This is a genomic window from uncultured Aquitalea sp., assembly GCF_945957525.1.
Taxonomy (GTDB): Bacteria; Pseudomonadota; Gammaproteobacteria; order Burkholderiales; family Chromobacteriaceae; genus Aquitalea.
In genome coordinates this window covers 112966-168959 of the sequence record NZ_CAMFLA010000003.1, presented here as the reverse complement: position 1 = coordinate 168959, position 55994 = coordinate 112966, and the positions used below count along the sequence as shown (strand labels likewise).

The following is a 55994-nucleotide window of genomic DNA, read 5'->3' as shown; positions in this document are numbered from 1 at the left end:
CCTCAACGAAGACGCCGCGCGACATGGAGTGAACCACCATCTGCTTGCCGGTCTGGAAATAATGCTCGTCGCAACGCACGGCCTGCTGCTCGTCCGGGCTTGCGGCGCGCCAGCCGCCCTGCCCGTCCGCCACCTTCAAGCCGCTGGCCGCTTGCGCCCGGTCAGCCTCGTTCAGCTCACCCACATACAAGGCCGCGTGGGAGAAAAAATCCGCGCCGCTGCCATCGCTGCCGGCCAGATTGATGAATTTGCCGTCAACAAAATGATCGTAACCGCGCAGCAGGATATCGCCGGCTTGCAGCGGCAAGTCCGCCGCCTCCGCTCCGCCCTCGGTCAGGAGGCGGATGACCTTGGCGTTGAGCCGGTAGCCGCCCGGATCTTCCACCACCGAGTACGGCAGGGACAAGCGCCCGCCGGCCACATCAAAACTGAAATACTTGAGCACGCCTATCCAATTGATGAAGCGGTCGATGAGAAAGTTGAAAAAGCCGCTCATGCCGGGGTAAGCCGGATTGCCCCGATAACCGGGGCTGCCAGGCTGCGCCGCCACGCCAAAGGCGTTCAGCGCAAACAGCGCGCCCAGCGTCCACTGCCAAGCCTGGTGACTGCGCAAGTTCTCGAAATGCAGGCAAGCCCAGCACCAGGGCAATAGCAAGGGCGACCACTGGGCCAGCAGCACCAGATAACGCACCAGCAAGTAAAAAGGCTTGGCCAGCAAGGCCGTCAACACCAGCAAGGTTTTATCCAGCCACACCATGATCCCGCTCCGGATTCAAAGACGAACGCGCCCGACGACGACCGTCAGGGTGCGCGTATCGACGACGCGATAGCGCAGGCAGCCGCTTTCATCGTCGACATCGGTGGAAGAGCCGCCGTCCAGCGCCAGCGGAATGCCGTAGCGGCGGCTATCGCCGCTGCAATCCAGCCCGTAATGCATGTGGCCGTACAAAAGGATGTCGGCGCGATCCTGCAGCACGCGACACAGCGACCAAGCATCCTTCAGGCGACGGAACGGTCGTGTCGCTCTCGCCAGCAAGTGGAACAGCAGCCGGCGGTCATCCACATCAGGCGCTACCCGGTAACCGTAATAGAAAGGGTGATGGTGCAGGGCCACGATGACTGTCTTGCCTTGATCCGGCAGCCGCGCGTCCGGCAGCCAGCCATCCAGAACGGCCAGTTGTTCCTCGCCCAGATGGCCTTCGGCAAACCAGCGTTCGCGCCAGGACAGTTCGGCGGCGTTGGAATCCAGCACGAGCAGCTGCGTCTCGGCATCCAGCTGGTGGCGGACGGGGAATTCCGCCGCTTGTCCATGAAACAGCCAAGGGGCGAAATCGCGTTGAAAGTCGGCAGCGGCGTCGGGCGCGATGGACATGGCATCGCCATAGTCGTGATTGCCGGGGCAGAGAAAAACCCGGTAACCGGCATCGCTCAGCCGCGCCAGTTGCGCCGCGCCGGCGGCGCGGTAAGCCGGCTCCGCACTGTCTATCACATCGCCGGTGTGCAGGACGACGAAGTCTTCCGGCGCGCCCAGCACCGAAGACAAGAGATGATCCACCAGACGAGCCAGCCGCGACTGGCACTCTCCCTTGCCCACATGGGTATCGCTGATATGCACGAGCTTCATGCCGGCCCCCGCCAGATTGGCATAAACCACTACAACTACATTGTTATTTGAGACTCCCAGCCCTGAACTCTACTGTCTGCTCATGACATCAGCAAGGTGAATCCCATGCACACCGCCATGTTGCGGAGCCGCTGCAATGACTAGCCAAGGGCTTGCCGACTAGTTCATCAGTCGGATGTCGTTAGCGTTATATATTGCGGTATATTGCGAATTCCAGTTCCATTGCCACGGATGCCCTGCCATGCGCCCCACCCAGCCTTTGCTCACGATGACTGCCCTTGCCGCCCTGCTGGCGAGCCATCTCGCCGCCGCCGGCGAATTGACGGTTTCCGCTGCTGCCAGCCTGACCAACGCCTTCAAGGACATTGCCCAAGGCTTCGAGGCGCAGTACCCCGGCAGCAAGGTACTACTCAATTTCGGTGCCTCTGGTGCCCTGCTGCAACAGATGAGCAAGGGCGCGCCGGTGGATGTGTTCGCCTCCGCCGATCAGGAAACCATGGACAGCGCGGTGAAAGATGGCCTGGTGAAAGCCGCAGACCGCAAGAATTTCGTCCGCAACAACCTGGTGCTGATCGTGCCCGCCGACAGCAAACTGGCGCTGGCGCGCCTCGCGGACCTGAACCGCCCGGCGATTCAGAAAGTGGCCATCGGCAACCCGGCCAGCGTCCCGGTGGGCCGCTACACCCAGCACGCGCTGGAAACCGCCAAACTGTGGGCCAACATCTCGCCCAAGGCCATCAACACGCAAAACGTGCGCCAGTCGCTGGATTATGTTGCTCGCGGCGAAGTGGATGCCGGTTTTGTGTACGGCACCGACGCCGCCATCATGAAAGACAAGGTACGCGTGGCCTTTGAAGTGCCGCTGGACACCGTCATCAGCTATCCCATCGCCCGTACCGCCAACAGCGCCAATGGCGAAGAAGCCCGTCGTTTCATTGCCTACGTGCTCTCGCCGGCCGGCCAGACGGTACTGGCGCGCTACGGCTTCCAGAAACCCTGACATGGATGCGCTGTGGCCCGCCCTCTTCCTGTCGCTTAAAGTGGCGTGCTGGGCGACGATCATCAATCTCGTACTGGGCGTGGGCACCGGCTATCTGCTGGCCCGCGCGCGCTTTCCCGGCCGCGACGTGCTGGACACCCTGCTGACCCTGCCCATGGTGATGCCCCCTACCGTGCTGGGCTATTACCTGCTGGTGCTGGTTGGCCGAAGAAGCTGGCTGGGCGGCTGGCTGCACGACACGCTGGGCGTCAATCTGATATTCAGCTGGCAGGGCGCGGTGCTGGCCGCCGCTATCGTGGCCTTTCCGCTGGTGTTCAAACCGGCCCGCGCCGCTTTTGAATCGGTGGACAGCCAGCTGGAACAAGCCGCCCGCGTGCTGGGCGTCAGCGAACTGGCGCTGTTCTTCCGCGTGACCCTGCCGTTGGCCTGGCGCGGTATTCTGGCCGGCCTGCTGCTGGCCTTCGCTCGCGCCATGGGCGAATTCGGCGCCACGCTGATGGTGGCGGGCAGCATTCCGGGCAAAACCCAAACCCTGTCCATCGCCATTTATGAGGCGGTGCAGGCCGGGCAGGACGACGCCGCCAACCAGCTGGTGCTGATCACCTCCGCCGTTTGCGTGGCGGCGCTGTTGCTGGCCGGTCGACTGGCGCCGGGCAGACTGGCTCGCGAGGAGAATGCCCGATGAAGCTGGACCTCCACATTCGGCGGGCGCTGGGCAAGGACGGGCAAGGCTTCCAGCTGGACGTCGCCTTGCGCACCGATTGCCAACGGGTCGTCATTCTCGGCCCTTCCGGCGCCGGCAAAAGCCTGACCCTCAAAGCCATGGCCGGATTGATGACGCCGGACGCCGGCCACATCCGCCTGGATGGCCGCACGCTGTTCGACTCAGCCAGCGGCGTCAATCTGCCTCCGCAACAACGCGGGCTCGCCTATCTGTTTCAGGATTACGCGCTGTTTCCCCATCTTACCGTGCGGCAGAACATCGCCTTCCCCTTGCGGCGCGGCCTGTTCAACGCCGCCAAAGGCAGTCGGGATCCGGCAGTGGAGCACTGGCTGACGGCGCTGGACATCGCCCGCACGGGCGACCTCTACCCTGAGCAACTGTCTGGCGGGCAACGCCAGCGAGCGGCGCTGGCGCGCGCGCTGGTGGCGCGCCCTCAAGCAATCCTGCTGGACGAGCCCTTCGCTGCGCTGGATCAGGCGCTGCGCGACACCATGCGCGCAGAACTGGACCGGCTGCAGCGCGAACTGCGGGTGCCGATGGTGTTGATCACGCATGACCCGGAAGACGCCGCCGTCTTCGGCCAACAGGTGGTATTGCTGCGCGACGGCCGTGTGGACACCCCCGCCGCGCAGGCACTGGCCGCCAGCCCACAAGGAGCGTCATCCCATGCCTGACAACAAACAGAACAAACCGGCGTTCGGGCTCAGCGGCTCGCTGTCCATGACGCTGGGCGGCGCCGCCTTTGGCGGCCACGGCCGCATGGCGCTGCTGGCCAGCATCGGCGAGCGAGGCTCCATCACTCAGGCTGCCAAGGCGGTGGGCATCAGCTACAAGGCCGCCTGGGACGGCATCGACGCCATGAACAATCTGGCCGGCGAGCCGCTGGTAGAGCGCCTGACCGGCGGCAAGGGCGGCGGCGGCACCCGCCTGACCGCGCGCGGCGCGCAACTGGTGGACAACTATCGCCGCCTGCACGCGGCGCACCAGCGCTTCATCGAACAACTAGCCCTGCAAGCGGAAAGCATGGCCGACGACTATGTCCTGATCAGGAGAATGGGGATGAAAACCAGCGCGAGAAACCAGTTTCTGGGCAAGGTGGCGGCAGTAACGGCCGGCGCGGTGAACGATGAAATCACGCTGGAAACCGCCAGCGGTTTGCGACTGACGGCCATCGTCACCCACGACAGCGCGGAAAGCCTGGGATTGACACCGGGGGCGGAGGTGTTTGCGCTGATCAAGTCCTCCTCCATCATTCTGGCCCTGCCGGAAGGCGGCACGCGCTTTTCCGCGCGCAATCAGCTGGCCGGCGCGGTCAGCCGCATCGTGCCCGGCGCAGTGAATACCGAGGTGGTGCTGGATCTGGACGACGGCGGCGCCGTGGCGGCCATCGTCACCAATGAAAGCTGCGCCGCGCTGGGTCTTGGCCTTGGCGCTCGGGTCATCGCCTTGTTCAAGGCGTCCAGCGTGATTCTGGGCGTGCCGGCCTGATCGTCCGCACACACCCGCATCGCCCCATGAGCAAGGCCAGCTGTCGCGGGCCTGCGGATTATCGCCCCCGCTCGCTTTGGGGTCAGAAAACGAGGTTCCCTGGCAGGGTAAGGGTGGGGGATTGGCAGCCTATGGGAAGGCTGCGGAATCAATCAGTGAAGCCGGGAGACCCGCCTTTGCGGGGCCCTGCTGAATCTCACCCAATGACTTTGCCTTCGGCCTGAAGGCCCGCTGTCGCAGGCCTAATCGCCTCTCGCGTACGGTCTGAACCCCACCAGCCTGGCCAAAGGGCGCTTACTGCGCCAGATACGGCTCCAGCACCGCCAGCAGTGCCTGATGCCGCTCCTCCACCCGCGCGAGAATGGCGCGACTGTCGTCCAGCCGGCGGTCGCGGATGGCCAGTTCCAGCTCCTTGCATTCTGCCGCCAGCGGCAGAGAGGCGGCGGACAGAGCTGCGCCCTTCAATGAGTGCGCGGCGCGGGCGGCAATCTCCACATCCTCGTCCTGCAAGTGATTGCGCAATTCCGTCAGCCGCTTGCCGCTGTCGCCGACAAAAGCCTGCAACAGGATGGGCAGGAAACTCTCGTCCCCGTCACAGTTGCGCACCGCCTGATCACGATCAAACAGCAGCTCTTCCTGCCGGGGCATGGCCGTGATCGGCTGGGGCACCAGTAGGCTGTCCATGCCCAGTACCCGGCCGATCTCATCAAAGGTGCGCGCGGCATCGATAGGCTTGCTGACGTAACCGTCCATGCCGGCTTCCAGGCAGCGTTCACGGTCGCCGTTCATGGCGTTGGCGGTCAACGCGATCACCGGCATGTGAGGCAGGCCGCCTGCCGCCTCGCGCTCGCGCAGGGCGCGGGTGGCCTCCAGCCCGTCCATCACCGGCATCTGCATATCCATCAGCACCAGATCGAAATTGCCTGCCGCCAGTGCGTCCAGCGCCTTCTGACCGTTTTCCGCCACGGTGACCTGAAAACCTCGACGGGTCAGAATCGCCATCGCCAGCTTCTGGTTCACCAGATTGTCTTCGGCCAACAGGATATGGAGCTTGCCGTCCAGTTCGCGCACAGTATGACGCGTGACCAGCGGCTGCTCCGCCGCGTTCTGTTCGCCCGACAGCAGTAAACGCAGGGTGGTGAGCAGTTCATCCTGCGACACCGGCTTGGTGAGATAACCGCGAATGCCCAGCGCCTGGCAACGCGCGGCGTCGCCGCGCTCGCCGGAGGAAGTCAGCATGATCACGGCGGCGCGCCGATGGGCCTCCTGAATCTGCTGCGCCACATCGAAGCCGGACATGCCCGGCATGTGGCCATCCAGCAGGATCAAGGGAAACTCCCGCTCGCGCAGCAAGGCCAGCGCCTCGAAACCGTCGGCCGCCAGCGTTGGCCGCATCCGCCAGTTGCCCAGCAAGGAGGCCAGCCAACTGCGATTGGTGGGATTGTCGTCGGCCACCAGCACTTCGACGCCGACCAGATCAGCCGCGTCCGGCAGCGCAGGCTGCGGGTCGGCCAGCGCTACGGGCAAAGTGAACCGGAAATCCGCCCCCTTGCCCGGCTCGCTGTCCACGCCAATGTCGCCGCCCATCAGGCGCACCAGTTTTTGCGTAATGGTCAGGCCAAGGCCCGTGCCGCCGTAACGACGCGTCGTGCTGGAATCCGCTTGGGAAAAGGCATCAAAGATCAGCTTCTGTTTTTCTGGATCGATGCCGATGCCGGTGTCGCGCACAGAGAAGCTCAGCTTCAGCCCCTGCGGGGTTTCTTCGCCGTCCACGCTCAGCACCACTTCGCCTTGCTTGGTGAATTTCAGCGCGTTGCCCAGCAGATTGTTCAGCACCTGCCGCAGGCGCGAGGGGTCGGCCATCAGCCGGTCCGGCAATTGGGGACACACTCGGCAGATCACTTCGAGCTGGTCGCCCGCCTTGAGCGTGAAGGGATAAAGCGTCTGACTGATCAGGCTGCGCAAGGAAAAGGCGACGTTTTCCACCTCCATCTTGCCGGCCTCGATCTTGGAGAAGTCCAGGATGTCGTTGATGATGATGAGCAAGGCGTCGGCCGAAGACTTCACCAGTTCGACGTATTCACGCTGCTCGTCATTGAGATCCGTATCCAGCACCAGCTCTGTCATGCCGATGATGCCGTTCATCGGCGTGCGGATTTCATGGCTCATATTGGCCAGAAAGGCGCCCTTGGCCTCGCTGGCCGCTTCAGCCTGCGCCAGCGCCTTGTCCAGCTGCCGGCTGAGGGCCTCGGCTTCTTCGCGCCGCCGTTCGCTGATGGACAGGTTGCGATACGCCAGCGCGGCAATCAGCACGGCGATCACCATCAGGCCGGCCGCGGTGGCCGCCACGGTGGCGTTGATGTTGCGGATGCTGCGATTGCTGAGGTTGGCCTGTTCGGTCAGGCGGGTGTTGGCGCCCACAGTCAGCTCGCGCACACTCTCCACCACGCCGTCCAGATTTCGTTGCAGCGCTTCGGCGGCAGGCCTGTCAAAGTAACCGTCCTTGCCTGCCAGCGCGTCGTCAGTGCGGCGGATCAGCGCCGCCAGCGGCAGGATCTGCTTGTTGTACCAGTCGAGATCCTTGAACAGCAGGCTGTAGCGGTATTGCTGCAGCAGGTTCACCCGCGACACCAGAATGTCGTAGCGCAGTTTGAGCTCGTCCAGATCGGCCGTCCGACCGGTGGCCACCGCCACCCGGGCCGCGCCCTGGGTGCGGTAGTAGTCGATGCCCAGCTGGGAATACACCCAGACGACATTGTCCTCGCCTTGCTGGGCAAGCCGCTGCATTTCGGATTGTTGCCGCTGGTACAGCATGGCCACCACCAGCAGGGCGGCCGCCATGAGAATGGCGAGCAGCCACAGCTGGTTGCCGGCGCGACGGCTCAGATGGCGTAACACGAGATGAAGAACTCCACTGCGGCTTACTCGACGCGGATACGGTTAACCTGCCATACGCAACGGGACAGGATTTCCTTGGTGCGCAGTTCCGGCTTCTTGTCGAAGGGATACATCACGAACAAGGGTCCCTTGTCGCGCACGTTCAGCACCTGGCCGTTCACCTTGCGCGCCAGAATCACATCGTACTTGTCCAGATCCGCCAGCGGGATCTCCGCCGCATAATCATTGAGCGCCACCACATAGAGCTTGGTGCCCTTGGCCCCGGCAGCCTTGATCACATCGCGGAACAGCGGGCCCTCAAACGTTTGCGGCCCTTTGTACCACGGTGTTTCCACGGTCATTTTCACCTGGGGCAGCTTGTCCAACATGGCCGCGTCGAACTGCGCGTCGCTGCCGGCGTTCTTCTCACTGATCAGGCCGGTGATGGTGACAATCGGGTGGCCGGCGGCCTTGTCCAGCGCATGCGACGGAATGGCGGCAGCGGCCAGCATGGATGCAAGCAGCACATGGCGAGCTGTTTTCAGCATGAATACCCTCCCTCAGGTTTGTAATGGCTTTTCCATTATGAACCATCTTTCCGCCACCACGACACTGACATGCCTCAAACCTGCAGGAAAACCGCCCGAGAAGCCCGCCCCGCCAAGGGATGCCGCGGCATCGCCTACCTCCTGCCTGTCAGACAGACTGACAAGCATTGCTGCCGACCACGCTCAACCGGGCTCCGCCAATCGTTCCGAAGCAGCGAATTCGCGCTGCAGCCAGCACAGAAAACGCTGTACGCGCGGCTCGTCGCCTTCGTCGCGCCGCCGCAGTAGTACATAGGACGAACCATCGCGGCTGAAACCACAAGGCGCGAGCAAGCGGCCGGAGGCCAGGTCATCCTCCACCATATAACGCGACGCCATGGCCACCCCCAACCCTGCTGCGGCGGCCTGCAAACTGAGATAGAAATGCTGGTAACTGACCGAAGCCAGCGGCGTATCTTCCCGACCGGCCTGCCGCGCCCAGCGCTCCCAGGCCTGCGGACGGGTGTCGCTGTGCAGGCGGCAGGCCCGGCTCCAGGCCTCCGCCAGGGCCAGCTCCGGTCGACATACCGGGCCCATGTGTTCGGCAGCCAACGGTTCGGCCTGACAATCGTCGCCCCAATGAAAATCGTTGCGACGGATGGCCACATCAGCCTCGCCTCGCAGCAGATCAACCGGGCCGCCGGCAGCGGAAATCAGCAGGGGGCAATCCGGGTGCCGCGCCTGAAAATCCGCCAATCGAGGAATCAGCCAGCGCATGGCCAGCGTAGGCTCGCAAGATACCACCAGCGGCAAGGCCGCCTCTTCCCTTTGCAAACGGCGCACGCAGTCGTCGAGCTTTTCCAGCGCCTCGCGGCTGGCTTCGAAAAGACGGCGACCTTGCGGCGTCAGGAATACCGCCCGATTGCGCCGCTCGAACAGCGAAAACCCCAGCGCCTCCTCCAGTTGGCGGATCTGACGGCTGATCGCGCCATGCGTCACGCACAGCGCGTCGGCGGCCTGAACGAAGCTGCCCAATCGGGCGGCGGCTTCAAACACGCGAATGGCGTTCAGTGAAGGCAGACGAAAGCTCATCAGTGACTTTCTCTCACATATCCAAGCCAAAACATATCGTTTTTCCTCTCGGTGATTGGCGTCGAAAATGACTGTAATACCGGCAAAAAGCAAAACGATGCCGTCATTCATCGCGCTTGCCGTCATTTAACCACAGAGAGGAAATCTGACATGAATGAATTACTGGCCGTGGCCGCCATTACCTGGCTGGCCGTCATCAGCCCCGGCGCTGATTTCGCCATGGTGACGCGCAACAGTCTGTTGCATGGGCGTGGAGCCGGCCTGCTTGGCGCTACCGGCATTGCGCTGGGCGTTCAGGTTCACGTGCTCTATGTGATGCTAGGCGTGGGCCTGCTGATTGCCCATACGCCCTGGTTGTTCTCCGCCATCCGCTTGCTGGGCGCAGCCTATCTGGTATGGGTGGGTTTTCAGACTTTCACCGCCAAACCGGTAACCGGGCAGACCATCGGCGGGACGGCGAGCCTGCCGCCGCTGTCGGCGCTGAAGGCCGGCCTGTTTACCAATCTGCTCAATCCCAAAACCACGCTGTTCGTGCTCAGCACTTACACGCAGGTGGTCAGCGCAAAGACGTCGCCAGCGGCGCGCATCGGCTACGGCTTGTTCATGTCCGGCTCTCACTGGCTGTGGTTTTCGCTGGTAGCGTTGCTACTGTCCAGCCCCTCGTTGCGCCAGCGCTTGCTCAATAGCCAGCGCGCGCTGAACCGGCTGATCGGCACCATCCTTGGCCTGCTGGGCGCGGGCTTGCTGGCCGCGACCCTGGCGCCGGTGTAGAAGGCATAGAGTCGGCATTTACAAATATTTGCCTGCCGCCGACAGGAGTTAACACGCGACGGCCGCATATTCAGCAGATGCTTAATCTTCGTTTATTCCTCGCATCCCTGCGCGTCCGGGCCGTCCTCCTCACCATTTTGCTGCTGGGCGCGGCCTCGGTTTACCACTTCATGCCCACCCGTCAGGAGAACCACTACCTGGCAGCCACTGCCGGGCTGGGGGATCTGGAAGACAGCGTGCTGGCTACCGGCACGGTGAAAGCCTTCCGCCAGGTGAGCGTGGGCGCGCAGGTGTCCGGCCAGATCAAGTCGTTGAAAGTGAGCTTGGGCCAAAGCGTGCGCAAGGGCGACGTGCTGGCCGAGATCGACCCGCGTACCCAGCAAAATACGCTGGAAGACGCGCAAGCCTCGGTCAACAGCTATCAGGCCCAACTGGATGCGAAAAACGCCGCGCTGACCAAAGCGCGGCAGGACTTAGTCCGCCAGCACGCCTTGCTTGGCATTCAGGCCACCTCGAAAGAAAGCTTCGACAGCGCACGTGCGGCGCAGGATCAAGCCGTGGCCGAAGTGCGGCAATTGCAGGCTCAATTGCGGCAGGCCCGCGTCAGCCTGCAAACCGCCAGCCTCAACCTGGGCTACACCCGCATCGAAGCGCCAATTGACGGCGTGGTGGTGGCGCTGCCAGTGGAGGAAGGCCAGACCGTCAACGCAACCCAATCCGCGCCCACCATCGTCAAACTGGCGCAGCTGGACACCATGACGATCAAAGCGGAAATCTCAGAAGGCGATGTGGTGCGCGTGAAACCGGGCTTGCCGGTGTCCTTCACCATTCTGGGCGAACCGGACAAGCGCTACGACGCGGTATTGCGGGCCGTGGACCCCGGCCCGCAATCCTATAGCGATGCGGATGACAGCACCTCCAGCACCAGTACCGGCAGCAGCTCTTCTTCCACCAGCACCGCCATCTATTACTACGGGCTGTTTGACGTACCCAACCCCGCGCACAAGTTGCGCATCAACATGACGGCGCAAGTCAGCATCGCCCTGCAACGGGTGCGGCAGGCGCTGACGGTGCCCGCCAGCGCGCTGGGACGCAAGTTGGCCGAAGGCCGCTACAGCGTACAAGTGCTGGACAAGAACGGCCGCGCGCTGCCGCGCGAAGTGCGCGTGGGCCTCAACAACGGCGTCAGTGCGCAAATCCTCTCCGGGCTTAGCGCCGGCGAGACGGTGGTGATCGGCCAGGCCAGCGCCGCCAAAACCAGCAGCGACAGCGGTCACAACGGCCCACCGCCGATAGGGATGTAAGCATGGCCGAACCTTTGCTGTCCCTGAACGGGGTGGGGCGTGACTTCGCTGCGGGCGAAGAGACTGTCGCCGTATTGAGCGACATCCGGCTGGACATCATGGCCGGCGAGATGGTGGCCATCATGGGCGCGTCCGGTTCGGGCAAATCCACGCTGATGAACCTGCTGGGTTGTCTAGACACCGCCAGCCGGGGCAGCTACCGCGTGGCCGGGGCCGATGTATCGGCCATGACGCCGGACCAGTTGGCCCGGCTGCGCCGCGAACACTTCGGCTTCATCTTTCAGCGCTACCACCTGCTGGGCGAACTGAGCGCACGCGAAAACGCAGAGCTGCCGGCCGTATACGCCGGCGTAGCCTCGCCTCAACGAAGGGAGCGTGCCCTGCGCCTGCTGGCACGGCTGGGCCTGGCCGGCAAGGCAGAGCACAAGCCCTCGCAACTGTCCGGCGGCCAGCAGCAGCGGGTCAGCATCGCCCGGGCGCTGATGAACGGCGGCAAGGTGATCCTGGCCGACGAGCCTACCGGCGCGCTGGACAGCGTCAGCGGCCAGCAAGTGATGGCCATCCTGCGCGAGCTGCACGCCGAAGGCCACACCATCATTCTGGTGACGCACGACAGCAAAGTGGCCGAGCACGCCGAGCGCATCATCGAAATTGGCGACGGCAAGATCATTGCCGACCGTCGTCGCGAGACAGCCCTGGCCGCCGCCGCGCCTTCGGCCAACCTTGCCCGCGCCGAGAGCCGCTCCTGGCGCGAAGGCTGTGTCGAAGCCTTCCGCATGGCCTGGCAAGCGCTGATGGCGCACCGCCTGCGTTCGGCGCTGACCATGCTGGGCATCATCATCGGCATCGCTTCGGTGGTGTCGGTGGTGGCACTGGGCAACGGCTCCAGCCAGCGCATCCTGCAAGACATCAGCGCGCTGGGCACCAACACCATCAACATCTATCCCGGCAAGCATTTCGGCGACCGCAAGGCGGACGCCATCCACACGCTCACCCCGCGCGACGCCGCGGTGCTGGCGGAGCAAGGCTTTGTAGACAGCGTGACGCCGGAGGTGAGCGACAGCGTGACGCTGCGTTACCACAGCACGGCGGTAACAGCGCAGGTAAAAGGCGTGGGCGAGCAGTACTTCCGCGTGCGCGGCGTGTCCATGGCCAGCGGCGCGGCGTTCGACGCCGACGCGGTGAGCCGGCAGGCGCAACGGGTGGTGATAGACGAGAACACGCGCAAGTCGCTGTTTCCCGATCAGGACCCCATCGGCAAGATCATCCTGCTGGGCCGCCTGCCCTGCCGCGTTATCGGCGTGGCGCAAACGCAGAAAACCGCTTTCGGCAACGACGAAAACCTCAATTTGTGGCTGCCCTATACCACGGTGATGTACCGCCTGCTGGGCCAGGACTACCTGAAAGCAGTCACCGTGCGCATTGCCGACAATACGGCCACCGACGCGGCGGAGGCCAGTCTGGTGGCGCTGATGACGCGCCGCCACGGTACGCAGGATTTCTTTGTGATGAACACCGACAGCATCCGCCAGACCATCCAGAGCGCCACCGCCACCATGACGCTGCTGGTGTCGATGATTGCGGTGATCTCGCTGGTGGTGGGCGGCATCGGCGTGATGAACATCATGCTGGTGTCGGTGAGCGAGCGCACACGGGAAATCGGCGTGTGCATGGCCGTGGGCGCGCGCCAGCGCGACATCCTGCAGCAGTTTCTGATCGAAGCGGTGATGGTGTGCCTGATCGGCGGCGTAATGGGCGTGGGCCTGTCCCTGCTGTTCGGCCTCCTGGCGGTGCAAGCAGGCAGCTTCAGCATGGTGTTTTCCTGGTGGTCCATCGCCGCGGCCTTCGGCTGCGCGACGCTCATCGGCGTTCTGTTCGGCTACCTGCCGGCCCGCAATGCCGCCCGGCTGGACCCGGTGGCCGCGCTGTCGCGTGAATAAGCGTGGCTGACAAAATTCCTGAGGCTGCGTTGCGCCTCCTTGCCGTACTCAAGTAGAGCCTGCGTCGGCGCGCCTTGCCTCTGCCTCGATACGGATTTTTGTTAGCCGCTTTAAGCGCGCTGCCCCCTTCTGCGACAGCGTCAGCTGACGCGGACGCAACACCTCCGCGCCAGCGGCAAAGCCTTGCCGGACCAGCCATGCGCCCTTCGGCCAACCCGCTCCGTCAACACCCCGGCGGCCCTCTGCGTACAAGAGAGACGAACAAGAACGCGCCGCGCTTGACCCTGAGCAAGGCCGCGGGCAAAATGCCTACCAACTAGTAGGTAATATGACATCATGAAACATTTCTCAGAACTGACGCCAGCGGCAGAACGCATCGTGGACGCGGCCGAAGGCCTGATCCAGGCAGTGGGATACAACGGATTCTCCTACGAGGATGTGGCCCAGATCGTCGGCATCCGCAAGCCCAGCATCCATCACCACTTCCCCGGCAAGGCCGACCTGGGCGCGATGGTGGCGCAGCGCTACACGCATCGCTTTTTGGCGCGACTGACGGATATCGAATCCACCTTCAGTGATGCGGGAAGCCGGTTGCGCGCCTACGGCGGCCTGTTTGCCGACACCTACGCCACCGACAGACGGCTATGCATATGCGGCATGCTGGGGGCGGAATCAGACAGCCTGCCGGCGGAGATCAATCAGGAAGTGCAGCGCTTCTTCGAACAAAACCTGCACTGGCTGCAAATGGTGCTGGAAAGTGGTGCGGCCAAGCAAGAACTGGCATTGACCGCCCCCGCCTCGGCGCTGGCGGCGCTGTATCTGTCCGCGCTGGAAGGCAGCATGCTGCTGGGACGCGGACGGCAATCGCCGCAAGGCCCGGCCGCCGTGGCCGACGCCCTGTTCAGCACCCTGAACCGTCCGCAGCCAACGCCGCCAGCCGCCCACTGATACTCCCCCCCAACCGGCAACCATGTTGCCGGCTTAATCTTCTTCACAACACCTACCATTTAGTAGGTAGTTTTAGCAAAAGGAATCATCATGATGCAACAACTCAAGCAGTTCTCCGGCCGCAAACTTCTGGTGGTGGGCGGCAGCAGCGGCATGGGGCTGGCCAGCGCCAGGCTGGTGGCGCGGCAAGGCGGCGCCGTGGTTATCGTCGGTCATCGCCCCGACAAGACCGAAGCGGCGCGACTGGAACTGGCCGCCATCGCCGGTGAGGCCAAGATACACACCCTCAACGCCGACTTGAGCGACGCCGCGGCGGTGGATGCACTGATCGCCCGACTGGAGGCCGAGCACGGCGACATCGATCTGCTGGTGAACGCCGCCGGTGTGTTCTTCCCCAAACCCTTCCTTGAACACGAACACGCCGACTACGACCGCTACATGTCCCTGAACCGCGCCTTCTTCTTCATCACGCAGCACGTGGCCGCAGCCCTCGCGCGACAAGGCAAACCCGGGGCCATCGTCAATATCGGCTCCATGTGGGCGCGTCAGGCCATCGCCGCCACGCCCTCCTCCGCCTACTCCATGGCCAAGGCGGGCTTGCACTCGCTGACGCAACATCTGGCAATGGAACTGGCGGGCAAGGGCATTCGCGTCAATGCCGTGTCGCCGGCCGTGGTGGCCACGCCGATTTACGAAGGTTTCATTCCCAAGGAGGAGGTACACGACGCCTTGCAGGGCTTTAACGGTTTCCACCCCATCGGCCGCGTGGGCACCCCCGACGATGTGGCCGAGGCCGTGGTCTTCCTGCTGTCCGACAAGGCATCCTGGGTGACCGGCGCCATCTGGGACGTGGACGGCGGCGTGATGGCCGGCCGCAACCAGTAGCAGCTATGCGGCAGCGCGGGCGACGCCCGCTCGCCCGCCGCATCGCCGACTGTTGGGCGACAGGGTGGAAAGCCGTGTCCTTGCTGCGGTTTTTCCATCATCCCGCTATGCTGAAAACAGAGGCCATGATCAATCGTTAACGACGCCACCGCATGGGACACACCCCGACTACCGCCAATCTCTCCTCCCCGCTGCACATCGCCGTGGTGCGTCAGTGGGTGGAACTGGGCGTAAACCCCGAACTCAGCGGCGCAGTGCGCCGCCGCCAATACATCACCAACGCCGTGCCGGGGCTGGTGCTGTTGATGGTGTTCTTTTATTTCCTGCTGTTTCTCTGGCTGGGCAACTGGCCGCTGGCCAGATCGTGCCTGCTGGAAATGCCGATCCCGCTGGCCGGTATGATCTGGTTCCACCTGCGCCAGCGCGCCGGCCAGCCGCCCCATTACTGGAAAGCCTGCTTCATTTGCCAAACCACGGTGCTGACCGGCATCTTCGCCGGACAGGGCACGCTGTTTGGCACGCACTTTTACTTTTTGCTGTTTTTTCTCACCGCGCCGCTGGTAGTGCCCATCAGCGACAAACGCGGTATGGCCATTGTCTGCGCGGTCTGCCTTGGCTGGTTCACCTTGCTGCACACCTTGCAATGGCCGGCCGCTCCGGCGGTCAGCGAACTGCCGCGCGCCGTGATCAATGTGCTGAACATCGGCGTGCTGCTGTCCGGCTCCATCATTCTGTTCATTGCCCTGGTGGCCGGCGAGTATTTTTCCGAATTGCTGGAGCATCGCATCCAGCAACTGGCCAGCACCGACAGTCTCACCGGCCTGCCCAACCGCCGCGCCTTCTATGCAGCACTGGCCAGACAGCAGGCGCGCCATGCTGAGGAAGGACGCCCCTTCTGCCTGGCCATGCTGGACATCGATTTTTTCAAACGCATCAACGACACCCACGGTCATGACACGGGCGACGCGGTTCTGCGGCATATCGCCGCCTTGCTGCAAGAAAGCTGCGGCCCGGACGACTCGGCGGCGCGCATGGGCGGGGAAGAGTTTGCCTTGCTGTTAAGCGGAGCAAGCCGGTCTGAGGCTTTGCAGCGTTGCGAGCGGCTTCGGCAAACCATAGAAAACTCTCCTTGGCAGCATGAGGCCGTCAGCATCGTCATCACCACCAGCATTGGCCTGGCGCCCTGGCGCGCCGGGCTATCACCGCAAGACTTGCTGGCCGCCGCCGATCAGGCGCTGTACGCCGCCAAACGCCATGGACGCAATGCGGTAAGGGAAAGCCAGCAAGCGGCAGCCGTCTGCTGACCGGCAAGGCATCGCCGAATGCGCGCCAACGACAACACTTGGCGCGTTGAAACAAAAATCCCCGACGCGCCGGGGATCAGAAGCATCTACTCGGGCCGCAACTGCCAACCCTCGCCGCGCTTGAGCATGGCCACGCGCTCCTCGCGCGGGCCCAACTGGATGGTGCACTGAAAGTCGTCGCCGCCGCTGCTCCAGCACTTGTGCTTGGCGAAGTGCAGCGCCTCCCGGCTCAGCCCCGGCATGCGCTTGTCCAGCGCTGCCCAGATCTCATCCTCGTCAGGCTCGGCCGAGCCGGTCAGATGTTTGACCCAATCCAGCAGTCCACCCCCGCCTTGCGACTGCGCCATGTCTTGCAGCCGGCGACCCAATTGCTGTTGCTGGCTCGCGTCCAGCACCTGCCACTGACGGTCCTTCACCACCAGATACAGCGTCTGGCCGCCAGCCTGCCCCTCGCCGGGCAATTGCTGGCGAATCTCGTCGCTGACCCAGTCGGCCTTGCCGTCCAGCTCGGTATGAAACACCGCGCGCCCCACCACCAGATCATCCCGTGTTTCCGGCGGCTCGATGTCGTCGATGCCGGCCACTTTCAAACCCTGCGCCAGGCACAGACGGCCATTTTTCACCGCAGCCTGGCCCTTGGCGGTTTGTTGATACCGCAACTTGGGCCAGAAACCATCCAGCAACGACTCCGGCTGACCATACAAACCGGCTTTCACCAACAGCCCCAACCAATGGTTGGTTTGACCGTCGGCGGCATTGGTCACTACCGGATTGGTGCCATAGGGAAAATTGGCCAGGCACACCTTGTCCTGCGTTTGCTCCCGATGGCTGGCCAGATAGCTGTTGATGGCGGCGGTATAGGCCTCCGGCGTCGCCGCCGGCGGGCGCAGATACCAGGCAGCGCCGCTGCCAATGGCCGTCACCAGCGCCAGCGCTCCGCCCGTCAGGGCCAGTGCGCGTTTGCTGATGCGCGGCAGGGGTTTTGCCGGCGCTGCCGGGCTGGCGGGGACCACAGCGGGCTCAGGCGCGGCTACGATCTGCGGGGTGGCCGCAGCGCCGAAGCGATGGCCGCAATTGGTACAAAACAGCGCTTCCGCGTCTTCTTTGGGTTGACCGCACTCACTGCAGAATCGGGCCATGGCGCTTACCTCAATTGATGACCGCATTCACCGCAGAACTTGCCATCCGGCTCCTCAAGCACCGCATGGCAGGCTGGGCATGCCGGCGCTGCGGCGGGCGCAACAGGCGCAGCCGGCTCGACGCTGCCGCTGGCCGTCGGCGCATGTTTGCGTTGCATTTCTTCCATGCGCTGACGCATTTCTTCCTGCTTGCGACGCATGGCCGCACCGCCTTCATCGAGCATCTTCCGCGCCTGCGTCACATCCAGCCCTTCCAGCGAGCTGAGGTAAATCTGGCAGTAGCCTTGCAGGGTGATCAGACCGGGAATGATCATGCCGATGGCGATCAACAAACCAGCGCCCACGCCCATCGCCATCATCTGGCCGGCGCCGCCGCCATCCATTCCGTCCATGCCATCCATGCCCATCATGGCGGAGGGGTGCATGAAGAACATCAGCTTGCTCATGCCGCCCGGCGACAGGATGCCGGCAGCCATGCCGCCCACGGTAAACAGGCCGTAGAACACCACCACGCCGATAAACAGCGAAATCAGTCCGACCAGCACCATCAGCAACACTTCCTGTATCAACACCGAAGCCAGCTTTTGACGGGCGATGGCGATCAGATGGCTCACCGCTTCGCGCACGCCTGCTCCGCTCCACACTGCGGCGGCGGCCATCGGGTAAAACACAAAGTTGATGATAAAGAAGCTCATGCCCACCGCCAGCGCGCCCAGGGGCAACACCACCACGGTCAGCAAAGTGCCCAACACGGGAATCTTGCAAAGAAACAGCGCAATGGCGATGACAATGAACAACGCAATCATGCCCAGCGCGGCCAGCAGGGCCAGGCCGATGAGACGATGGCTGCTGAACAGCGACGCCAGCACGGCATCCAGCATCGGGCGCACGCGCCCCTCATTGGCGGCGGCGTCCATCAGGGTGATGCCCACGGCGTTGGCGCCATAAAACAGCGTCAGCAAAAACAGCAGGCCGCCGACAAAAGCGAGAAAACCGCTGTGCCCGGCCAGGCTGATGGACAGGAACAGCGTGGCCACGACAAAGGTCAGGCCCAGCAGCGCCAAAGCGCGCCAGTTGGTAATGGCGTTGCTGGCGTCCAGCAAACTGCCGGCATTGCGAAGTTGCTCTGAGAGTTTCATGTCATTCATCCAAAATTAAAGCCGGCGGGCCAAGCCGCGCCTGCCGGCGGAATCGTCCAAGACGCGGCGGCCTCAGTTGCTTTGACGAAGCTGCTTGAGCAGCTCTTCTTTCTTCTTTCGCAGCGCTTCCACCGAATTGTCGGCCTTGGTCGCAGGCTTCTTTGCCTCCGCGCTCTTGGCTTCATGCACCTTGCTGTCGGCCTTCTTCACCGGCGCGGCATCGGTTTCCGGCGGCATGGGCGGCTCGGGATTGGGCGCGGCCTGTCTGACCGGCTTCTCTGGCGCTGCCGGCGCGGCGGGAACAAGCGGAGCGGCGTCGCTGGCCGGCGCGCTGGCTGCGGGCGCGCTGGCTGCCTGCTTGAGCGGCGGCAGCGGCGCAGGCTCGGAAGCGTCCTTGCTGTCCACAATGTGCGTGCCCGGCGCCAGCGTCTGCGGCGCTTGCGCTGCGGGCGCGCTGGCGTTCACGCCTTTCGTTGTTGGTGTCATCGTCGGCATGCGGCTGCTCAGCATGACCCCGGCCACCGCCACGAGCACCCCGGCCGCTCCGGCCGCGGCAAGGTAGATCCATTTGCGCGAGGACGGCTTGTCTCCCTTGGTTTGGGCGGGCTCCGGCTGCGGGTCGGAGGCTTTTTCTTGCGTGAACACCGACAAGGTCGGGGCGGGTGCTGTTTTCACGGCAATCGCTACCGGCTCGGCGACTTCCGCCACAGGCTGCTGCGGCGCTTCGGCCAACATTGCCGGCGCTACGGGTTTGGTGATTTCCGGCTCGACGTGGGTCACCGGTGCAGGCTCGATAACCGGCTCGGCCTCCGCCACAGGCTGCTGCGGCGCTTCGGCCAACGTTGCTGGTGCTACGGGTTCGGTGATTTCCGGCTCGACGTGGGTCATCGGAGCAGGCTCGACGACCGGCTCGGCCACCGCCACAGGCTGCTGCGGCGCTTCGGCCAACGTTGCCGGCGCGGCGGGTTCGGTGATTTCCGGTTCGACGTGGGTCACCGGAGCAGGCTCGACAACCGGCACGGCTTCCGCTGCCGACTGCTGCGGCGCTTCGGCCAACGTTGCCGGCGCGGCGGGTTCGGTGATTTCCGGCTCGACGCGGGTCACCGGTGCAGGTTCAACCGCTGCCGCAGTCGCTTGCAAGCCGCCGCCGCACTGGGCGCAGAATTTGCGCTTGGCGTCATTCACCGCAGAACAATGCGGACAATTGATGGCGGGCGACGCGGCAAGCACCGGCTCGGGCGTCGGGCTGGCTGCGGCTTGCAAGCGTGTGCCGCAGCCGGCGCAAAATTTGCGCCCCGGCGGATTGGGCTTGCCGCAGCTCGCGCAGGCGGGATCGCCTGCTGGAGCGGCTTGCGTCGCGCCGCAGTACTGGCAGAACTTGGCGTGCTCGGGATTGGGTTTGTGGCAGGCTGAACAGTCGGCCATGGCAGCATCTTTCTTGTTTTGGCGGCGGATCGGCTCATGCGATCCGCTGACGGGGGGATTACTGGAACAGGTTCTTGATCTTGCCTACCAGATCGGCGAAGGGGTCGTTGCCCAGATTTTCTTTTTTCTCGCCCAAGATGATGATGTCGGTGCGGCGGTTGCGGCGGCGCCCGGCTTCGCTGCCATTGTCCGCCACCGGGCGGCTGGCGCCGTAGCCCTGCGCTTTCATGCGGGTTTTGGACACGCCTCGATCCACCAGCGCCTTGGCCACCGACAAGGCGCGCAGCTCGGACAGTTCCTGGTTGTAATCAGCGCGGCCGACGTTGTCGGTATGGCCTTCGATGATGACGCTGTTGCGGGTCTTGTTTTTCAACAGGTCGGCCACGCGGTCGAGAAACACGCCGCCGCCGCTGTTGATCTCGTACTTGCCGGAATCAAACAGGATGGAATCGCTGGAGCTGATCTCCACGCCGCGAGAAGTCTGACTGATGCTGACGCCCTGCTGCTGTTGCGGCGCGGCACAACCGGCCAGCAAAGCCAGCGCCAGCAGGCCGCCATAAATGGAAAGTCTGGTTTTCATGCACATCCCCAAGAACGGAAGCGATTGATGACTGAGTGTAGAAACAATTCCAAGCGATTATCCCGCCTGAATATGAACAAGTCATTTTTTTTGTCGTTTTCTTGGAGCTAGCGCAAAGTTTCCGGGCAAGACAGCAGGGCCGATGTAGGAAATTTGCATCACTGCGCCCCAATTCGCGTATTGAGGCCCCCGTTGAAATTGCCCTGCTTCGCTGCGCCGCCCGCTGCAAGCGGTGTGCGCAGCCTGCAAGCAAAAAGCCCGGCATGGCCGGGCTTTTTGTTGTGCGCTGTGAGGGGTTCAGGCTGCCTGCTCGGCGCGCCAGTCCCCGACAATGCCGGAGATGACGCGCTGCCAGTCGGCTTTGACTGCCGGCGGCAGCCAACTGGCTTCGAAACTGTTGCGGGCCAGTTGCACAACCTCTTCCGCGCTCAGGTCCAGCGCGCGGCGGCAGGCCAGCAGGTTTTCGCCCAGATAGCCGCCAAAATAAGCAGGGTCGTCCGAGTTGACCATGGCAGCCAGGCCGGCCTGCAGCATGCGGCGCAGCGGGTGCTCCGCCAAGTCGGCGTAGACCTTGAGCTTGATGTTGGACAGGGGGCAGACCGTCAGCGGCATGCGTTCGGCGGCCAGCCGCGCCACCAGCGCCGGGTCTTCCAGGCTGCGCACGCCGTGGTCGATGCGGCACACCTTCAGTACATCCAGCGCTTCCAGTACATAGGCGGCCGGCCCTTCTTCGCCGGCGTGCGCCACGCACGGCAGACCAAGCTCCCGACAACGGGCAAACAGACGGGCAAACTTGGACGGCGGATGACCGAACTCGCTGGAATCGAGCCCAACGCCGTCAATGCCGGCCAGATGGGGAACGGCCTGTTCCAGCACGGCAAAGCCTTCGTCTTCGCTCAAGTGGCGCAAGAAGCTCATGATCAACCGCGAGCTGATGCCCCATTCCGCCTGCGCCTGATCCAGCGCGCGACGGATGCCTTGATAAACCACGGCAAAGGGAATACCGCGCGCGGTGTGGGTTTGTGGATCGAAAAAGATCTCGGTGTGCACCACGCCGTCCTGATGGGCGCGCTGCAGATAGGCCCGGCTCAAGTCATAGAAATCCTGCTCGGTGCGCAGCACATCCGCCCCGGCATAGTAGAGATCGAGAAAGGACTGCAGATTATTGAAGTCATAGGCCGCGCGCAGGCTGGCGATATCGGCGTAGGGCAGGCTGACGCCGTTGCGGCGCGCCAGTTCGAACATCAGTTCCGGCTCCAGCGTGCCTTCAATGTGCAGATGCAGTTCGGTCTTCGGCAAACGTCCGATCAGGACGTCTACAGGGTGAATGGCGGACATGGCCGGGCTCCAGTAGCGGCCCGCCGGGCCGGCGCTACGACCGCGCGGCGGGTGAAAACGCGCCAGCCCCGAGGGTTCGGGGCTGCGCGGGTGGCGAATGGCAGGGCCTGCGCCCTGAGAATGGCCAGATTATAGAGCGACAGGCACAGCGCGTGGCGGCGGATTTCCCGCATCCGCCCCTACTCCGCCACAACGCGCTTGCCAAAGCGATTTGCCTGATCAATAATTGATTTGAATTCAAATCATTTGAATGGAAATAAAATGCAGGAAATCGATCTCATTCGCCAGAATGTCTCCCGCGCCATCTTTCATGTCGGGCTCAAGTGGCGTCACGTTGTGCAGCAATCCTTGTCCGGCGCCGGCCTCACCGAACCGGAAATGTCGGCGCTCTACTTCATCGGCCGCCTGGGCGAAGGCTGCAACCAGATCGCGCTGGCCGAGGAAATCGGCATCGAAGGCTCTTCGCTGGTGCGTTTGCTGGATCAACTGGCCAACGCCGGGCTGATCCGCCGCGAGAAATCCCCCAGCGACCGCCGCTCCAACACCCTGTGGTATACCGAAGCCGGCAGCGCGCTGCGCGCCGACGTCGAAGCCAGGCTGATCGCCCTGCGCGCGCAAGTGTTTGCCGATATCGGCAAACACGAGCTTGAAGCCACGCTGAAAGTGTTCGACGCTGTAGAAAAGGCGTTCAAGACGCCGGCGGAGGACTGACGCGTGACCCTGCCTTCCTGGCGCGACTGGCTGTTTTCACTGAAAGCCTTCGCCGCCTCCATGCTGGCCCTGTATCTGGCGATGGCGCTGTCCCTGCCGCGCCCGTACTGGGCCATGGCCACGGTGTACGTGGTGGCCAACCCGCTGAGCGGGGCCACTCGTTCCAAGGCGGCCTACCGGGTGGGCGGCACGCTGCTGGGCGCATCCGCCGCCGTACTGCTGGTGCCCTTGCTGGTGGACGCGCCCGTCCTGCTGAGCCTGGCGGTGGCGCTGTGGACCGGCACCCTACTGACCGTATCGCTGCTGGACCGCACGCCGCGCAGCTATCTGTTCATGCTGTCCGCCTACAGTTTGCCGATGATCGCCCTGCCGGGCCTCAATCAGCCGCAGGAAGTGTTCAATACCGCCGTGGCCCGCAGCGAGGAAATCGTGCTGGGCATCGTCTGCGCCAGTGTGGTGTCGGCCCTGGTGCTGCCCGGCAAAGTGGACAAGATTTTCTCCGCCCGCATTCACAGCTGGCTGGAAGACGCCCGCCACTGGGCGGCCGGCCTGCTGTCGCCCGCGCCGGCAGACAGCGCCGCCGTTCGCCCCCGACTGGCGGCGGACATCCAGTCGCTGGAGCACTTCATCTCGCACCTGTCCTACGACGCCCCAAGTTTTCGCACCGTGTCGCAAGCGCGCGCCCTGCGCGGCCGCATGAGCATGCTGCTGCCGGTGCTGTCCTCACTCACCACTACCCGGCAGGCGCTGCAAAAACGCAGCGACGGCATCAGCGACGCCATGCTGGCCGACCTGGGCGACATCAGCGAATGGATGGGCGAACAGGACGCGCAGCTTTCCCGACGCAAGGCCGCGCTGATCCAGCGCCGGCTTGGCATGCAGACGCGCGCCGGCGGCAAGCCGCTGGGCTGGAGCGAGCTGGTGCGCGCCCACGCGGTGGCGCGGCTGCAAGCGCTGGTTAACCTGTGGCTGGACTGCCGGCAACTGCAATGGAACATCGCCCACCCGCACGACAATCTGGGCTGGAAGCCGGCTTACCGCCACTGGCCCATCAACGGCAAGGCGCGGCACGTGGATTACGGCATGATCGCGTTCTCCTCGCTGATTGCCGCCGCCGCCATCTTTCTGGCCTGCCTGCTGTGGATCAACATCGGTTGGGTGGACGGCGCCGGCGCAGTCATCATGGTGGCTATCGTGTCTTGCTTCTTCGCCTCGCTGGACGAACCGGTGCCGATGATGCGTACCTTCCTCTGGGGCGCGGTGGTCAGCATAGCTTTCACCACCATCCTGCTGTTTCTGGTGATTCCTTCGGCCTACACCTTTGAAATGCTGGTGATGATGCTGGCGCTGCCCTTCCTGCTGGCGGGCACGCTGTTTACCCGGCCGCAATTCACCACCATCGCCATGATGCTGACGGTGAACACCGCCACCTTCCTCAGCCTGCAAGGCGCGTACGACACCGACTTCACCGCTTTCTTCAACGGCAACGTCGCCACGGTGGCGGGCGTGCTGTTCGCACTTTTCTTCAACAAGCTGGTACGACCCTTTGGCGTGGAAATGGCCATCAAACGGCTGCAGAAAGCCAACTGGCGGGATCTGGCCGAATGCGCGTCGCCGCTGCCGGACGCCGCCCACGCCCGGCTCACCTCCCGCCTTCTTGACCGGCTGGGCCAGCTTATTCCCCGGCTAGCGTCCGGCGAGCCCAACCACATCCACACGGCCTTCGGCGAACTGCGCGTGGGCTTTGCCGCCCTGCATCTGCAGCGCGCGCTCGGACATCTTTCCGACAACATCGACGTCGCCACCCGGCAGGTGCTGGATCAACTGGGCCGACACTTTCAGCATCAGGCCGAGCAGGGCCGCACCCGGCCCGCTCCGACAAGCCTGCTGCATAGTCTGGACAGCGCGCTGGCGCTGACTAACGGCGCCGGCGGCAGACAAGCGCAATTGCCCATCGTACTGCATGCGCTGGTGGAACTGAGGCTGACCCTGTTCCAGGGCGCGCCCGACCCGGCCCGACCCGGCGAGCCAACAACACAAGGAGACGCCGCGTGATTGGCGAATTCGAAATTTACGGGGTGTATTTCCCCAGCCTGCTCCTGATGATGACGCTGGCCTTCGGCATTACCGCGCTGCTGCGCGTTCTGCTGGCCCACATCGGTTTTTACCGGCTGGTATGGCACCGCTCCCTTATGAACTTTGCCCTGTACGTGATCGTACTGGGCGCACTGACCGCACTGACGCACGGATGGCGATAATGAACAACTGGAAGAAAAAAGCGGGCCCGGTGGCCCTGACGCTGGCCACGGTGGCGGTGGCTATCGTGGTAGGACAACACCTGTGGGACTACTACACCGCCGCACCGTGGACGCGAGACGGCCGCATCCGCGCCAATGTGGTGACGGTGGCGCCGGATGTGGCCGGCCTGATCAGCGAGGTGAAGGTGCGCGACAACCAGCTGGTGAAGCGCGGCCAGGTGCTGTTTGTGGTGGATCAGGCCCGTTACCGGCTGGCGCTGACCCAGGCACAGGCCGCCCTGCGCAAGACCGAAGCCAGCCTGAGCCAAGCCCAGCGCGAAGCCTCGCGCAACAAATCCCTGTCCGATCTGTTGGCCGCCGAAACCGTGGAACAAGGCAACACCCGGCTAGCCGAAGAGTCCGCCTCGCTGGCCGCCGCCCGCAGCGCGGTGGAACTGGCCGAACTCAACCTGCAGCGTACCGTCATCACCAGCCCGGTGGACGGCTATGTCAACGACCGCCTGCCGCGCGCCGGCGACTACGTCCTCACCGGCAAGCCGGCGCTATCGCTGGTGGACGCGGCCTCCTTCCACGTGGACGGCTACTTTGAAGAAACCAAGCTCAACCGCATCCGCCTTGGCCAGCCGGCCGAGCTGCGCATCATGGGCGGTGGCGTGCTGCGCGGGCACGTCAGCAGCATCGCCGCCGGCATTGAAGACCGCGACCGCAATGAAGGCAGCTCACTGCTACCCAACGTCAACCCCACCTTCAACTGGGTACGGCTGGCACAGCGCATTCCGGTACGGGTAAGCCTGGACGCCGTGCCCGGCGATGTCCGCCTGATCGCCGGCCGCACGGTCACCGTGGTGCTGGACGAGAAAAACGGAGGCCGTCAGTGAAACGCACGCTCTGGCTGATTCCGCCGCTGGCCGCGCTGGCCGGTTGTGCCAGCGTCGGCCCCGACTACCACCTGCCCGCAGAAGCGGCGCTGTCCTCTCCGTACGCCCAGCGGGCGCTGACCCCGCCTGCCGGCGGACTCACCTCGCCCGATGCGCCGGCCGGCCAATGGTGGCGTTTGTATCAGGATGAAAAACTCAACGCGCAGGTAGAACGGGCGCTCAAGGCCAATACCGACCTGCGCGCAGCCGAGGCCAATCTGCGCAAGGCGCTGGCGCAGGAAACCGGCGTCAAGGCCGAGCAAGGCCCGCATGCGGAAATTTCCGCCGCCATGCAGCGCAGCCGTTTCTCGGGCGAAAGCTACCTCATCAACGAAAAAATGCCGGTGATCAACGTGGGCGACGAGGGCTTCAGCGCCGCCTACCAGTTTGACCTGTTCGGAAAATTCCGCCGCGCCGAAGAAGCGGCGCAGGCCAACAGCGAAGCCGTGGCCGCCGCAGTGGACGCCGCCCGCGTCACCGTGGCGGCGGAAACCGCCCGCGCCTACCTGCGCCAATGCTCGGCCGGGCATGCCCTCGCCATCCACCAGCGTCAACTGGCCCTGAGCCGCCGCTCGCTGGCGCTGGCGCAACGCCAGCGCACCGCCGGTCGACTGACGGACAGCGACCTGCAACGCGCGCAGGAACAAGTGGCCCAGCAGGCGGCGCAACTGCCGCCGCTGGAGGCAGAACGCCAGACCAGCCGCCTGCAACTGGCCGCCCTGCAAGGCCAGCCGCCGGCAGCCGCCGAAACGCTGCCCGCTTGCGACACGGAACCCGCGCTTTCCCGCCCCATTCCGGTGGGCGATGGCCGCTCGCTGCTGCAACGCCGCCCAGACGTGCGCCAGGCAGAACGCCAACTGGCCGGCGCCGTGGCCGTTATCGGTGTGCGTACTGCCGAGCTTTACCCTGAAATCAGCTTCGGTCTGTCCGCCAGTTATACCGGTGTGCTGGAAGACCTCGGCTCCGGTCGCACTGCGCACTTCGGGCTGGGGCCGCTGATCAGCTGGCGAATTCCCGACAGCGGCGCGCGCGCCCGCGTCGCCTCCGCTGAAGCGGACAGCGCCCTGGCGCTGGCCAGATTCGACGGCGTGGTGCTGAACGCGCTGCGTGAAACGGAAACCGCGCTCAACACCTACGGCCAAGACTGGCGTCAGCGCGAGGCCTTGCAAACCGCCTACCAGCACAGCCGTCAGTTGGCGGACGACGCGCGACGCATACACCAGGCCGGTCGCGCACCGGTACAACAAAGCCTGGACGCCGACCGCAATCTGGCGCAGGAGGAGGCAGCCCTGGCCGCCGCCGATGCGCGCATCGCGCAGGATCAAATCAAGCTGTTCCTAGCCTTGGGCGGTGGCTGGCAGAAAGAGTAAGCACTAAGGGCAGACACAAAATCCGGACTGACGCCTTCCGGTGTCAGCCCGGTTTTTTGCAATGGGCCCGTTGTCCGCAGGGAACGCGGTTGGCCGAAGCCACTCAGCGCGTCATGCGGACATCCACGGTAAGCTTTTGCACCTTGCCGTCCGGCCTAGCGGCGAAAATCCACACCGTGGCCGCCGCGCCGTCGGGGCCAACCGGCCGCATCAGCATCATGTTGTCGATGGTGGGCAGGCTGGAAAACTGCCAGTTCATGTTGTTGGTGGTGGCGGTGGCCTGGAAGCGCCAGCCCGCGGGCAAGCAGATATCAGTCAGCTGGCCGCTCCTCACGTTCAAGGAAACATGCGGGGCCTGCCCTTCGGCAAACCGGTAAGCGCATTTGCCGCTGTACAGGAAAGAGACGCCGGTATCCTCCAGGGCGGCCCTTGCCCTGGCGGCCTCTTTGCGGCGCTTGCTGCAGGAGCCCGCGGCGGCATCGTCGCGAACATCGGCGTCATGGAGGCAGCGCGTGGTGCTGACGCCTTTGCGGATGGAGAGCGCGCCGCCGTCAGCCGCAGCGACCGCGTGTAGGGCCATGATGCTCAAGAGCCCGGCCAGAATCGTTTTTGCTTTCATGATGTCACGACGGAAATCAAACCGTTCGGGGCGACGGTTGTCGTCCCCCAGCATACCCATGGCATCCGCGCTGTCCATCAACTTTACAAAAACAAACACCACATACTTCAAATCAGCAATTTAAGTCATTTGTCATTCAAACCAGCAACAGACTGATTGGCAGCCAAACTGCCGTGTTTGGCGCATTCTCTCAACTCTGAGCAAATGATGAGCATTTTCATGCCGCCATCGGTAAACTTGCCCCTATCTCTCAAAACGGGCATTGGCCGACATGCTGGAAAAGCCATGAGAACAGCATTTTTATTTGCCTGTTTGTACGCACTCGCCGCCATCGCCAACGGCGAGCCGCTCACCCTTCGCACCAGCGGGCAGGAAGCCAATCCGGTCAAATTCGACCCCGCCAACAAGCGATTGCCCGGCTTTAGCGTAGAGTTGATGCAGGCCATGCGCCGGGCCGATCCGGAACTGGGTTTTCAGGGACAGGATCAATTGCGTCCTTTGCGCCGCATTGAGGCCGATCTGGAAAACGGCAAGCTGGACGTTTTTATCGGTCTGGTGAAATCCCCTGCGCGGCTGTCGCGCTTCGCGGTCATTCAAGAGCCGCCGCTGTATATCCAGTACACCCAGCTGGCGGTTCGCAAAGAAGACCCGATTGAGGTGCTTGGTTTTGACGATGTGCGCCGTCTGGGCGACAAAGGCGTGATCGCCGTACCCCAAGGTTCGGCCTATGCCGAATTCCTGCGCGCGCGCGGCGGCCTGCGGATCGACGACGGCGCCATTTCCATCAGCGCCAGTCTGAAAAAGCTGCTGCTGGGCCGAGTGCGCTTCATCTATTACAGTGGCGTGGTGCTGGAAAAGTACCTGCGCGAAGAAGGACTGAACGACCGGGTGCGCCTGCTGCCCACGCTGCTGAGCGCGGAAGAGGTGTGCGTGATGGTGTCAAAAAATGCACAGGCCGGCACCCTGGAGCGAGTGCGAATTGCCCTGAAGCGACTGCAACGCGATGGCACGCTGGCCAAATTGCGCCTGAAGTATGGCGTCAGCGGCTAAACACGCTGCCGTTCATCATCTGGGTTGGCTGAGCTCCGCCACGGTCATGGCAAACACCAGCGTCTCCTCGCCCTGATTGGCGTAGCAATGCGGGGCATCGGTGCGGGCCACCGCCGAGCAGCCTGCCGTCACGCTCAGTTGCCTCTCCCCCACGCGCAAACTCAATTCGCCCCGCTCCACGTGAAAGAGTTCGAAGGTGCCTTGCGGGTGACCGGGCGATTCAAACACCTCGCCCGGCTGCATCTCCCAGCGCCACAGCTCTATCATGTCCGGCCCGCTGGTGCCCGCGAGCAAACGCGCGGCGCCGCCCGCCGGACCGCTCCACAAAGTGGGAATGTCCTTGCTGTCGATCACATGCACCGCCGGTGCGCTGGCCACATTGACGATGTCGGCCACCGACACGCCCAGGGCGGCGGCGATCTTGCACAGGATGGCGATGCTGGGATTGGCCTCGCCCTTTTCGATTTCCACCAGCATGCCTTTGCTGACGCCCGCAAGACGGGATAGCTCGTCCAGCGACAGCTTGCGCGATTTGCGATGCGCCTTCAGCCGCGCGGCCAGGGCGGCGCTGATACTGCGCGCATCCGCGCCGGAGTCGGTCGTTATATTGACTTTTTTAGTCATTGGTCACTAGCATGTGATAAATCAGTCACCAGAGGATTCTCCGATGCCGCCCCTTCATCCGTCAATCGATCCCGCCGTCGCCGCCATAGCGCCGGGCTTCCGTGCCTTGAGCATCTACGTGGAGGCCGCCCCCTTGCAGCATCCCGGGCTGGCCGCCGAGGCGCTGCGCGAGGCCTGCCGCCATGTAGAAGCCGGCGGCGCGCCGTGGGCGGAAGCGCATCTGCAAGCCTGGGCTGAGGTGTTCCGCGGCTTCGGCGCCAAGCCGCAGCGCACTCCCTGCTCGGCCGAGGCGCTGCGCAAACGGGTGCTGCGCGACGGCGCACTGCCCGCCATTGATCCGGTAGTGGACCTCTACAACGCCGTCAGTCTGCGCTACGCCATACCGGTGGGCGGCGAAAACGCGGCCGCTTATGTCGGCACGCCAAGACTAACCGTAGCGGATGGCAGCGAACTGTTCGACACCATGAAGGAAGGCGTGCCGGCGAATGAATCGCCCGATGTCGGCGAAGTGGTGTGGCGCGACGACATCGGTGTTACCTGCCGTCGCTGGAACTGGCGGCAAGGCGTGCGTACGCGGCTGGACGCCCGTGCCGAACGCATGTGGTTCATCCTGGAAAGCCTGCCGGCCATGCCGCTGCCGGCGCTGCAGGAGGCCGGCGCCATGTTGGCCGAAGGGCTGCAGGCCATGATGCCGGGCGCGGTCGTGCATAGCGAGCTGATCAGTCTTTCCGCTACTCGGGAGGCGCGATAAGCGCCCAGACCAGCCTGCTAAATGCCCCGCGCTTTGCGGCGTTGACGTGGTTTTCCCGGCGCAGCCATGCACTTGCCCAAGGCTTTTCGCGAAGATCGCCGCGAGGTTTGACCGGCGCAGATCGCCAGCCAACCTTCCGGTACGCCGATCGCGTTTGCCGAAGGCGGGCTTCACGCCAAGCCGCTGCCCTGCCGGCTGGCCGTCGTCCGGATGCAAAACGCCCCGCCGTGAAGGCAGGGCGTTGTCTTGTCCACGGGCAGGCAAGGCGCCTGCCGCGACATCATCAGAAAGCGTAGCCTACGCCCAGCGTGTACTGGTTGTATTTGGTGGTGCTGTCCGGCTCGTAATAACCGTTGCCGTTCAGCTGGCTGTGACCGTACTTGAAGGTTTCGTAGTTGTAGGTAGCGCTCAGGTGCAGCTTCTTGCTCACCGCGTAATCCACGCCCAGACCGGCGCGCACGATGGCAGCGTTGCCCAGGGAGGTGGACTGCAACTCGGCCGAGTTGGTATCCATCTCCGCCGACATGGTGTGGCCCACCATCACGTTGGCCGAAAGAATCAGCTTGTCCGTCGCGGCGTACTGATAGTTGGCGCCCAGACCGTAGTAGCGGTGCTTGTAGTTCTCTTCCTGGAAGGCAGTCAGGGTACGATCCCAGCGATGATGGCCGAATTCCAGATACGGCGTGATCAGCGAATTGGCGCCGGTGACAAAGCCCTTGCCGTAACGGATGGAGAAGTCCTTGATGGAGGCGCCGCTGCTGCTGTGCAAGGAGCCATAAGGCAGGCCGGAGCCCAGATAGGCGCCGACATAGTCGATGTTGCCGCTGGCTTGCTTGTAGCTCAGGTACAGGTAATCGTTGCCGAGGAAAGCGTCTTCCATGAAGGACAGGCTAACGCCGCCGCCGCTGATGCTGCCGTTTTCGGTGTCCAGTGGGCCCGGAGCTGAACCGTAGGTGCCGCCGTTTTCGGTGTAATCCACTTTCTGGATCTGGCTGAACAGGGTCAGCTGATTATTGGTGGACAGGATGGACGGATTGACCTGAGCGGAAGTCTCGGCCTGGGCGACCAGCGGCAAGGAAAGCGCCAGCAGGGCCGACGCGGAAGCGATAGCACGTACAGTGTTCATGAGATACCTTGATTTTATGGTTATGCGAGCCGGGCACAACGATAGCGAATCGCCGGGCCGTTCAAAAATGCATTTTGGGTACAACCGTCGCATTCTACTACTAATGCATGAACAAGCGCATCCCCTACCCTTGTCTTGCATCAAGCCATCATCACTCCTGCAGTCTTCTTGAACTCGCGCCCTCCTCACCCCGTTCTGCACTGCCAAGCATGGCGCAGATGAGCGGCGCGGCACAGCGGCCGGTCCACGGGAAGCGGCACAATGAAAAAGGCAGGCCAAAGCCTGCCTTTTTCCCATCTTGCCGTGCGCTCAATACTTCCACTTGACCGACACGCTGCCATTGGCTGGCGCGGCGTAATAGGCCTGCTCCCAATACACGCTGGACAGATATTTCCGGTTGGTGACGTTGTTCAGGTTGGCCGAAAGCGTCAGATGCTTGTCCACGTCATAGCTTGCCATCAGGTTCAATACCGCATAGCCGCCCTGACTCGCCATGGCGGCGTCTTTGTAACGGGTGCTGCTCTGGTAATTCAGACTAGCGCCCAGCTTCAGCCGCTCTAGTTGCGGCAAACGGTAAGTTGTCGACGCGCGCAACTGCGTGCGCGGCACATAAAGGCGCACCGCTTCGCCGCCATCGCCGTTGATGCGCTGCGAGACAATGCCGAAGCTGGCTTGCCAGTTTCGCGCCAGCTCGCCGGCAAGTTCAAACTCCACCCCCTGCGACTTGGCATCAATGCCGCGATAGTAGGCTTGGGCGCCTACATAACCCGCCTGCTCGGCTATGTTGTTCTGCTCCACCCGAAATACCGACAGCGATGCATTCAGCTTGCGCTGGAAAAACTCTCCCTTCACACCCAGCTCATCACTCTTGCCGCGCGCGGCGGCCAGCGTCGCGCCACTGGCGTCGGTTTTGGTTTGCGGATTAAAAATACCGGCATGACTGGCATAAACCGAAAGATTGTCGCTGATATCCACCACCAAGCCGGCATAAGGCGAGGCAGCGGACTGATCAAGCCGATGGCTTGCGCCGTAGCTGTAACCGGTGGACTCCGCCTGAGTGTAGTTGGCGCCCACCAGCAACTTGACGCCGTCGCTCAGATTCAGCCGGCTGGCGGCGTAAACGGTTTTGCGCTTGTCCGTGTAGCTGCTGCCGTCCACGCGGGCATCAAAAGCCGGGCGGGCGAAAGAGCCGTCGAAGGCTTGCGAACCGAACAGCTCCGTGCCGATGCCTTGCCCATAATGACTGACATCGTCGAGGCTGGAGCGGGATAGCGCCACGCCGGCATTGAGCTCATGCTCGCGCCCGCCCAAGCGGTACCGCCCGGTCAGGTTGCTATCGAAGAAAGCTTCGCTGTTGACGCTGTCGTACAGCGAAGGGTAGGCGTACAAACCGCCGCCTGTGGTCTTGTCCGGCTTGCCGTAGACGTAGAACAAGGCGCTGTCGCTGGTAAAGCGGTTGTAGCCCAGTGTGCTCTTCCACTGCCAGCCCCCGCCCAGCTGGCGACTGAACTCAGCAAAGGCGCGCTGTTCGGTGGTATCCAGGTAGGACCAGTCCGCCGAGGTGCTGGCGCCGACGTCGTAATGCGTGGCGGCGCCATCGCCATAGGACAGGGGCAAAGCGCCCCACATCGCCCCTTTGCCGTGGGTTTTCTGCTGGCTGAAACCCAGGGTCAACAGTGAGACGTCGCTCAGCCTGGCATCTACGACGCCGTAAAAAACATTCTTGGACGGCTGATAGCGATCCAGATAGGAATGGCCGTCCTCATGCGCCGCCACCATGCGGCCGGACACCGTGCCGGCCTCGTTGAGCGGCCCGGAAACATCCACATCCAGCCGCTTGGTGTCCCATGAGCCCAGCGTGACGCCCGCCGAAGCCTGAAAATCCTCGGTCGGGCGCTTCCGGATGAAGTTGACCGTGGCGGAAGGATTGCCCGTGGACGAGGTCAGCCCGTTGGCGCCTCTCACCACCTCCACCCGATCGAACATCGCGGAGTCGATATCCCCATACTGCAGGCCGTAGGTCATCGGCACGCCCACGCCGTCAAACTGGAAGTTGGTAATGTCGAAACCCCGCGCTGTGTAGTACGTACGATTGGTTTCCACCTTTTCCACCGTTACGCCGTTAATGCCGGCCAGCACGTCGTTGATCGAGTCCTGCTTGAAATCGGCCATGCGGGCATGCGTGGCCACGGACATCGCCTGCGGCGTTTCTCGCGGCGACAGGCTCAAGCGGCTGGCGGAACCGCTTTTTTTGATGGTGTAAGTGTCCAGCATTTCCGTTGGCGCTTGTCCGCCGCTGTCGGCGGACACCGTCACCGCCGGCAATTCCACCGGGACTTCGGTTCTGGCGGGAGGCGCTACGGCCAGCGTCTCTGCAACGGCAGACGTTGCGGCAAGGCCGGCGCTGGCCATCAGTAAGGCGGTGCAAAGTGGACGCATGGAAAACGGGAATATCGTGGGTAAAGAATGATCTGGTTTGCTCGGCATGGCTGACATCACAGGCTGGTGGTTGGAAAAAGAACGCGAGGTTTCTTTGCCTCATTTTAGTAATGATACTCATTCTCATTATTGTTAACAAAGTTTGTCAACCACTCAACCTTCCTTGCCTTGTCTCGGGCCCACCGGCATGTGCCTTGCCGCAAGCCACCGCGGCAAGCCTGGCAACGCCCTGCCATCAAGGCGGCGGGCATTGCTCATACCGGCAACCAAGCTCACTACCCTTGCAAACCCATGAAACTGCACGGGCAGCTCATACAAATTTAAATAGTAATGATTCTCATTTCATAATAAACTCCGCCCCTGCTTGACCACGCCAAACACTTATCAAGACCGACAGACAGAGCCCCGGCATGAAACAGCCCATCCGACAAACCGCCGTCCTCATCCACCGCTGGGCCGGGCTCAGTATGGCGTTTTTCCTGCTGATCGCCGGCCTCACCGGCAGCCTGCTGGCCTGGTACGACGAGCTGGAGCGCCTGAGCAGCCCGCAACTGTTCCTCGCCCGACCCGCCACACCGCACCAAGCGGCGCTCGACCCGATCCAGCTGCAAAAAACAGTTCAGGCCGCTTATCCGCAAGCCGCCGTCAACGCGCTGCCGCTGGACACCCAGCCCGGCCGGACATTGCTGTTCCGCCTCTCCCCCGGCCCCAATGGCCCAGCCTTGACCGATGATCAGGTCTTCGTCGACCCCTACTCCGGCGCCATTGTCGGCGCACGCAAATGGGGCGACCCCAGCCAGGGCCTGAAGAACCTCATGCCCTTCATTTACCGGCTGCATTACTCGCTGGCGCTGGACGAAGCGGGAGTATGGATTTTGGGCGGCGCAGCCTTGCTGTGGTCGCTGGACTGCTTTGCCGGCGCCTACCTCACCTTCCCCGCCCCTGCGCGCAAAAACGCCGCCGCGCCAGCCAGGCCCTGGCTGCGCCGCTGGGCGGTGTCCTGGCTCATTCGCCATGGCGGGGGCGCGTACAAACTCACTTTCGATGTACATCGAGCGTCGTCGCTGTGGCTCTGGGCCATGTTGTTCATGCTGGCGTGGAGCAGCGTGTCCTTCAATCTGCCGCAGGTTTACCGGCCAGTAATGAATGCCTTGTTCAGCTTGCAAGCGGAACAGCCGGCGCCGACTGTCGCCACCAACCCCGCCCATCGCCCGGTGCTGGACTGGCCGGCCGCGCAAGCGCGCGGAAGAGCGCTGATGGCTGCCCTTGCGCGCGACAAGCGCTTCCAGGTGCTGAGCGAATACGCGCTCTATTACGATCCCATCAGCGCGCGCTACACCTACAGCGTCAGAAGCAGCCTCGACGTCAGCCGGCGCTGGGGCAGCACGCAAGTGTCTTTCGATGGCGATAGCGGTGCGCTTAGCCATGTCTGGTTGCCCACCGAAGGCGCGAGGGGAGACACCCTGGGCAGCTGGCTTGCCAGCCTGCACATGGCAGCCATCGGCGGCGCGCCTTACAAGGCATTCATCATGCTGATGGGGCTGGCGGTGGCCACGCTCAGCGGCACCGGGGTCGCCATCTGGTGGAAAAAACGCCAGGGCCGCCGCAAAGCGGCAGCCAAACCCGCGGCGGCGAACTGGCCGCTGGCCGGCGAAAAGCGGTAAAACCGCGCAAGGTGGACCCGTTTCCCGCTGGCGGCAAACAAGCCGGCGCAGCTGCGTTGCACTGAGGATACAGCCCAGCCCGGCCCCGCCAGCTCAAGGTTTGCCAAAGCCAACGGGCTTGTCCGGCCCCCGCTCCGGGAAAATCCGCTGCCACAGTATTTGACTACTAGACGACTGGTCTAGTACTATTCAGCCCATGTCACGTCCCAGCCAGTTTTCCGATACCCGCGAACATCTCCTCGCCACCGGTGAAGCCATCATCCTCGGCAAGGGGTTTTCCGCCGTGGGCCTTGCCGAAATTCTCGGCAGCGCCGGCGTGCCCAAGGGGTCGTTCTATCATTATTTCCGCTCGAAGGAAGGCTTCGGCGTGGAAATGCTGCGACGCTACTTTTTGCAATACGACGAGCGCCTGCTGGAACTGCTGGCGGCCGATCAGGGCAGTGCCCGCGACTGTTTGCTGCGTTACTTCGCCGGGTGGCTGAATCGCCACCAGTGCACGGGCGACAATCAAAGCTGCCTGGCCATCAAGCTGGCGGCCGAAGTATCCGATCTGTCCGAACCGATGCGCGAAGCACTGGCCGAGGGCATGGGCCGGGTAATCCAGCGCCTGTCCGACTGTATCCTGCGCGGCCAGCAGGAAGGCAGCCTCTGCACCCGACTGTCGGCCGAAGCCACCGCCGCCAGCCTCTACAGCTTGTGGGTTGGCAGCGCAGTACTGTTCAAGGTGCAGCACAGTCAGGAGCCGATGCAGCAAGCACTGGCGCTGACCGATGTGATGCTGAAACAGCCCGATGGCGCTTGTCAGCATTGAAAATCCGGCATTTGTCGCCATCTGCCGTTAACTAAAGAACAACGTCGCTCAAATCACGCACTGAAATCCCTGTCGTAGGTCTGATCAGGCAGTTTGGGCTACAGGCAATACCATCAAGACTACCCGCCTCATCACCGGCGGGTTATTTTGGATCAACAACTAGACGACCGGTCTATTCAACAGGATGACAACGATGAACCCGACGCTAGACCTGATGCAACAGCATCGCAGCAGCCGCAGCTATCTGGACAAACCCGTCCCGGCCGATGTGCTCAACGCCGTGCTCGACGCCGCCTGGCGCGGCCCCACCTCCATCAACGGCCAGCAAGTGTCGCTGGTGGTGGTACAGGACCCGACCCGCCGCGCCGAAATCGCCCGCATCGCCGGTGGCCAACCCTGGATCGCACAAGCCCCGGTCTTCGTCACCGTGGTGGTGGACTTCCACAAAACCGCCGTCGGCGCCCGCCTTGCCGGTGAGGAACAAGTGATTCACGACAGCGTGGAAGGCTTCGCCGTTGGTGCGGTGGACGCTGGCATCGCACTGGGCAACCTGATGACCGCCGCCCGCGCCGCAGGCCTGGGCGTGGTGCCCATCGGCGGCATCCGCCGCGACCCGCAAGCCATGATCAATCTGCTGGCCTTGCCGCCTCTTACCTTCCCCATCGCCGGCGTCGCGCTGGGCTATGTGGACCAGGACAGCAGCGTCAAACCTCGCCTGCCGCGCGACAGCTTCGTACACGCCGAGGCTTACCAGACCGCCGGACTGGAAGAGCGCATCCAGCAATACGACCAGCAACTGGCCGCTTACTGGCAGGACATCGGCCGCGCCGAAGGCCAGCCGTGGTCGGCCAATGTGGCCCAGTTCTACCGCTCCGTGTATTTCCCGCAAGTCGCCCCCGTCGCCCGCGAACAGGGCTTTGGTTTTGACCGTTGATCCGTCACTGAAAGGCATCGCCCCATGAATCTGGACAAACTGTTTACCCCGCTGCAACTCGGCGCCGTCACCCTCGCCAATCGCGTCGCCATGGCCCCGCTCACCCGTTTGCGCAACACCGAACCGGGCGACCTGCCCACCGACTTGTCGGCGCTCTACTATGCCCAGCGCGCCAGCGCCGGCCTGATCGTGGCCGAAGGCACCCATATTTCGCCCACCGCCAAAGGCTATGCCGGCGCGCCCGGCATCTACAGCGAAGAGCAAGTGGCGGCCTGGAGCAAGGTCAACGCCGCCGTGCATGAAAAAGGCGGCAAAATCGCCCTGCAACTGTGGCATACCGGCCGTATTTCCCACCGCTCGCTGCAGCCGGATGGCGAAGCCCCGGTAGCGCCGTCCGCCATCCGCGCCGAAAGCAACACCAATGTGCGCCAGCCGGACGGCAGCCTGGCCCGCGTGCCCTGCGACACCCCGCGCGCACTGGAAATCGCGGAATTGGCCGACATTCTGGAAGACTACCGCCGCGCCACGGACAACGCCCGCCGCGCCGGTTTCGATCTGGTGGAAATCCACAGTGCGCACGGCTATCTGCTGGATCAATTCCTCTCGCCGGAAGCCAATGTCCGCACCGACGCCTACGGCGGCAGCATCGAAAACCGCGCCCGCTTCATGCTGGAAGTGGTGGACGCGGTGGTGGCCGAATGGGATGCCGACCACGTGGGCATCCGCATCTCGCCGCTGGGCGTATTCAACGGCCTGTCCAATGCCGATCAGGAAGAACTGGCGCTCTATGTGGTAGCGCAGCTGGCCAAACGCAAACTGGCCTTCCTGCACATTTCCGAGCCGGACTGGGCCGGCGGCCCCAAGCTCACCGACGCCTTCCGCGCCGCCATCCGTGAACGCTATCCGCACGCCATCATCGGCGCCGGCGGCTACACCGCGGAAAAGGCGGAAACGCTGATCCAGCAAGGCTATATCGATGCTGCCGCCTTTGGCCGCAGCTATATCGCCAACCCGGATCTGGTAGAGCGCTTCCGCCAGAACGCCCCGTTGAACGCGCCGGACGGCAGCACCTTCTACGGTGGCGACGCCAAGGGTTACACCGACTATCCGACGCTGGGCTAAGCCCCATGCCATCAGGGGTTGGCCGAAGCCTTCGGCCAACCTTGCCCATCTGAGGACCACCATGAAAAACGTCTTGTTTGTACTGACCAGCCACGATCAGCTGGGCAACACCGGCCATAAAACCGGTTTCTGGATCGAAGAATTCGCCGCGCCTTACTACGCGCTGACAGACAAGGGCGTGGCCGTGACGCTGGCCTCGCCCAAGGGCGGTCAGCCGCCGATCGATCCCAAGAGCGCCGATCCGGCTTTCAGCACTCCCGCCACCGAGCGCTTCAATCAGGATGCCACGCTGCAGGCCAAACTGGCGGACACCCTGCCCTTGGCCAATGTCAACGCCGACGCCTTCGACGCCGTGTTCTACCCCGGCGGCCACGGCCCGCTGTGGGATCTGGTGGACAACACCGACTCGCTGCGCCTGATCGAGCGCTTCGCCGCCGCCGACAAACCGGTAGCTGCGGTTTGCCACGCCTCCATCGCACTGGTCAACGCCCGCAAGGCCGATGGCTCGCCGCTGGTGGCGGGCAAGGCGGTTACCGGCTTTTCCAATAGCGAAGAAGACGCCGTGCAACTGACGCAAATCGTGCCGCATCTGGTTGAAGACGCGCTGCAGGCCCAGGGTGGCCTTTACCGCAAGGGAGCGGACTGGGCACCGTTTGTGGTGGAAGACGGGTTGCTGATTACCGGCCAGAACCCGGCCTCTTCCGAAGCCGTAGCAGAAAAACTGTTGCATCGCCTCGGCGCGTAAACGGCTTTTCCAGCCATTCAAAGCCCGCATGAACAAGGCCGCCGTCCCTCTGGGACAGGCGGCCTTGTCATGTGAACTTCGCCCTCCGGCATGAAGCATCAAGCCAGGAGCAACCAATTAAGACCTCGTGAGAACCTGCGCCCAAGCACAGCGGCAAAGACCCTACGCGGAGAACCCAAAAAGCGGCGCCAAGGAGTAGCGGGCGCTAGGGATTCAGGCGCCGGTAACTGACCGTCTGCGGTGTAATGAAACCGGATTGCCGATAAAAATCGCGCACTCGTCCATCTTTCTCCAACTCCGCCAAACCCAGCCGCATCGCCTTTTGCACCGCCGCCGAGTCCGGTCCATGCCGCGACAAAGCCAGATGCCGACTGCCGGGCAAGACCACTCGCACTCCCTGTATCGGCAACAAAACGCCGTCCGGCGTGGACAGGCTGCCATCCGGCGCCGGCTGGAACGGCGCCAGCAGGAAATCCACCCGACCACTGGCCACCATGCGCACCATGGACGACCACACCGGCACGTTTTCCAAACCGGCCAGCCGCATCGAACTCAGTACGCGCCAGTCCACGGTCCAGGCTCGATTGGACACCGCCTTCAAACTCCGCACCTCGGCCAGCGTTCGGCAGCCCAGCGCCTTGAGGTTGGCCGAAGCAGCAAACAAGCCGGCGGAAAACTGCCCATCGCGAATCAGCGGCAGGCTGGCGTCCAGATCGCGACCTTGTAGATCCTGCGCCCACACCGAAGTGCCGGTCAGATCGGCGCGGCCGGTTTCCACATCCAGCAAGGTGCGGGCATAAGAGTCGGCGGCGGTAAAGCGGATCGGCCCGGCATAGCCGCCCTGACGCAGCGCTTGCACCGTTATCAGCAGCTCCACCGTATCGCGCCGCACATGCGGGCCGGTCAGTTGGCGCGCCTGTTCCGGCGCATGCCCGGCCAGCATGGCGCGGTAGTCGTCGATAACATCCTGCGGGGCCACGATCACCGCCGCCTGGCAAGCCAGACTGCTTGTCAACGCGCACACCAGCAGCAACCGGCGGCGCATGACTAAACCAGCGCCGACAGACAGCGCAGCGCGCTCGCCGCCACTTCAATGCGCACCGGTGCCTGACCAGCCAGCTCGCCGTCCACCTCCACCGCGCTAGCGCCGGCCTCCAGCTCCACCACCTTGCCGCTCAGATAGCGCACCTTGGGATGCAACACCGGCTGCGCCTTGCGCAAGGTCGGCAAAAAGCGGATGAAATCCCAACTATTGGCATTGCGTATCATCACCACCTCCAGCAGGCCGTCATCCAGCCGGGCCATGGGCGCGATGCCCAGTCCGCTGCCAAAGTAACGCCCGTTGGCCACGCACAGGCTGACGCAGCTCTCCTCCGGCTGCGCAACCCCGTCCAGCGTCAACCGCATCTTGCGGGCCCGGTAGCTCAGCAGCGTGGCGATGATGGAAAAATAGAAAGCCACCGCCGCCGGCAGCCAGCGCGGCAAGCGCTTCACCCGCTCGACAATGGCCGAGCTGATGCCCACCGATGCGATGTTGCCGAACCACATCACCGTGCCGTCGGCACGAGTGAGCTTGCCAAGATCAATGCGACGCACCTGCCGGTCCGTCACCAGCCGGTAAAGCTGGGACACCGAATCGCTGACGCCCAGCGAACGCACAAAGTCATTACCGGTGCCATAGGGCAAGGCCCCCACCGCCACCCGTTCGCGCAACGCCTCCGGCGCGCGCATCACGCCGTTGATCACCTCATGAATGGTGCCGTCGCCGCCCACCGCCACCAGAAAGTCGCAACCTTGCGTCACCGCCGCCAAGGCCAGCTCCTCCGCGCTGGAGCCTGAGGTGGTGATGTGGATATCCACCCGGAACTCGCGGGAAAAGGTTTCCAGCAAACGATTGGGCAAGGAGCGCGGGCAGCGCTGTCCATGCAGGATGAAAGCCAGACGGGGATGATTCATAAAGAAATGACGGAAACGGATGATTTGCAGCGATTATCAGCCAGGAAACGGGTGTTTGAAACGAAATCGACACAAAACCCTGCCGCCCGACAAGCCCAACCGGCCAGCGGCGCCGGCCGGAACTCGCTTCAATAACAGCAATCTGTTATATTTCAGTGTTTTGCGCAGCAGACGCAACATCGCAATCTCCGCCGGGTGAGACCGATCCCGTGTGGGGCTTTTGCGACTGGGCCTGAACCATCGCCCCGCCTGCGCCATGCGCCGTACAAGCCTCGACTGTTTATCGACGGAACCCGACATGACTACTCCTGAAAAAGCCCTCGTCGTCCTCTCTGGCGGCCAGGACTCCACTACCTGCCTGTTCTGGGCCATCCAGCGCTTCGGCAAAGACAATGTGGAAGCCCTTACCTTCGACTACGGCCAGCGTCACCGCGTAGAGCTGGATTGCGCCAGCAAGATCGCCCGACTGGCCGGCGTGCGCCAGACCGTATTGCCCATCGACACCTTCGCCGCCATCGGCGGCAATGCGCTCACCGACGACAGCATCGCACCGGAAGAAGGCGCGCGCGACGATGACGCCCTGCCGAATACCTTCGTACCCGGCCGCAACCTGGTGTTTCTCACCTTTGCCGCCGCCTTCGGCTACACCCGCGGCGCGCGCCACATCGTCACCGGCGTGGCGCAAACCGACTACTCCGGCTATCCGGACTGCCGTGAAAACACACTGCAAGCCCTGCAGTTGGCCATTCGCCTTGGCATGGAAAGCCGCGTCGAGCTGCACGCTCCGCTGATGTTCATGAGCAAGGCGGAAACCGTGGCGCTGGCCCAGCAGACAGGCGCCATGGAAGCGCTGGCCTGGAGCCATACCTGCTACAACGGTGAAGTACCGCCCTGTGGCCATTGCGCCTCCTGCATCCTGCGCGCACGCGGGTTTGCCGAAGCCGGCGTTGTCGATCCGCTGGTGGCCCGCACCGGAAAGGCGGGCTGATCATGCACGCTTCCTGCTTGCTCTCCGCCGCCGGTTTCGAAGCCGCCCGCGCCCTGCCCGGCCAGGGCAAGCGCGCCGCCGTGCACGGCCATAGCTTCCGCGTACTGGCCCGCGCCGACGTCACCCACATCGACGGCAAGAATCTGCATGATGCGCTGCGACACATCGTCGCACCGCTCGACTACAGCGACCTAAACCGCCTGCTGCCCGCTACGGACGATCTCTCCGTGGCGCGCCACATCGCCAACGCGCTGCCAAGCCCGGCCGCCCTGCAACTGCAAAGCGCGCCCGATCGCGGCGTGATGCTGGAAAACGGCACCGCGCTGGCCTGGCTGGCTACCCGTTTTGAAGCCGCCCATCATCTGCCGCATGTGCCGGCCGGCCACAAATGCGGCCGCCTGCACGGCCACGGTTTCGGCGTGCGCCTGGTGGCCGATGCCGCCCAATGCGACCACGCCCGGCTGGAAGCTGCCTGGGCGCCCTTGTTCGCGCGGCTCAACCACGCCTATCTGAACGACATCGCCGGCCTCGCCAACCCCACCAGCGAAGTGATCGCGTTGTGGATGTTCGGCCAACTGCGCGATGCCGGCTTGGACGGCCTGCGCTGGGTGGAAGTGCGCGAAACCCATACCGCCGGCAGTCAGTACGACGGCCAGCGTTTCCGCATCTGGAAAGAGCAGCACTTTGAAAGCGCCGTGCCCTTCGACGACAGCGGCCACTACACCGGCCACAGCTATCTGGTGCGCCTCTTGCTGACCGGCGGTCTGGACAAGACCATGGGCTGGCTGCTGGACTTCGGCGATGTGAAAGACCGCTTCAAGCCACTCTACCGCCAGCTGGACCACAATCCGCTGGACAAGCTGGCCGGCGTGCGCGACGGCCATAGCCAATCGGTGGCGGAATGGGTGCACGCCCACCTGTCGCCGCTGGTGCCGGAACTGTCCCGCATCGACCTGATGGAAAACGAAGAGTCCGGCGTCTCGCTGATGTTCCACGAAGACATGCGCTGGCCGCTGCTGTAAGGAGCCGACATGTACACCGTGAAAGAGATTTTCTACACCTTGCAGGGCGAAGGCCGTCAGGCTGGCCGCGCAGCGGTGTTCTGCCGCTTCTCCGGCTGCAATCTGTGGTCCGGCCGCGAAGAAGACCGCGCCAAGTCGGTCTGCCAGTTCTGCGATACCGACTTTGTCGGCACCGGCCCGGATGGCGGCAAGTTTGCCGAAGCCGAAGCACTGGCGGCGCGCATCGCCGCCGAGTGGCCCGCCAATGCCGGCGGCACGCCCTATGTGGTGTGCACCGGCGGCGAGCCGCTGTTGCAACTGGACGCCCCGCTGGTCGACGCCCTGCATGCACGCGGCTTTGAAGTGGCGGTGGAAACCAATGGCACCCTGCCGGCCCCAGCCGGGCTGGACTGGATCTGCGTCAGCCCCAAGGCCGGCGCGCCGCTGGCGCTGACGCGCGGCAATGAACTCAAGCTGGTTTATCCGCAAGCGACCCAGTTGCCGGAAACCGTAGCCGGCCTCGACTTCGACACCTTCTATCTGCAGCCGATGGACGGGCCGGCGCTGGCGGACAATACCCGCGCCGCCATCGCCTACTGCATGGCGCATCCGCGCTGGCGCCTGTCAGTACAGACGCACAAGGTCGTCAACATCCGCTGACTCATCGGACGCTCTCAACGGCGTCCGATTTTTTTTCATCCTTGCTGTAAGAAGCCGCATGACGGCGCGACATACCGGTCAGAAGCAGACGAAATCCTTCGTCAAACTTCACTCAAGATCAGTCAAATACAGCGAAAACACGGGAACTGAAAATATTTTCAGTACTCCATGTAAGAACCGCCGCCACAGTGCGACTGATCCTTGAACACCGGACACGCCGGTGCAACACGCTCAAGGAGAAAAGACATGAACGCATCCAAAACCCTGCTGGCTTCCGCGCTTGGCGCCGTGGTCACCCTGGCGGCCCTGTCCGCCGCCCCGGCCATGGCCGCGGAACAGGAAAAATGTTTCGGCGTAGCCACTGCCGGCATGAACGACTGCGCCTCCGCCACCGGCGCGCACGGCTGCAAAGGCCAGGCCAGCACCGACAAAGATCCGGGCGACTGGAAATTCGTCGCCAAGGGCAGCTGCCAGCAAATGGGCGGCAGCACCATGGCGCCGATGAAATAATCCGCACCGACAAACCGTTACCGCTTGACCCTTGAATCGGACGGCATCCCGCCGCATGCTGAAAACGTTATCCCCCTGCACAAGGAGAACACCATGAAATCTTCCAAAGTCCTGCTCGCTTCCGCCCTTGGCGCCGTTGTTACTCTGGGCGCGCTCAGCGCCGCCCCCGCCATGGCCGCTGAAAAGGAAAAGTGTTACGGCATCGCCAGCGCCGGCAAGAACGACTGCGCCTCCGCCACCGGCAGCCACTCCTGCGCGGGCCAGGCCACCAAGGACAAGGACCCGGGCGACTGGAAGTACGTGGCCAAAGGCACCTGCGACAAAATGGGCGGCATGCTCACTCCCAAGAAGTAAGCCCACAGGCGGCGTCGGCCACGCCGGCGCTGTCCCCTGCGCAAACGGTTCAAAGCCGCCCCCCGGTTGCTTTGAACCGCCTCTCGGGCAGCCTCCCGTTTTTTATCCACGCCGGATGATTGCACCATGACTTCGACAACCCTGCCCGCCGTGGCCGGCATCGGCCTGCGCGCCCCACACTATCGCCAGGTGCTGGATACCCTGCCCCCGCTGGGCTGGGTAGAGCTGCACAGCGAAAACTTTTTCGACGGCGGCATGCCGGTGGCCATGCTGCATCGCGTGGCGGAATATTACCCGCTGTCGCTGCACGGCGTGGGACTGGGACTGGGCTCGCTGGCCGCCCCGGACACCGGCCACCTGGCCTCGCTCAAGCGGCTGGTGGCTGAAATCCAGCCGCAAGCGGTGTCCGAACATCTGTCCTTCAATCACTCCGGCCAACGCTTCGTCAACGATCTGCTGCCCATTCCCTACACCCGGGCGGCACTGGACGTCATCGCCGGCCACGTCTCGCTGACACAAGACACCCTGGGCCGCGAGATCTTGCTGGAAAACCTGTCCAGCTATGTGGAATACCCGGGCAACGAGATGAATGAAGGCGAATTTCTCGCCGAGCTCACGCGCCGCACCGGCTGCGGCATCCTGCTGGACGTCAACAATCTCTACGTCAATCAGCAAAACCTGGGCACCGATGTCGACGCCGTGCTGGCGGCATTGCCCATCCACGCCATCGGCGAAATCCATCTGGCTGGTTACAGCCAGGGCGAAGGGCTGCTGGTGGATACGCACAGCATGCCGGTGCACGACGGGGTGTGGGCGCTGTACCGCCGCGTCATCGGCATGATTGGTCCCCGCCCCACGCTGATTGAATGGGATCTGGACATCCCCCCGCTGGACACCCTGTGCGCCGAAGCCGACAAGGCGCAAGCCATCATGAACGGAGGCGGCCATGCGTGAAGAACTCGACTGGCAAGCCCGGCTGCTGGAACTGATCGCCCGCCAGGAGCAACCGGCCGACCTGCCGGCGCTGAACCCCGCCGGGCTGGCGGTATATCGCAACAACTACCGCGTCGGGCTGATGGAGTCGCTGGCGCTGTTCTACCCGGTGCTGGGGCAGATCGTCGGCGAGGACTTCTTCAAGGGCCTCGCGCGCGAATACAGCAAGCAGGTTCCCTCCCTCTCCGGCAACCTGCACGTCTACGGCGGACAGTTCGGCGACTTCATTGATGCCTTCCCGCCGGCCGCCGAGCTGCCCTATCTGGGCGATGTGGCCCGAGTGGAATGGGCGGTCCACCGCAGTTATTACGCTGCCGACGCGCAGCCCTTGCCTGCCGTCGCGCTGGCCGGCGTTGCGCCGGAAGACTACGACGACTTGTGCTTCGGCTTTGCGCCCTCCTGCGCCGTCATCGCCTCCCGCTGGCCGGTAGTCGCCATCTGGCAAGGACATCAGCCCGGCGCGGCATTGCGCGTTGACCTTGGCGCTGGCGGGGAATGCGCACTGGTGCATCGCCAGCAGGGCGTAGTGAAAGTGGATGTCTGCTCGCCGGGTTTCGCCGCCCTGCTTGCCGCGCTGCTGGCTGGCCAGCCGCTGGGCGAAGCCGCCGCTGCCGCGATGTTGGCCGAAGAACATCTGGATTTGCAGTCCGCCTTGCTCACCCTGTTCCAGCTGGGGCTGCCCGTCAGTCACAGCCTGTAAGCCACACTCAACAACACCGGCCTGCCCGTCATCCGCGTCGCCGCGGAGGGGCGCGGCTTGCCCGAAGGAGAACCGCCATGAATGCTCTCGCCGCACAAGCCGCCGCCCTGAACCGGCTGCTGGACAAGGCCGCCGGCCTGCTGCAACCGCTGCTGTTGCTGCTGATCCGCCTGTGGATCTTCAACGTGTTTTTCAAATCCGGCCTCACCAAGCTGGACGATTGGGACACCACGGTGCAATTGTTCACCGACGAATACCACGTGCCCTTGCTGCCGCCCGCGCTGGCCGCCCTGATGGGCACCTTTGGCGAGACCGTGCTTTCCTCTTTGCTGGCGCTGGGCCTGGCCGGTCGCTTTGCCGCCGCCGGTCTGTTCGTGGTCAACGCCGTAGCGGTGATCAGCTATCCCGATCTGACCGACGTTACCCGCCAGTTCCACTATTACTGGGCCATCCTCATCGCCGTGCTGTTCTGCGCCGGCCCGGGGCAACTGTCGCTAAGCGGCTTGTGGCGGGCGCTGCACGCTCCCCGGCAAGGCTGAATCCGGCGACGGGCATTCCGGCGCACGGCGTGTGAGTGGCATAATCAGCGGATTGACAGCCAACATTCGTTCCGCAGCCCATGACCACCACCCTCGTCATCCAGTCCCCCCGCCTCGACAGCAAGGAACTGGCCGAACTCGCCCAACTGGCCGGCGCCGGCGGCATCACACAGCCCAATCTCGACACCGCGCGCCTGAGCGACATCAATCCGGACAGCGCCGACGCCATCCGCGCCTGTTGCCAGGCGCTGAATTACGACTTTGCCTTTCTCAAGGGCAATCCGCGCATGGCGGATCTCGGGCTGATCGTGTCGGACATGGACTCCACGCTGATCACCATCGAGTGCATCGACGAGATTGCCGACATGCAAGGCCTGAAGCCGCAGGTAGCCGCCATCACCGAGCGCTCCATGCGCGGCGAACTGGACTTTTCCGCCTCGCTGCGCGAACGGGTGGCCTTGCTGGCCGGCCTGCCCGCCTCGGCGCTGGAAAAAGTGTTCAATGAAAGGCTGCAACTGAGCCCCGGCGCGCAAATCCTGCTGGCTGCCAGTAAAGCCGCCGGCGTGCGCTTCATGCTGGTTTCCGGCGGCTTCACCTATTTCACCGAACGGCTGAAAGCACAACTGGGCCTCGACTATGCTTACGCCAACGAGCTGGAAATCATCGACGGCAAGCTCACCGGCCGCGTGGTGGGCGACATCGTCGACGCCGCCGCCAAGCAGCGCCTGCTGATCGAAAAGCGCGAGAAGCTCGGCCTGCGTCCGGAGCAAGTGCTGGCCATGGGCGACGGCGCCAACGACTTGATGATGTTGGCCGAAGCCGGCATCGGCGTGGCCTACCGCGCCAAGCCAGTGGTACAGGCCAAGGCCGACGTGGCCGTGAATGTGATGGGGCTGGACGGCATCGCCAACCTGTTTGCCTGAGGACACAGGCCAACTCGACAAGAAAGGGAGGACGGCATGACGCTGCCCGTACTCGACACCGCCAGTTTCGACGCCTTGCTGCCGCTGGCCGTACAGCAGCTGGGCGACGAAGACTACGCCTTGCGGCTGCAACGCGAAACGCGGCTCGCACTGCGGGTGCTGGCCTCCCCCACCGAAACGCCGGAAGACGCCGACCCGATGCTTACTCGGCTTGAAGCCAAGCTGGATCTGGCGCTGGAGGTTTCCTTGCAGGCGCGACATCCGGCCCGCCCCCCGCTCACCCCCTGCCGGCTGGGCCTCTCCACCATAGCGTGGCTGTCGGACCATCCCTGGCCGCAAGACAGCCGGGTGCTGATGACGCTGGCGCCCAATCCGGACTCCGCACTGATGTTGCAACTGCCCGCCAGGGTGGAAACACAGCAGCCGACACCGGACGAGGGTTACGCCATCACCGCCCGTCTGCTGCTGAACGACGACGACACCACGGGGCAGCTGTGGGAAAAGTGGGTGTTCCGCCGCCATCGCCGCGCCATTCAGGAACGCTGAGGCCCCATTGATCCGGGTGCATTCGGCTGCGCCCTGGAATAGACTGAAACATCCGTCCTGCACGATTTTTACGGTGACACCATGTCCACCATCGACGCTTTTCAATCGCTTATCGACACCGTTCAGGGCGCCCTGCTGCTCGCTACGCCCGATGGCGGCACCATTCTTTCGGCCAACCAGCTCGCGGCCATCCTGCTGGCCACGCCGCACGACGACATGGTGGGCAAATCCTTTGCCGGCTTTCTTGCCAATCCGGACGACGGCCCGGCCCTGCTCACGCTGCTGGCGGCCAACAGCATGGTGTACAACCGCAAGCTGGCCTTGCGCACCGCCACCGGACGGAAGTTCGAAGTGCAGATGTCGCTCAGGGAAGTGCGCGTGGACAATATGCCGACACTGGTGATCAGCTTCAGCGACCGCACCGAAACCATGGTGATGAACCAGTTGCTGGATGCGGAGCATCAGCTGGTGGAGCAGTCGCTGACGCTGTACAAGGCTATCCAGCAAGAGAAAAAACAGGGCGGAGGCGAGGACAAACTGACCGGCGTGGTCGGCATGCCGCAATTGCTGGGACAGGCACATGCGGAAACCGGCCGCATACGCCGCTATGGCGGCTCGGTGGCCGCGCTCTCGCTGCAACTCCTGAACATGCCGGCACTAGTGCCGGAAGACGACAACGGCTCCGCGCGCCGCCATCTGTTGCAACTGGCCGGCAGCCTGTGCGTGCAAAGCACCCGCGACAGCGATCTGGTAGCCCGGCGCGAAGACGACAGCTTCGTCATCCTGCTGCCCAACACCAGCCTGGACGGCGCGCACGATCTTGCCCGCCGGCTCATCCTCACCCTGCGCCAACTCACCTTCGTCTATCAGGGCAAGGAAGAGCAGGCGGACTCCTGTGCCGGCATCAGCGTGGTGCGCGACGATGAAAACTCCCCCAACCCGATGCTGGAGCGCCTGTCCGGCGCGCTCAGCCTGGCCCGCATCGGCGGCGCCGGCCACATTCATCGTCAAGGCTGAGCCAGTCCGCGCGCGCTCGCCAGACTTGGCGTGACAAAAAAACAGCCGTGCAGGCAGTGTTTACCCGGTGTAAACCTGTCCTACGCGACTGTCTTTCAGCTTGCGGCCGCGGGCTTTAAGAGCGGCTAACAAACTCCTGATGCTGCGTTGCGCCTCTTTGCCGTACTCAAGTACTGACTGCATCGGCGCGCCTTGCCTCTGCCGTGATACTGATTTTTCTTAGCCGCTCTAAGCGCGACCGGCCCACACCAGTTTCACGATGCGCCGACGCGCAGTGCCTGAGCACGGGGCAGCATCAGGCTATTGCTAACCGGCTCAGCCCCTTTCGGCCAACCTCTCCAGCAGCTTCTGGTGAATGCCGCCGAAGCCGCCATTGCTCATCACCAGAATATGATCGCCCGCCTTCGCCTCGGCGATGACAGCATCGATCAGGCTGCCCAGTTGATCAAAGGTGGCCGCCTTATCGCCCAGCGGCAGCAGCGCCTCGGCCGGGCTCCAGCCCAAACCCGCCGCCGAGCAGTACACCTTGTCCGCCTCGGTCAACGACCCCGCCAGCGCGCTCTTCATGGTGCCCAGCTTCATGGTGTTGGAACGCGGCTCCAGCACCGCCAGGATGCGGCTCGCACCCACGTGCCGACGCAAGCCGGCCAGCGTGGTGTCGATCGCGGTGGGATGATGGGCGAAGTCATCGTACACCGTCACCCCGGCCGCCTTGCCGCGCACTTCCATGCGGCGCTTGACGTTTTCGAAGCGCGACAGCGCCTCGATGGCCGTTTGCGGGGCCACGCCGACATGGCGCGCGGCGGCGATGGCGGCCACCGCGTTGAGGCGATTGTGCTCTCCCATCAGGTTCCAGCACACGCGCCCCTGCGTCGCGCCATCCAGCAGCACATCAAAATGTCCGTTATCGTCCACTTCGCCCATGCTCCAGCCTGCCGGGCCGCCAAAACTCTCCACCGGCGTCCAGCAACCGCGTTCCAGCACGCGTTCAAGACTGGCTTCGCGCGCATTGCGCACAATCAGGCCTTCGCCGGGAATGGTGCGCACTAGATGATGGAATTGCGTCTCGATCGCCGTCAGATCGGCGAAGATATCCGCATGATCAAACTCAAGATTATTGAGAATGGCCGTGCGCGGACGGTAATGGACGAATTTGGAACGCTTGTCGAAGAAAGCGGTGTCGTACTCGTCCGCCTCGATCACGAAGAAAGGGCTGACGCTGGCGGCATCCTGGCGCGGCGCGCCCGGCAAGCGCGCCGACACGCCGAAGTTTTGCGGGATGCCGCCAATGAGAAAGCCCGGCGCCAGGCCCGCGTCTTCCAGAATCCAGGCCAGCATAGAGCTGGTGGTGGTCTTGCCGTGGGTGCCGGCCACCGCCAGCACCCATTTGTCGCGTAGCACGTTTTCGGCCAACCACTGCGGACCGGACACATAAGGCAAGCCGCGATTGAGAATGGCCTCCATCAGCGGCTTGCCGCGCGTGACCACATTGCCGATCACATACACATCGGCGCCCAGAGACAGCTGCTCCTCGCCGAAGCCTTGCACCAGCTCGATGCCCATGGCCTCCAGCTGAGTGCTCATCGGCGGATAAACGTTGGCGTCGCAGCCGGTAACCGTGTGGCCGGCCTGTTTGGCAATGGCGGCGATGCCGCCCATGAAGGTACCGCAGATGCCTAGGATGTGAATGTGCATGATGGGGAAGTAAATGCTGTGTTAACCGCGAGGGGGCTATTATAACGCCGCCAAGGCCGTAATATGGCAGCTGTCGCCGCCGGCAAACGCCGGCCAGAAACAGACGGCCCCTCCGCCACGGATGGTCCGCAAGAAAGGCCAGAACATGCACCACGATCTCATCCTGCAACAACCCGCCGCGCCCAAACAACTGATGCTGCTTTTTCACGGTGTGGGTTCCACCCCGGACAGCATGAGCGGCGTCGCCGCCTATCTGGGCAAGAGCTTCCCGGAAGCGCTCATCGTCAGCGTGGCCGGCGCGGACCCGTCCGACCTCGGCATGGGCTACCAGTGGTTTTCCGTGCGCGATGTCACCGATGAAAACCGCCCGGCCCGCGTGGCCGAAGCCCTGCCCCGCTTTGTGGAGGCTGTGCGCCGCTGGCAAAAGGACAGCGGGTTGGGCATGGAAGCCACCGCGCTGATCGGCTTCAGCCAGGGCGCCATCATGTCGCTGGAAGCAGCGGCGGCGCATCCGGATCTGAGCGGTCGCGTGCTCGCCTTCAGCGGACGCTTCGCCAGCCTGCCGGCGCAACGTTTGCCGAAGACCACCGTGCACCTGTTCCACGGCAAGGCCGATCCGGTGATCCACTACCAGCACAGCGTGGCCGCCGCCGAGCACCTGATCCGGCTGGGCAGCGATGTCACCGCCGAGGTAGAGCCTTTCATCGGTCATACGCTGCATGAGGACTTGCTGGAAAAAGCGCGCGATTACCTGCAATCGCACATTCCCAAGCATGTATGGGAAGAAGCGCTTAGCGGCGCGCCGGAACAGACCGCACTGCGCAAACACTGAGTCCCCGCATCGCCCAAAACAACAGCCCCGCCGGTACAAGCCGACGGGGCTGTTTCATTGCAGCGAGCGCCCAAGAACACCCGGACCGTCGCGCCTCAGACCCGGATCAGAAAAACACCAGCGTCAGCACCAGGAACAAGGGCAGCAAGATACCAAAGGACCACGCCATATAGGCGAAGAAACTCGGCATGGCGACGCCGCGCTGCTCGGCAATGGCCTTGACCATGAAGTTGGGCGCATTGCCGATATAGGTATTGGCACCCATGAACACTGCGCCCATTGAAATGGCCAGCAGCGTCTGCGACAAGGGCCCCATCAGCGTTTGCGCGTTGCCGTCCGCCAGATTGAAAAACACCAGATAGGTAGGCGCATTGTCGAGGAAACTGGACAGGATGCCGGTCATCCAGAAATACATGGCGTTCACCGGCTGACCGTCGGCGCCCGACACCGCATGCACCAAGCCCGCCAACTGGCCGTCCACGCCGGCGCGCAGGATGGCGATGGCCGGCGCGATGGTCAGGAAAATGCCGGCAAACAGCTTGGCCACTTCCAGAATCGGATCCCAGTTGAACTCATTGCCGGCACGCACCTGCTTGGGGGTCGCCCACAGGGAGACAATGGCAATCAGCACCAGCAAACCGTCGCGCACCAGATTCTGCAGTTCGGCATGCACGCCGGCCAGCTCCAGCTCGATGCCCGGCTTCCAGAAACCTGACAGCAGCACCGCCCCCACCACACCGGCCAGCAAGAGGAAATTCACCTTGCCGTACAACTTCAAGGGCGAATCTGGCGTTGCCTCGTCGGCGCTCAGCTCGTCTTCCCGCGCATAGAAATAGCGGTCAATGGCATAAAACACCGCCAGCAACATCAGCGACAGCAACAGCACCGGCCACAGCATGTGCTGGAAAGTCCAGCCAAAGGTCACGCCTTTCAAAAAGCCTAGAAACAAGGGCGGATCACCCAGCGGCGTCAGCCCACCGCCCACATTGGCCACCAGGAAGATGAAGAACACCACCACATGCACGCGATGCTTGCGGTTGTCGTTGGCCTTGAGCAAGGGACGAATCAGCAACATGGCGGCGCCGGTGGTGCCCATGATGGAAGCCAGCGCCGTGCCGATGGCCAGCAACGTGGTATTCAGCCGCGGCGAACCGTGTAGATTGCCCCACACCAGAATTCCGCCCGATACCGTGTACAAGGAAAACAGCAGGGCCAGAAAGGGAATGTACTCGGCCACCAGCGCGTGCAGCACCAGCGTCGCCGACATGCCCAACCCGAACACCGCCGCAAACGGCAGCAGGAACAGCACGCTCCAGATCGCCGTGATCTTGCCGAAATGGTGATGCCAGAAACTGGGCGCGAAAATCGGAAACAACGCGATGGACAACAAAATGCCGGCGAAGGGAATGGTCCAAGCCAGGCTGAGGCTGGCGCCGTCCAGGTCAGCCGCCGCCGCCACGCCGGGCAGCAGGCTCAGGCAGGACAGAATCGCGAGTCTGCGAAAGGGTTGAATCATGAAATCTCCGTTGGCGGTCATCGCCGCGCCGACCCGGGGCGGCGCACGACAACCCTGTATGACATGGCATCAGCCCGGCGCTCACTCCTGAACCCGCCGGGCTGAAGAAAAAACCCTTCTCACCCCCCATGAAGCCCCCGTCCGCATCGCTCAGGCCCGGCGTTGCCAACTTGGCAGCCGTGGGATTGTCGGCGGCTTAGCCCCGCCAACAAAACCCCGGCCCCAGCCTTGCGCCGGCTTGTCGTACGCCGCGGCGCGCCTTGTTCAGGGTCTCTGCGAGGTTTTGTCAGCCGTTCTTAGAGGCTGCCCTTCTGGATGAATTCGATCTTGTAGCCATCCGGGTCCTCAACAAAGGCGATCACCGTGGTGCCGTGCTTCATCGGTCCTGCTTCGCGCACCACCTTGCCGCCCTTGGCGCGCACCGCGTCGCAAGCCTCATAGGCGTTTTCCACGCCGATGGCGATATGACCGAAGGCCGTGCCCAGATCATAGGATTCGGTATCCCAATTGTGCGTGAGCTCAATCACGGTATGCTCGGATTCATCGCCGTAACCGACAAAAGCCAACGTGAAACGGCCTTCCGGATAATCCTGACGGCGCAGCAGTTTCATGCCCAGCACATCCTGATAGAAGGCCAGGGAACGTTCCAGATTGCCGACGCGCAGCATGGTGTGCAGAAATTGCATGATAAAGCTCCTGAATACGGTAACAAAAATGCGCCCGGCGCTGGCCGGGCAGAAACAAGAAGGCGGCGCTAAGCGCCGGGCCTCTGCTGATGCGAGTACGGTCGGGGAACGGCATTGCCGGCAACGGGTTGCGACCAAGTCGGATCGACTCTCACCCATCATGCCGTCCACCACAGGATCGATGCCGGAATCGACAATAACCGGCCTTGATTATAACAGTTCGCCTATAAGCGCTATCAGGCTTGCTCGCTTCCCAAACGGCGCGGGCTTCCGCAAGACTGATTTCTATCCGCCATGACCCGCCACAGGAGATAGAACATGTCCTACGGAATAAATTCCATACTGTACGCTTCCGACCTCACGCCGCGCTCGCCGGCGGTCTTTCACCACGCCGTCGGACTGGCCGCCCGCTTCAATGCGCGGCTGCACGCCATCACCATTTCCCTGCCCGCCACCAGTCTGCCCTATATGGATTTCAGCGCCGGTCAACCCGCCAGCGGTCATCTGGGTGACGAGGCGCTGTTGCGCCAGCGCATACAGACGTTTGCCGAAGCCAACCCCGACATGCCAGTTGCCGAGGTGCTGGCCAGCGTGCAAGCCATCAAGGGCGATCCATCGCGCTGCATTCTGGACGCCGCCAAAAACGTGCTGGCCGACATGATCGTCATGGGCTCCCGCCGTCACAGCGCCCTTGGCGAACTGCTGCTGGGCTCCGTCGCCCACAAGGTGATGATGGGCACCGACGTACCGGTGGTGCTGGTGCCCATCTACCGCTGACGCCCGCTCACCCCCGACCGGCGGCGACCGGCTGCAGGCGGCGGCCGCATTCGCTGAGAATGCCGCGCAGCCAGCGGTGGGACGGTGATTTGTGATGGCGCTCATGCCACAGTTGGTAAAACCGCATCGGCGGAAAATCCACCGGCGAATTCAACACCGCCAGATTCAGCAAGCCGGCGTAAAAGCTGGCCACATGCCGGGTGGTGGTGAAAATGGAGTCGCTGTTTTCCAGCAGATACGGCGCCAACGCAAAGGACTGCACGGTAACGCTCTCCGCCCGGCTGATTTTCAGCGACGACAGCACGCTGTCTATCATGCCGCGCTGATTCACGGCGTAAGGCATGGGCACGATGTGAGTGGCCGCGGCGTAGCTTTCCAGCGTCAGGCCGCGCGCCGCCAACGGATGGCGCGCGCTCACCAGGCAAACAATCTCGTCCTCCATCAGCATGGATAGTCGCATGCGCGGCGGCGGCTCCGGCCAGTTGCCGATCACCACATCCAGCTCGCCTTCGGCCAACGAGGTTTCAAAGTCGAATTGCGGCCCCAGCGAGTGGATCACCAGCCGCGCCCTGGGCGCGGCGCGCTGAAACGCCGCCGTCACTCCCGCCATAAAGGCCGGCGCAATATAATCCGGTGCGCCGATGCGGAAGGTCTGCCGGCTTTCCGCAGGCTCGAACACCTCCGGCGCGCGCACCATGTCGTCGATTTCCGCCAGCGCTTTCTTGGCATGGGAGTACAACACCAGCGCCCGCTCGGTAGGCACCATGCCGCCTTTTTCCCGCACCAGCAGCGGGTCGTCGAGAATCTCCCGCAAGCGCTTCAACGCGGCGCTGACCGCCGGCTGCGACTGTTTGAGTCGTAAAGCCGCGCGCGATACGCTGCGCTCGCTGACCACCAGACACAGTACCCGCAACAGATAGCTGTCCAGCGGCTCTTCCTCTCTGCGATTGACCATTTCCCTCCTTCACGCCGCTTAAGACGAGCCAACAAAGACCCTGATCCTGCGTTGGGCCTCCTTGTCGAACAAGGGGTACAGCCTTGATCGGCGCGCCCTG

The 55994-nt window shown here is 63.5% G+C and carries 56 protein-coding genes and 1 pseudogene (1 of these 57 running past the window's edge); 37 read left to right on the top strand and 20 right to left on the bottom strand.

Annotated elements, in window-relative coordinates; translation table 11 throughout:
• Window positions 1-757: the 5' portion of a hypothetical protein gene (locus Q0P52_RS04110; protein WP_293765165.1), read on the bottom strand. The gene continues 440 nt to the left of window position 1, outside the view; only the first 757 of its 1197 coding nucleotides appear in the window; its start codon is at window positions 755-757; its stop codon lies beyond the left edge, outside the window.
• A gap of 15 nt (window positions 758-772) precedes the next feature.
• Window positions 773-1624 carry a metallophosphoesterase gene (locus Q0P52_RS04105; RefSeq protein ID WP_293765163.1) on the bottom strand — a complete coding sequence of 284 codons (852 nt, stop codon included), beginning with the start codon at window positions 1622-1624 and terminating at the stop codon, window positions 773-775.
• 241 nt (window positions 1625-1865) lie between these two features.
• Between Q0P52_RS04105 and modA the strand changes: the two genes are divergently transcribed.
• Genes modA through Q0P52_RS04085 form a run of 4 tightly spaced genes read left to right on the top strand, consistent with a single transcriptional unit; the run spans window position 1866 to window position 4836 of the window.
• Window positions 1866-2624, top strand: a complete 759-nt coding sequence (gene modA / locus Q0P52_RS04100) for a molybdate ABC transporter substrate-binding protein (RefSeq protein ID WP_293765161.1) — start codon at window positions 1866-1868, stop codon at window positions 2622-2624.
• Window position 2625: 1 nt separating this feature from the next.
• The gene (modB, locus tag Q0P52_RS04095) at window positions 2626-3309 is read left to right on the top strand and encodes a molybdate ABC transporter permease subunit (RefSeq protein WP_293765157.1); all 684 of its coding nucleotides are present in this window, start codon (window positions 2626-2628) and stop codon (window positions 3307-3309) included.
• Window positions 3306-4022, top strand: a complete 717-nt coding sequence (locus tag Q0P52_RS04090; RefSeq protein WP_293765155.1) for an ATP-binding cassette domain-containing protein — start codon at window positions 3306-3308, stop codon at window positions 4020-4022. The genes modB and Q0P52_RS04090 overlap by 4 nt, the downstream gene beginning before the upstream one ends.
• Window positions 4015-4836, top strand: a complete 822-nt coding sequence (locus Q0P52_RS04085) for a TOBE domain-containing protein (protein ID WP_293765154.1) — start codon at window positions 4015-4017, stop codon at window positions 4834-4836. Before Q0P52_RS04090 ends, Q0P52_RS04085 begins: the two co-directional genes overlap by 8 nt.
• Window positions 4837-5130: 294 nt before the next feature.
• Here the strand turns inward: Q0P52_RS04085 and Q0P52_RS04080 are convergent, their stop codons facing one another.
• The 3 genes from Q0P52_RS04080 to Q0P52_RS04070 form a co-directional block, all read right to left on the bottom strand.
• Window positions 5131-7734 (bottom strand): hybrid sensor histidine kinase/response regulator, encoded by a 2604-nt coding sequence (locus Q0P52_RS04080; RefSeq protein ID WP_293765153.1) that lies wholly within the window; start codon window positions 7732-7734, stop codon window positions 5131-5133.
• A gap of 23 nt (window positions 7735-7757) precedes the next feature.
• Window positions 7758-8261, bottom strand: a complete 504-nt coding sequence (locus tag Q0P52_RS04075; protein ID WP_293765152.1) for a molybdopterin-dependent oxidoreductase — start codon at window positions 8259-8261, stop codon at window positions 7758-7760.
• A 183-nt stretch (window positions 8262-8444) separates the two neighbouring features.
• Window positions 8445-9332: a LysR substrate-binding domain-containing protein gene (locus Q0P52_RS04070; RefSeq protein ID WP_293765150.1), complete on the bottom strand. Its 888-nt coding sequence runs from the start codon at window positions 9330-9332 to the stop codon at window positions 8445-8447.
• A 150-nt stretch (window positions 9333-9482) separates the two neighbouring features.
• Between Q0P52_RS04070 and Q0P52_RS04065 the strand changes: the two genes are divergently transcribed.
• The 6 genes from Q0P52_RS04065 (at window position 9483) to Q0P52_RS04040 (ending at window position 16484) form a co-directional block, all read left to right on the top strand.
• Complete coding sequence (locus Q0P52_RS04065; protein WP_293765148.1) at window positions 9483-10103, top strand: LysE family transporter; 621 nt, start codon at window positions 9483-9485, stop codon at window positions 10101-10103.
• A 77-nt stretch (window positions 10104-10180) separates the two neighbouring features.
• Entirely contained in the window at window positions 10181-11407 is a 1227-nt protein-coding gene (locus Q0P52_RS04060; protein WP_293765146.1) for an efflux RND transporter periplasmic adaptor subunit, read from the top strand.
• A 2-nt stretch (window positions 11408-11409) separates the two neighbouring features.
• A complete protein-coding gene (locus tag Q0P52_RS04055) occupies window positions 11410-13347 on the top strand; it encodes a MacB family efflux pump subunit (protein WP_293765144.1) in 1938 nt (645 codons plus the stop codon).
• 336 nt (window positions 13348-13683) lie between these two features.
• Window positions 13684-14295 carry a TetR/AcrR family transcriptional regulator gene (locus Q0P52_RS04050; protein ID WP_293765142.1) on the top strand — a complete coding sequence of 204 codons (612 nt, stop codon included), beginning with the start codon at window positions 13684-13686 and terminating at the stop codon, window positions 14293-14295.
• Window positions 14296-14385: 90 nt separating this feature from the next.
• Entirely contained in the window at window positions 14386-15180 is a 795-nt protein-coding gene (locus Q0P52_RS04045) for an SDR family oxidoreductase (RefSeq protein ID WP_293765141.1), read from the top strand.
• Between the two features lie 152 nt (window positions 15181-15332).
• Window positions 15333-16484 (top strand): GGDEF domain-containing protein, encoded by a 1152-nt coding sequence (locus Q0P52_RS04040; RefSeq protein ID WP_293765139.1) that lies wholly within the window; start codon window positions 15333-15335, stop codon window positions 16482-16484.
• An 86-nt stretch (window positions 16485-16570) separates the two neighbouring features.
• On the opposite strand, the gene Q0P52_RS04035 is transcribed toward Q0P52_RS04040, so the two are convergent.
• The 5 genes from Q0P52_RS04035 to Q0P52_RS04015 form a co-directional block, all read right to left on the bottom strand.
• Window positions 16571-17623, bottom strand: a complete 1053-nt coding sequence (locus Q0P52_RS04035) for a zinc ribbon domain-containing protein (RefSeq protein ID WP_293765138.1) — start codon at window positions 17621-17623, stop codon at window positions 16571-16573.
• Between the two features lie 5 nt (window positions 17624-17628).
• Complete coding sequence (locus tag Q0P52_RS04030) at window positions 17629-18762, bottom strand: hypothetical protein (protein WP_293765136.1); 1134 nt, start codon at window positions 18760-18762, stop codon at window positions 17629-17631.
• A 72-nt stretch (window positions 18763-18834) separates the two neighbouring features.
• Window positions 18835-20187 carry a zinc ribbon domain-containing protein gene (locus Q0P52_RS04025; RefSeq protein ID WP_293765135.1) on the bottom strand — a complete coding sequence of 451 codons (1353 nt, stop codon included), beginning with the start codon at window positions 20185-20187 and terminating at the stop codon, window positions 18835-18837.
• A 58-nt stretch (window positions 20188-20245) separates the two neighbouring features.
• Entirely contained in the window at window positions 20246-20767 is a 522-nt protein-coding gene (locus Q0P52_RS04020; RefSeq protein ID WP_293765133.1) for an OmpA family protein, read from the bottom strand.
• Window positions 20768-21064: 297 nt separating this feature from the next.
• Window positions 21065-22105, bottom strand: coding sequence for an adenosine deaminase (locus Q0P52_RS04015; RefSeq protein WP_293765132.1), 1041 nt, complete (start codon window positions 22103-22105; stop codon window positions 21065-21067).
• Window positions 22106-22366: 261 nt separating this feature from the next.
• Here Q0P52_RS04015 and Q0P52_RS04010 point away from each other — a divergent pair, with 261 nt between their 5' ends.
• The 5 genes from Q0P52_RS04010 to Q0P52_RS03990 are packed head-to-tail and all read left to right on the top strand — an operon-like array spanning window position 22367 to window position 27361.
• On the top strand, window positions 22367-22816 hold the full coding sequence (locus Q0P52_RS04010) for a MarR family winged helix-turn-helix transcriptional regulator (RefSeq protein ID WP_293765131.1): 450 nt from the start codon (window positions 22367-22369) through the stop codon (window positions 22814-22816).
• A 3-nt stretch (window positions 22817-22819) separates the two neighbouring features.
• Window positions 22820-24871 (top strand): FUSC family protein, encoded by a 2052-nt coding sequence (locus tag Q0P52_RS04005; protein ID WP_293765130.1) that lies wholly within the window; start codon window positions 22820-22822, stop codon window positions 24869-24871.
• A complete protein-coding gene (locus tag Q0P52_RS04000; RefSeq protein ID WP_293765128.1) occupies window positions 24868-25074 on the top strand; it encodes a DUF1656 domain-containing protein in 207 nt (68 codons plus the stop codon). The genes Q0P52_RS04005 and Q0P52_RS04000 overlap by 4 nt, the downstream gene beginning before the upstream one ends.
• Window positions 25074-25952 (top strand): efflux RND transporter periplasmic adaptor subunit, encoded by an 879-nt coding sequence (locus Q0P52_RS03995; protein ID WP_293765126.1) that lies wholly within the window; start codon window positions 25074-25076, stop codon window positions 25950-25952. The genes Q0P52_RS04000 and Q0P52_RS03995 overlap by 1 nt, the downstream gene beginning before the upstream one ends.
• Entirely contained in the window at window positions 25949-27361 is a 1413-nt protein-coding gene (locus tag Q0P52_RS03990; RefSeq protein ID WP_293765124.1) for an efflux transporter outer membrane subunit, read from the top strand. Before Q0P52_RS03995 ends, Q0P52_RS03990 begins: the two co-directional genes overlap by 4 nt.
• A 103-nt stretch (window positions 27362-27464) precedes the next feature.
• On the opposite strand, the gene Q0P52_RS03985 is transcribed toward Q0P52_RS03990, so the two are convergent.
• The gene (locus Q0P52_RS03985; protein ID WP_293813658.1) at window positions 27465-28079 is read right to left on the bottom strand and encodes a hypothetical protein; all 615 of its coding nucleotides are present in this window, start codon (window positions 28077-28079) and stop codon (window positions 27465-27467) included.
• Between the two features lie 186 nt (window positions 28080-28265).
• On the opposite strand from Q0P52_RS03985, the gene Q0P52_RS03980 reads away from it, so the two are divergent.
• Window positions 28266-29030 (top strand): transporter substrate-binding domain-containing protein, encoded by a 765-nt coding sequence (locus tag Q0P52_RS03980; protein WP_293765120.1) that lies wholly within the window; start codon window positions 28266-28268, stop codon window positions 29028-29030.
• A gap of 15 nt (window positions 29031-29045) precedes the next feature.
• Here Q0P52_RS03980 and Q0P52_RS03975 read toward each other — a convergent pair whose 3' ends face one another.
• Complete coding sequence (locus tag Q0P52_RS03975; RefSeq protein ID WP_293765118.1) at window positions 29046-29654, bottom strand: helix-turn-helix domain-containing protein; 609 nt, start codon at window positions 29652-29654, stop codon at window positions 29046-29048.
• Between the two features lie 43 nt (window positions 29655-29697).
• On the opposite strand from Q0P52_RS03975, the gene Q0P52_RS03970 reads away from it, so the two are divergent.
• The gene (locus Q0P52_RS03970; protein ID WP_293765116.1) at window positions 29698-30405 is read left to right on the top strand and encodes a B3/4 domain-containing protein; all 708 of its coding nucleotides are present in this window, start codon (window positions 29698-29700) and stop codon (window positions 30403-30405) included.
• A gap of 283 nt (window positions 30406-30688) precedes the next feature.
• On the opposite strand, the gene Q0P52_RS03965 is transcribed toward Q0P52_RS03970, so the two are convergent.
• Window positions 30689-31531, bottom strand: a complete 843-nt coding sequence (locus tag Q0P52_RS03965) for an outer membrane beta-barrel protein (RefSeq protein WP_293765115.1) — start codon at window positions 31529-31531, stop codon at window positions 30689-30691.
• 309 nt (window positions 31532-31840) lie between these two features.
• Window positions 31841-33970, bottom strand: a complete 2130-nt coding sequence (locus Q0P52_RS03960; RefSeq protein WP_293765113.1) for a TonB-dependent siderophore receptor — start codon at window positions 33968-33970, stop codon at window positions 31841-31843.
• Between the two features lie 410 nt (window positions 33971-34380).
• On the opposite strand from Q0P52_RS03960, the gene Q0P52_RS03955 reads away from it, so the two are divergent.
• From Q0P52_RS03955 to Q0P52_RS03935, 5 genes are all read left to right on the top strand, one after another.
• The gene (locus tag Q0P52_RS03955) at window positions 34381-35634 is read left to right on the top strand and encodes a PepSY-associated TM helix domain-containing protein (RefSeq protein WP_293765112.1); all 1254 of its coding nucleotides are present in this window, start codon (window positions 34381-34383) and stop codon (window positions 35632-35634) included.
• Between the two features lie 196 nt (window positions 35635-35830).
• The gene (locus Q0P52_RS03950) at window positions 35831-36445 is read left to right on the top strand and encodes a TetR/AcrR family transcriptional regulator (RefSeq protein WP_293765110.1); all 615 of its coding nucleotides are present in this window, start codon (window positions 35831-35833) and stop codon (window positions 36443-36445) included.
• A 193-nt stretch (window positions 36446-36638) separates the two neighbouring features.
• On the top strand, window positions 36639-37379 hold the full coding sequence (locus tag Q0P52_RS03945) for an NADPH-dependent oxidoreductase (RefSeq protein ID WP_293765108.1): 741 nt from the start codon (window positions 36639-36641) through the stop codon (window positions 37377-37379).
• A 24-nt stretch (window positions 37380-37403) separates the two neighbouring features.
• A complete protein-coding gene (nemA, locus tag Q0P52_RS03940; protein WP_293765106.1) occupies window positions 37404-38501 on the top strand; it encodes an N-ethylmaleimide reductase in 1098 nt (365 codons plus the stop codon).
• A gap of 61 nt (window positions 38502-38562) precedes the next feature.
• Window positions 38563-39246, top strand: a complete 684-nt coding sequence (locus Q0P52_RS03935) for a type 1 glutamine amidotransferase domain-containing protein (RefSeq protein ID WP_293765104.1) — start codon at window positions 38563-38565, stop codon at window positions 39244-39246.
• Between the two features lie 205 nt (window positions 39247-39451).
• Here the strand turns inward: Q0P52_RS03935 and Q0P52_RS03930 are convergent, their stop codons facing one another.
• Both Q0P52_RS03930 and Q0P52_RS03925 read right to left on the bottom strand, forming a co-directional pair.
• Window positions 39452-40291, bottom strand: a complete 840-nt coding sequence (locus Q0P52_RS03930) for a hypothetical protein (RefSeq protein ID WP_293765102.1) — start codon at window positions 40289-40291, stop codon at window positions 39452-39454.
• 2 nt (window positions 40292-40293) lie between these two features.
• Complete coding sequence (locus Q0P52_RS03925) at window positions 40294-41202, bottom strand: diacylglycerol kinase family protein (protein ID WP_293765100.1); 909 nt, start codon at window positions 41200-41202, stop codon at window positions 40294-40296.
• A 298-nt stretch (window positions 41203-41500) separates the two neighbouring features.
• On the opposite strand from Q0P52_RS03925, the gene queC reads away from it, so the two are divergent.
• From queC to Q0P52_RS03865, 12 genes and pseudogenes are all read left to right on the top strand, one after another.
• Window positions 41501-42190: a 7-cyano-7-deazaguanine synthase QueC gene (gene queC, locus Q0P52_RS03920; RefSeq protein ID WP_293765098.1), complete on the top strand. Its 690-nt coding sequence runs from the start codon at window positions 41501-41503 to the stop codon at window positions 42188-42190.
• A 302-nt stretch (window positions 42191-42492) separates the two neighbouring features.
• A pseudogene (locus Q0P52_RS03915) lies at window positions 42493-42846 on the top strand (6-carboxytetrahydropterin synthase); the annotation flags it as partial.
• A 39-nt stretch (window positions 42847-42885) separates the two neighbouring features.
• Window positions 42886-43212 (top strand): 6-carboxytetrahydropterin synthase, encoded by a 327-nt coding sequence (locus tag Q0P52_RS03910; RefSeq protein ID WP_293765171.1) that lies wholly within the window; start codon window positions 42886-42888, stop codon window positions 43210-43212.
• Window positions 43213-43221: 9 nt separating this feature from the next.
• On the top strand, window positions 43222-43851 hold the full coding sequence (queE, locus tag Q0P52_RS03905) for a 7-carboxy-7-deazaguanine synthase (protein ID WP_293765096.1): 630 nt from the start codon (window positions 43222-43224) through the stop codon (window positions 43849-43851).
• 246 nt (window positions 43852-44097) lie between these two features.
• Entirely contained in the window at window positions 44098-44361 is a 264-nt protein-coding gene (locus Q0P52_RS03900; RefSeq protein WP_293765094.1) for a DUF2282 domain-containing protein, read from the top strand.
• A 93-nt stretch (window positions 44362-44454) separates the two neighbouring features.
• A complete protein-coding gene (locus tag Q0P52_RS03895; protein ID WP_293765092.1) occupies window positions 44455-44715 on the top strand; it encodes a DUF2282 domain-containing protein in 261 nt (86 codons plus the stop codon).
• A 126-nt stretch (window positions 44716-44841) separates the two neighbouring features.
• Window positions 44842-45669 carry a DUF692 domain-containing protein gene (locus Q0P52_RS03890; RefSeq protein ID WP_293765090.1) on the top strand — a complete coding sequence of 276 codons (828 nt, stop codon included), beginning with the start codon at window positions 44842-44844 and terminating at the stop codon, window positions 45667-45669.
• On the top strand, window positions 45662-46408 hold the full coding sequence (locus tag Q0P52_RS03885) for a DNA-binding domain-containing protein (RefSeq protein ID WP_293765088.1): 747 nt from the start codon (window positions 45662-45664) through the stop codon (window positions 46406-46408). The genes Q0P52_RS03890 and Q0P52_RS03885 overlap by 8 nt, the downstream gene beginning before the upstream one ends.
• Before the next feature lie 77 nt (window positions 46409-46485).
• Entirely contained in the window at window positions 46486-46947 is a 462-nt protein-coding gene (locus Q0P52_RS03880) for a DoxX family membrane protein (protein ID WP_293765086.1), read from the top strand.
• Window positions 46948-47027: 80 nt separating this feature from the next.
• Window positions 47028-47870 (top strand): phosphoserine phosphatase SerB, encoded by an 843-nt coding sequence (serB, locus tag Q0P52_RS03875; protein WP_293765084.1) that lies wholly within the window; start codon window positions 47028-47030, stop codon window positions 47868-47870.
• 36 nt (window positions 47871-47906) lie between these two features.
• Window positions 47907-48416: a hypothetical protein gene (locus Q0P52_RS03870; protein ID WP_293765082.1), complete on the top strand. Its 510-nt coding sequence runs from the start codon at window positions 47907-47909 to the stop codon at window positions 48414-48416.
• Window positions 48417-48497: 81 nt separating this feature from the next.
• A complete protein-coding gene (locus tag Q0P52_RS03865; protein WP_293765080.1) occupies window positions 48498-49433 on the top strand; it encodes a PAS domain-containing protein in 936 nt (311 codons plus the stop codon).
• Between the two features lie 315 nt (window positions 49434-49748).
• Here Q0P52_RS03865 and mpl read toward each other — a convergent pair whose 3' ends face one another.
• Window positions 49749-51131 (bottom strand): UDP-N-acetylmuramate:L-alanyl-gamma-D-glutamyl-meso-diaminopimelate ligase, encoded by a 1383-nt coding sequence (gene mpl / locus Q0P52_RS03860; RefSeq protein WP_293765169.1) that lies wholly within the window; start codon window positions 51129-51131, stop codon window positions 49749-49751.
• A 142-nt stretch (window positions 51132-51273) separates the two neighbouring features.
• Here mpl and ypfH point away from each other — a divergent pair, with 142 nt between their 5' ends.
• Window positions 51274-51960: an esterase gene (gene ypfH, locus Q0P52_RS03855; protein ID WP_293765078.1), complete on the top strand. Its 687-nt coding sequence runs from the start codon at window positions 51274-51276 to the stop codon at window positions 51958-51960.
• A gap of 106 nt (window positions 51961-52066) precedes the next feature.
• Here the strand turns inward: ypfH and Q0P52_RS03850 are convergent, their stop codons facing one another.
• Together Q0P52_RS03850 and gloA are read right to left on the bottom strand one after the other, a co-directional pair.
• A complete protein-coding gene (locus Q0P52_RS03850; RefSeq protein ID WP_293765076.1) occupies window positions 52067-53476 on the bottom strand; it encodes a sodium:proton antiporter in 1410 nt (469 codons plus the stop codon).
• A 296-nt stretch (window positions 53477-53772) separates the two neighbouring features.
• A complete protein-coding gene (gloA, locus tag Q0P52_RS03845; protein ID WP_293765074.1) occupies window positions 53773-54162 on the bottom strand; it encodes a lactoylglutathione lyase in 390 nt (129 codons plus the stop codon).
• Between gloA and Q0P52_RS03840 the strand changes: the two genes are divergently transcribed.
• Window positions 54161-54460, top strand: coding sequence for a hypothetical protein (locus tag Q0P52_RS03840; RefSeq protein WP_293813657.1), 300 nt, complete (start codon window positions 54161-54163; stop codon window positions 54458-54460). The two genes, gloA and Q0P52_RS03840, sit on opposite strands and share 2 nt — an antisense overlap.
• Before the next feature lie 20 nt (window positions 54461-54480).
• Window positions 54481-54939 carry a universal stress protein gene (locus tag Q0P52_RS03835; protein WP_293765072.1) on the top strand — a complete coding sequence of 153 codons (459 nt, stop codon included), beginning with the start codon at window positions 54481-54483 and terminating at the stop codon, window positions 54937-54939.
• Window positions 54940-54946: 7 nt separating this feature from the next.
• Here Q0P52_RS03835 and Q0P52_RS03830 read toward each other — a convergent pair whose 3' ends face one another.
• A complete protein-coding gene (locus Q0P52_RS03830; protein ID WP_293765070.1) occupies window positions 54947-55894 on the bottom strand; it encodes a LysR family transcriptional regulator in 948 nt (315 codons plus the stop codon).
• Window positions 55895-55994 lie beyond the last annotated feature (100 nt).

Bases quoted from the DNA above. Each gene is read 5' to 3' on its own strand.
- Q0P52_RS04105 (WP_293765163.1), bottom strand. From the start codon at position 1,624: ATGAAGCTCGTGCATATCAGCGATACCCATGTGGGCAAGGGAGAGTGC.
- modA (WP_293765161.1), top strand. From the start codon at position 1,866: ATGCGCCCCACCCAGCCTTTGCTCACGATGACTGCCCTTGCCGCCCTG.
- modB (WP_293765157.1), top strand. From the start codon at position 2,626: ATGGATGCGCTGTGGCCCGCCCTCTTCCTGTCGCTTAAAGTGGCGTGC.
- Q0P52_RS04090 (WP_293765155.1), top strand. From the start codon at position 3,306: ATGAAGCTGGACCTCCACATTCGGCGGGCGCTGGGCAAGGACGGGCAA.
- Q0P52_RS04085 (WP_293765154.1), top strand. From the start codon at position 4,015: ATGCCTGACAACAAACAGAACAAACCGGCGTTCGGGCTCAGCGGCTCG.
- Q0P52_RS04075 (WP_293765152.1), bottom strand. From the start codon at position 8,261: ATGCTGAAAACAGCTCGCCATGTGCTGCTTGCATCCATGCTGGCCGCT.
- Q0P52_RS04070 (WP_293765150.1), bottom strand. From the start codon at position 9,332: ATGAGCTTTCGTCTGCCTTCACTGAACGCCATTCGCGTGTTTGAAGCC.
- Q0P52_RS04065 (WP_293765148.1), top strand. From the start codon at position 9,483: ATGAATGAATTACTGGCCGTGGCCGCCATTACCTGGCTGGCCGTCATC.
- Q0P52_RS04060 (WP_293765146.1), top strand. From the start codon at position 10,181: ATGCTTAATCTTCGTTTATTCCTCGCATCCCTGCGCGTCCGGGCCGTC.
- Q0P52_RS04055 (WP_293765144.1), top strand. From the start codon at position 11,410: ATGGCCGAACCTTTGCTGTCCCTGAACGGGGTGGGGCGTGACTTCGCT.
- Q0P52_RS04050 (WP_293765142.1), top strand. From the start codon at position 13,684: ATGAAACATTTCTCAGAACTGACGCCAGCGGCAGAACGCATCGTGGAC.
- Q0P52_RS04045 (WP_293765141.1), top strand. From the start codon at position 14,386: ATGATGCAACAACTCAAGCAGTTCTCCGGCCGCAAACTTCTGGTGGTG.
- Q0P52_RS04040 (WP_293765139.1), top strand. From the start codon at position 15,333: ATGGGACACACCCCGACTACCGCCAATCTCTCCTCCCCGCTGCACATC.
- Q0P52_RS04035 (WP_293765138.1), bottom strand. From the start codon at position 17,623: ATGGCCCGATTCTGCAGTGAGTGCGGTCAACCCAAAGAAGACGCGGAA.
- Q0P52_RS04030 (WP_293765136.1), bottom strand. From the start codon at position 18,762: ATGAAACTCTCAGAGCAACTTCGCAATGCCGGCAGTTTGCTGGACGCC.
- Q0P52_RS04025 (WP_293765135.1), bottom strand. From the start codon at position 20,187: ATGGCCGACTGTTCAGCCTGCCACAAACCCAATCCCGAGCACGCCAAG.
- Q0P52_RS04020 (WP_293765133.1), bottom strand. From the start codon at position 20,767: ATGAAAACCAGACTTTCCATTTATGGCGGCCTGCTGGCGCTGGCTTTG.
- Q0P52_RS04015 (WP_293765132.1), bottom strand. From the start codon at position 22,105: ATGTCCGCCATTCACCCTGTAGACGTCCTGATCGGACGTTTGCCGAAG.
- Q0P52_RS04010 (WP_293765131.1), top strand. From the start codon at position 22,367: ATGCAGGAAATCGATCTCATTCGCCAGAATGTCTCCCGCGCCATCTTT.
- Q0P52_RS03995 (WP_293765126.1), top strand. From the start codon at position 25,074: ATGAACAACTGGAAGAAAAAAGCGGGCCCGGTGGCCCTGACGCTGGCC.
- Q0P52_RS03980 (WP_293765120.1), top strand. From the start codon at position 28,266: ATGAGAACAGCATTTTTATTTGCCTGTTTGTACGCACTCGCCGCCATC.
- Q0P52_RS03975 (WP_293765118.1), bottom strand. From the start codon at position 29,654: ATGACTAAAAAAGTCAATATAACGACCGACTCCGGCGCGGATGCGCGC.
- Q0P52_RS03970 (WP_293765116.1), top strand. From the start codon at position 29,698: ATGCCGCCCCTTCATCCGTCAATCGATCCCGCCGTCGCCGCCATAGCG.
- Q0P52_RS03965 (WP_293765115.1), bottom strand. From the start codon at position 31,531: ATGAACACTGTACGTGCTATCGCTTCCGCGTCGGCCCTGCTGGCGCTT.
- Q0P52_RS03960 (WP_293765113.1), bottom strand. From the start codon at position 33,970: ATGCGTCCACTTTGCACCGCCTTACTGATGGCCAGCGCCGGCCTTGCC.
- Q0P52_RS03955 (WP_293765112.1), top strand. From the start codon at position 34,381: ATGAAACAGCCCATCCGACAAACCGCCGTCCTCATCCACCGCTGGGCC.
- Q0P52_RS03950 (WP_293765110.1), top strand. From the start codon at position 35,831: ATGTCACGTCCCAGCCAGTTTTCCGATACCCGCGAACATCTCCTCGCC.
- Q0P52_RS03945 (WP_293765108.1), top strand. From the start codon at position 36,639: ATGAACCCGACGCTAGACCTGATGCAACAGCATCGCAGCAGCCGCAGC.
- nemA (WP_293765106.1), top strand. From the start codon at position 37,404: ATGAATCTGGACAAACTGTTTACCCCGCTGCAACTCGGCGCCGTCACC.
- Q0P52_RS03935 (WP_293765104.1), top strand. From the start codon at position 38,563: ATGAAAAACGTCTTGTTTGTACTGACCAGCCACGATCAGCTGGGCAAC.
- Q0P52_RS03930 (WP_293765102.1), bottom strand. From the start codon at position 40,291: ATGCGCCGCCGGTTGCTGCTGGTGTGCGCGTTGACAAGCAGTCTGGCT.
- Q0P52_RS03925 (WP_293765100.1), bottom strand. From the start codon at position 41,202: ATGAATCATCCCCGTCTGGCTTTCATCCTGCATGGACAGCGCTGCCCG.
- queC (WP_293765098.1), top strand. From the start codon at position 41,501: ATGACTACTCCTGAAAAAGCCCTCGTCGTCCTCTCTGGCGGCCAGGAC.
- queE (WP_293765096.1), top strand. From the start codon at position 43,222: ATGTACACCGTGAAAGAGATTTTCTACACCTTGCAGGGCGAAGGCCGT.
- Q0P52_RS03900 (WP_293765094.1), top strand. From the start codon at position 44,098: ATGAACGCATCCAAAACCCTGCTGGCTTCCGCGCTTGGCGCCGTGGTC.
- Q0P52_RS03895 (WP_293765092.1), top strand. From the start codon at position 44,455: ATGAAATCTTCCAAAGTCCTGCTCGCTTCCGCCCTTGGCGCCGTTGTT.
- Q0P52_RS03890 (WP_293765090.1), top strand. From the start codon at position 44,842: ATGACTTCGACAACCCTGCCCGCCGTGGCCGGCATCGGCCTGCGCGCC.
- Q0P52_RS03885 (WP_293765088.1), top strand. From the start codon at position 45,662: ATGCGTGAAGAACTCGACTGGCAAGCCCGGCTGCTGGAACTGATCGCC.
- Q0P52_RS03880 (WP_293765086.1), top strand. From the start codon at position 46,486: ATGAATGCTCTCGCCGCACAAGCCGCCGCCCTGAACCGGCTGCTGGAC.
- serB (WP_293765084.1), top strand. From the start codon at position 47,028: ATGACCACCACCCTCGTCATCCAGTCCCCCCGCCTCGACAGCAAGGAA.
- Q0P52_RS03870 (WP_293765082.1), top strand. From the start codon at position 47,907: ATGACGCTGCCCGTACTCGACACCGCCAGTTTCGACGCCTTGCTGCCG.
- Q0P52_RS03865 (WP_293765080.1), top strand. From the start codon at position 48,498: ATGTCCACCATCGACGCTTTTCAATCGCTTATCGACACCGTTCAGGGC.
- ypfH (WP_293765078.1), top strand. From the start codon at position 51,274: ATGCACCACGATCTCATCCTGCAACAACCCGCCGCGCCCAAACAACTG.
- Q0P52_RS03850 (WP_293765076.1), bottom strand. From the start codon at position 53,476: ATGATTCAACCCTTTCGCAGACTCGCGATTCTGTCCTGCCTGAGCCTG.
- Q0P52_RS03840 (WP_293813657.1), top strand. From the start codon at position 54,161: ATGATAAAGCTCCTGAATACGGTAACAAAAATGCGCCCGGCGCTGGCC.
- gloA (WP_293765074.1), bottom strand. From the start codon at position 54,162: ATGCAATTTCTGCACACCATGCTGCGCGTCGGCAATCTGGAACGTTCC.
- Q0P52_RS03835 (WP_293765072.1), top strand. From the start codon at position 54,481: ATGTCCTACGGAATAAATTCCATACTGTACGCTTCCGACCTCACGCCG.
- Q0P52_RS03830 (WP_293765070.1), bottom strand. From the start codon at position 55,894: ATGGTCAATCGCAGAGAGGAAGAGCCGCTGGACAGCTATCTGTTGCGG.